The sequence below is a fragment of the Azospirillum melinis genome (assembly GCF_013340935.1).
GTDB classification, from domain to species: domain Bacteria; phylum Pseudomonadota; class Alphaproteobacteria; order Azospirillales; family Azospirillaceae; genus Azospirillum; species Azospirillum melinis.
The window spans coordinates 1-56,078 of record NZ_WHOS01000003.1 but is presented as its reverse complement, the minus strand read 5'-3'; the positions used below and the strand labels follow the sequence as shown (position 1 = coordinate 56,078).

Below are 56,078 nucleotides of genomic sequence, written 5' to 3'. Positions count from 1 at the left end.
CCACCATCCTGGGCGAACCGGAACGCTGAACCGGAGGTGTTGGGAGAGGGGCGAATATACAACGTGATGCGACGCCCAGCCGCATCCTCGTACATGTACATTGCAACAGGTCCAGCAGAATCGGCCAAAAGCCGGCCGCCGATCAGTTGGTAACCTCCTCGTGTGACTTTTGGGCAACGCATATTCTTGCCCAACCGCTTGGACAGCCAGTTGACCAGATGCGCTTCCTCATCGACGCCGATCTCGACCGGATGGCGGACCTCGACGGAGAAGACGCGGTGGGCGGCGACCGCATCGGCGATGAAGGCGGCAGTCGGTGGTTCGGCCCGCATGCCAATGCGGTCGCGCATCAGCCAGCCGCTGGCCCCGCCGGCGACGAACACCAGAAGGGAGGCGGCAATCGCCGTTCCCCACCAGACAGCACGGCCACGGGAAGGGAGCGGCTTTTCGGAATGGTCGCGGGCGGTAAAGGGCGGGGTCAGGCGGTCGGGCAAAGGCTGGTCGATCAGCGGACCGAAGCTCTGCCCCAATAGGGAGCGCTGGGCACGGTAGCGTTCGAAGCGCTGGGCGACCTCCGGATTGTCGGCGAGGTGGCGTTCGACAGCGGCCAGCCGTTCCTCCGGCAATTCGCCGTCCAGCCAGGCATGCAGCTCGGCTTCGGTCACGGGATTGCTGATGCCGCTCATCACTTGATCCTCCTGACGACCTGCTGGGTTCCACCGTCCAGCAGGACCCTCAATTTTTCGCGCGCCCGGGCCAGCCGCGACATCACCGTCCCGATCGGCAACTCCAAGACCTCCGCCACCTCGCGGTAGGACAGCCCCTCCATTCCCGTCAGCAGCAGGATGGTGCGGTGTTCGTCGGTCAGCTGGGCGAAGGCGCGGACGAAGTCGCGCACCGCCCCGCGGTCGGCCGGCGGGGCGCTCAGCGCCAGATCGTCGGCCAGATCCTCCACCGGCACCTCCGCCCCGCGCCGTCGCCGGCCGCGCTGGCTGGAGATGTGCAGGTTGTGCAGGATGGTCATCAGCCAGCCGCCGAGCTTCGACGGGTCCCGCAGCGCATGGCGGTTGGCCAGCGCCTTCTCCACGCAGTCCTGCACCAGATCGTCGGCGTCCGGCCGGTTGCCCACCAAAGCGGTGGCATAGCGCCGGAGCCGCGGCACATGCGCGGCGATGGCGCGGTCGTCGATGTCGGGCGGGCTCATGTCGGGTCCGGGGATGGCGTCGTCGTCAGTCATGACGCCCAGCCCCGCCGGTTTATTCCCACTCCGCCCATCGGATCACTGGCCCGGCGAGGAGAAGCCGGCCTTGCCGTCGAAATTGCTGAGATTCTCGGTCTGGGTGAAGTCGATCCCGGCCGCGGCCAGCCGGCCCAGCAGTTCGACGATGGCGCCATGCTGCACCGGGCCGTGCTGCGCCAGGAAGCGGCAGCGCCAATGGTCGGTGCAGAACACGTCGGCATTGCCGTCCGGCCAGACCCGCTGCGAGCGGTTGGAGATGCTGGTCAGCTTCAGCGCATCGGTCGACAGAGGCAGCACCAGTTCCGCCAGGTCGTCGGGCAACCCGCCGGACCATTGCAGGAAGATGTCGACCCCGACCAGTTCCTTCAGCGCGCGGACGCGCGGGGAAAGCCGGTTGATGCCGTCATAGGCCGGCCTTGCGGTGGAGTAGCCCACCGGCGGCATGGTGACCGGGGTCTGGCCCAGCCGCTCCACCACCGCTTCGGCGAAAGCGGCGGTACCGGCACGGACACGGCCCAGCCCGCGGGCGTAGATGTCGGCGGTGTGGATGCCGTCCTCGATGGTCTTCAGCCACGCATTGTGGATGCGCGCGGCGATGTCGCCCTGGCCGATATGGACCAGCATCATCACGGCGGCCATCAGCAGGCCGGAGGGGTTGGCGATGCCCTGCCCGGCGATCATCGGGGCCGAGCCGTGGATCGCCTCGAACATGGCGCAGGTCTCGCCGATGTTGGCGGAACCGGCCAGCCCGACCGAGCCGGTCAACTGGGCGGCGATGTCGGAAACGATATCGCCGTAGAGGTTCAGGGTGACGATGACGTCGAAGCGCTCCGGCTGGTCGGCCAGACGGGCGGCGCCGATGTCGACGATCATGTGGTCGGCCTTGATCTCCGGATAATCGGCGGCGATTTCGTAGAAAATCTTCAGGAACAGCCCGTCCGTCATCTTCATGACGTTGTCCTTGACGAAGGCCGTCACCTTTTGTCGGTGGTTGGAGCGGGCGAAGTCGAAGGCGTAGCGGACGATGCGCTCCGACCCCGGACGCGAGATCAGCTTGACCGACTGGATCACGTCGTCGGTCTGGCGATGCTCGATGCCGGCGTAGAGGTCTTCCTCGTTCTCGCGGATGATGACCACGTCCATGCGCGGATGCCGGGTCCGCACATAGGGGTGGTAGGAGACGCAGGGGCGGACATTGGCGAACAGGCCCAGCGTGGTGCGGGCGACGACGTTCAACGACTTGTTGCCGTATCCCTGGGGCATGGTGATCGGCCCCTTCAGGAAGACCCGCGTGCGGCGGATCGATCCCCAGCCGGCGGCATCCAGCCCGCCGGGATGACCCCGCTTGTAGACGGCCTCGCCTGCCGGGACCTCTTCCACCTTCAGCCGCGCGCCGGCCGCATTCATCACATAAAGCACGGCATCCATGATCTCCGAGCCGATGCCGTCGCCGCGTGCGACCGTGACGGGGGTGATATCGCGCATGCACTCACTCCAAGGGGACGCGCGACCGTAGACGCAAACAGGGGCCTTTTTCAATGGTTGGAGGCAGCGACGGATCGCAGCATTCGGTGCGGCGCACTCCCCGCTCCCGGCTTTGCGGAAGCGGGGAGTGCGCGCGTCCGGTCAGTGATGCGCCCCGGCGACGCCGCCGCGGCCATCGGGCACGCCAATGCTGACATTCTGCATCATGCCCTGGTCCTCATGGTCGAGGATGTGGCAGTGCAGCACATACTCGCCGATGAAGCGCTCGTAGCGGGTGCGGACGGTCACCTTGTAGACGCCCTTCGGCGGCTCGGCGGAGGTCAGCGCGTTGTTGTTGTCGCTCTTCACCCAGATGGTGTCCTTCCACACGCCCTTCATGCCGGCATAGTCCGGGTCGCCGGAACCGGGCTCGCTGACATCGCGGCCGTCCGGACCGATGACCGAGACGATCTGGAACGGGTTGACGTGGATGTGGAAGGGATGGCTGACGAAGTAGGAGGCCAGCTCCCACTGCTGGGCGGTACCCAGGACCACCGGCCGGTTGTCCACGTTCGGCCGGTAGGCGGCGGCCCCCTTCGGGCCATAGGTGCCGTCGGGATTCTCCACCACCTCGAAGCTGTCGGCGACCTGGAACAGCGCGTTAGTGCGCTTGCCCCCTTCCGGCGGCAGGTTGATGAAGAAGGTCAGCTCCTGCTTGGGCTGGTGCATCACCTCATGCTCGGTGATCGGCCGGTGGGCGGTGAATTTGCTGAAACGCGGGCAATAGGGGGTGTCGGCCATTGTCTTGCCGAAGCAGCGGGCAGTCAGCCCGTCGATGACCTCCTTGGCGACCGACGGCGCGTATTTCGTCGCGTTGACCGTCAGCCGGCGTATGGTCTCCTTCACCGGATCCTTGACCACGCGGTCGCCCTTGACCCGGACGAAGCCGAGCACACCGGTGGAGGTGGCGGTCTGGTCCGGGCTGGCGTTGGCGGCGGACGGCTTGTTGATGACGCAGTAGATGCCTGGTTCGGGGAAGTTGACCAGCAGGTCGTCGCGGTAGCCCGGCTGCATCGGCACGCTGGTGCGCACCTGCCCTTCCTCCATGGTCAGGCCGTCGGAGGCCGCCAGGATATAGGGCACAGGCTGCCCGACGCAGCGTTCCTTGGCGAAGCGGTCCTGGCCGGCGGCCGACAGGGTCTTTTCGCTCTGGAAGAAGCCTGTCGGATCCAGCTTGCGGAACTCCACCGTGATGGGCGAGCGGACGCCACCATGGATCAGGCGCCAGCGCTCCGGCTCGCCGGTCCTGGCGTTGGCGAACATCGGACGGACGCGGCCGTTGACGGTGGTGAAGCGCCCGGACTGCTCCCAGGTGCCCGGACCGAACTGATCGTAGGACACGACCTCGCCGACCTCGCCCGGCGCGCAGCTCCAGTCGATGGAGCCGTCGGCATTGGTCTTCAGCTTGCCGTCCTTGGTGCAGGCGTAGGGGATCTGCTCGAACAGCAGGACCCGGTCGGTCATCGCCACGCCCTTGGGGCTGGTCAGCAGGGTGTCGAGATCGCCGTTGGCCTCGCGCGTCGGCGGGCGGTCGCCGCGGATGATCAGCGCGCCGGCCATGCCGCTGCCGACCTGGAGGGCGGTCGAGCCGTGGCGGTGCGGGTGATACCAGAAGGTGCCGGCCGGATGGTCGGCCGGGATGTTGTACTCATATTCGAAATCGACGCCCGGATTGAGCGAGATCAGGACGTTGTCGCTGTTGCCGGTCGGGCTGACCCAGACGCCGTGGCTGTGCAGGTTGGTGCCGTTGAAGCAGTGCGGGGTGTTGATGTCCGCCGGCGCCTGACTGGTGCAGTTCGGATCGGCCGGCAGCTCGTTGTGCAGCTTGATGCGCACCGTGTCGCCCGGCGTCGCTTCGATGGTCGGCGCGACATAGGGATGGTTGGGATCGACGTCGGTGCCGCGGTAGCTGCGCAGCCGCACCGCGTCGGGACGGCCCTGGGCGGGGTTGCGGATATAGCCGTCGGTGAAGGACACGAACAGGTCGTAATTGCGCGCCTGCCCAGTGTGCGGGCGGGCGGTCGCCTGCGGCTGGCGCATCAGGAGAGAGCCGACGCGCGGCGATTCGGAATTGGTCAGCAACGGCGGATTGCCGATGGCTTCGCCGGCCGGCTCCCCGACATCCTTCGTTGCGTCCTTGGCGGCGGTGGCAGCCAGCGCGCCCGTTGCGGCGCCCAGCGCCAGAGGCATCAGCAAGCCCAGCAAATATGCATGCTTCATGAAATGCTCCCTCGATAACGTCCTATATCGAGAGATATGATTCCTGATAATTGATCTTTGCAACGCAATCACACGCATCAACATATGTTGCCGTGCCCGCTCCTGGCCGGGCCGGAGCACCATCGATCCGCAGGGGACGAACCGGCTGGCGCAATGCATGGTGGCGCAGCACAATTCATCACCGCTTATTGCTTGCCTGGGCAGCAGGATTCCGGTCACTGCTGCACGGGTGACGGCGGTCCGCCGCCGTGACGCAGGCCTTTGCACAAGAACCGCCCGATCAGCCGGACCGAACGCGACATCATGAGCGACGCCCCCATTCGGAAGCCTTCCACCGGCCACTCTGCGCATCCCGGCCGGAGCCCGATCGCATCGGCGATGATCGGGCTGATCGCGGGCATCGACAATCTGGGCAACGGGCTGGCGATTGCCGCGCTGCTGTTCACCGGGCCGCTGGCGGCCGGGCTGGGCGCCGGGGTCGGCGTGGTGCTGCTGAGCGCCGCCATCCTGGCGCTGCTGGTCGCCCTGCGCAGCACGCAGCCGAACTCCGTGGCGCTGGTGCAGGAGACCGGCGTCGCCATCCTGGCCTCCACCGTCGCGACCATGGCGGCCGGGCTGGAGGGCGCGCCGGAGGGGGTGAGGATCGCCACCGCCTTCGCCATCCTGGGCGGCAGCACGCTGGTGACCGGGCTGCTGTTCTGGATGGTGGGGCGGCTTCGGCTGGGGCGGCTGGTGCGGTTCTTTCCCTATCCGGTGGTGGCCGGCTTCCTCGCCGGGTCGGGCTGGCTGCTGGTGGAAGGTGCGCTGGCGATGGTCAGCGGGCGGCATGGGCTGGGCGCCGGAATCGCCGGGCTGGCGGCGCCGATGGTGGCGGTCACCGCGGCGGCAGCGGTCGGGCTGGCCGGGCTGCTGGTGCTGGTGATGCGGCGCAGCGCCAGCCCCTTCGCCATGCCGCTGGTCCTGCTGACGGCGGCGCTGGCCTTCCATGCCGGGCTGCCCCTGCTGGGGGTGACGGCGGAGCAGGCGCGCGGCTGGGGCTGGCTGCCGGGTGTGGCAGGAGGAGACGGTTTCAGCCTGCCGGTGCCGACGGAGGTGCTGGCGCTGGCCGATTGGGGCCGGGTGGCGGCGGCGCTGCCGGCGATGGTCTCGGTCGCTGTGCTGGGCATGCTGGGCCTTCTGCTGAATGTCAGCGGGATCGAGTTGGCGCAGGGCCGCGACATCGACGCCGACGCCGAGCTGCGCAGCACCGGGGCGGCCAACCTGTTGGCGGGCGCGCTGGGCGGGCCGTCCGGCTATGTCGGGCTTGGCATGACCCTGCTGGCCGGGCGGATGGGCGCCAGGGGGCGCGGCGCCGGGCTGGCGACCGCGGCGGTGATCCTGGGCGGGCTGTTCGTTGCCGGGTGGCTGGTGTCGGTGACCCCGGTGTTCCTGACCGCCGGGCTGATCCTGTTCCTCGGCGTCGAGCTGTTGCAGGAGTGGCTGATCGAGGCACGCCGCCGGCTGCCGCGGACGGAGTGGCTGATCGTGCTGGCCGTGGTTCTGGCGATTGCCGGGATCGGCTTCATGGAGGGTCTGGCGCTGGGTCTGGCGGTGTCGCTGGCGATGTTCGTCTACAGCTATTCCCGGCTGCCGGTGATCCGCGGCCGGCACAGCGGGGCGGAGCTGCGCAGCCGGGTCGACCGCAGCCCGGCGGCCAGCCTGCATTTGACCGCAGCCGGCGCGGCCATCGAGGCGATGCAGGTGCAGGGCTATCTGTTCTTCGGCACCGCCGAGCAGATCGTCGGCCCGGTGCGCGACCGGCTGGAGCGGGCGGGCGTACAGGCGGGCGGAGATGCGGGAGCGCAGCCGCTGCGGTTCCTGATCATCGACTTCCGCCACATCAAGGGCATGGATTCGGCCGCCGCCGGGGTGTTCCGCCGCATCCGCAACTTGATCGAGGCGGCCGGCGCCACGCTGGTGCTGAGCGCCCTGCCCGACGCGGTGGAGGATGCCTTCCGCAACTGCGGCCTGGACCCCGACCGCGACCCGGTGCTGCGCCGCGCGCCCGACCTCGACCATGCGCTGGAATCCTGCGAGGAGGCGCTGCTGGCCGAGGACGGCGGCTCGGGCGGCGGGGCGGACGCGCCGCTGCTGCGCCATCTGGAGGCGATGACCGGCCCGCACCCGCGGCTGGCCGACGCGGTGGCGGCGCTGGACACCCTGCATCTGGAGCCGGACGAGGTGCTGATCCGCGCCGGCGAGACGGCCAGCGACGTCTTCATCATCGGGCGCGGCCGGGTGAAGGTGCAGATCGCCCTGCCCGACGGCCGGAGCCTGCGCCTGCGCACCATGACCGCCGGGGCGGTGGTCGGCGAGATCGCCCTGCTGCTGGGCCAGACCCGCGGCGCCGACGTGGTGGTGGAAACAACCGCCACCATCCACCGGCTGACCGCGGCGACGCTCGCCCGGCTGGAGCGCGAGGATCCGGAACTGGCGCTGGTCCTGCACCGCATCCTGGCGACGACGCTGGCGCAGAAGGTGACGCTGGCGAACCGGCTGATCGAACAGGCGGCGGTGTGAGGCGGCGGTTTGGGGCGGGGTAGCGGCGCTATGGTCTGGAGCGGATGGAACGTGTGAAACGCCGTGAACCGCTTTCCAGGCGGCGTTCCACTGTCGCATCCGCTCAGCGGCGGCGGGGGAACGCCCCCTCCCCGCCCTGGCGCTCCAGGGCCGAGCCGAGGTTGGGATAGGGATCGTCGGGGTTGACGGTCCAGGGATAGACGCCCTTCGGCCCCTCCGCCTCCGGCCGGGCGATGATGGCGGCGATCACCTTGGGGTCGGGCGGGGTGTGCTCGCGGATCGCGCCGGGGATGCTGTCGTCGTCGAGGCCGGGCAGCGGGGCGGCGGGTTCGGCGGCGGCGGGACTGGCGGCGAGATCGTCGAAGTCCTTGAACAGGCCGAGCCGCTCGGCCAGCCAGCGCACGGTGGAGGGATCGCCGGATGAGACCAGCCGCTCGATCTGCTCGGTCACCAGGGCGCGCAGCGAGCCGAGCCGAAGCTCCGACTCGCGGTTCAGCGCCTGCCGCTCCCACCAGACGCGATGGCGGAACGCCTGCGACCCGTAATAGGCCCGCCACAACGTGGTGCGGCTGCACCCCATGGCGCGGGCGACCTGCTGGAAGGACGCGCCGCGCGCCAGCATGCCGGCGGCCATCACCCACTGTTCCTCGTGGAAGCGCGAACCGGGAACGAGCGAGCCTTCGGGCGGAACCGGCGGCTCCTCGGCCCAGCGGGGGAAGTGGTCGGCGGGGTGGTTGGCGGGGGACAGGCAGTCGGGCATGGGGCGTCTCCTTGGAGATATGGGTTATTAATCCTAAAACAAGCGTAGTCCCGCGGCAATGATAGGTTTAAAAGCCATCATCCTGTTGGCTTCTCGGTCCGAAGGTCTGCGCGGACTCATTCCCTGAAAATGTATGTATACCCATCATTCGCCGCGCCCGATTTCGGCAGCGGGTGTATCCTCTGCCGGACCGCGGTCCGATACCCGTCCCCGCCTGGGCGGCACAGTCTCACGCCGCCCCGCCCGTCTGCCGGATCGAGCCGCCCTCGCGACACCACCGACTGCCCGTCCACGCCCCCACCGGGCCGGTCAAGGAAGAGGGAGGAGTTCCGCCATGGCGAACCGCTGGTACATGCCCGAGCATAAGGCGCCGCTGACAGACATGCTGGTGGTGCCCAAGGATGTCCGTATCCGTTCCATCGACACCCTCAGCCTGGGCGAGGCGCTGGCATTGGGATGGCGCGACTTCCTCGCGGCACCGACGCAGTTGCTGTTCCTGGGCATCATCTATCCGCTCGTCGGGCTGGTCGCGGCGCGCATCGCCTATGGCGGCGAGTTGCTGCCGCTGTTCTACCCGCTGGTCGCCGGTCTCGCTTTCGTCGGTCCACTCGCCGCCGTCGGCATCTACGAACTGAGCCGGCGGCGGGAACGCGGACAGCCGGTTTCCTGGGTCAACGCGCTGGATGTCTTCCGGTCGCGGGCGATCTGGTCGATCGCGGCGCTGGGGCTGCTGATGCTGACGCTCTATGTGCTGTGGCTGGGAGCGGCGCAGATCGTCTACGACCACACGCTGGGCCGGCTGGAGCCTGGAAGCGTCGGCGCCTTCGTCCATCTGCTGTTCACCACGCCGGAAGGCTGGCAGATGATCGTGCTGGGCAACGCCGTCGGCCTGTTCTTCGCACTGGCGACCCTGGCGCTGAGCGTGGTGTCCTTCCCGATGATGCTGGATCGCGAGGTGGACTGGATCATCGCGATGCAGACCTCGGTGCGCGCGGTGATGGCGAACCCCGGCCCGATGATGCTTTGGGGCGTGATCGTGGTGGCGATGCTGGCGATCGGGTGCCTGCCGGCCTTCGTCGGGCTGGCGATCGTCATGCCGGTGCTGGGGCACGCGACGTGGCACCTGTATCGGCGGGTGGTGGGGTGAGTCCGGCGCGGCGTCCGGGTTTCTGCCAGTAGCAGGCTGAATGCAGCGAGTTGCCGCACAGGATTATCGCGACGATGATGGCTGGCGGTACGTAGCTCAACATTGCCGCAGGCTGATCGGTCTTGCCAAGTTTCCGAAGTGTGCTTGATAGCATTCCATGCAGCCGAACCGGGCGACAGCCGAATGCTGCGGCTTCCCTATCGCCGGCCTACGCGACTGGGAGCAACGCCACAGCAAGCCGGACGCGGCGATCACGGCCTATCTGGCCGTGATCGCGCATGAATTAAAGCGGTGATACGGGCGCTGGATAAGTTACGAACGACGTGAATTTGGCTCAATATCTGGTTCGATACTGCATTTTGGCAACTCTACGCACTTCCAAACATTTTACTTGCTTGTTCAGTTATTCTGAGTGGCAATGCCTTCTCGCTGAAACCACCAAGAATTCCGATAATGACTGCAGCTTCAATATTATCTTTGAAAGAACTTGCTTTAATGCTGCCAAGCTGAACGTCTAATATCTGCAAAGAAAGCAGAATCCCAAAGGAGACCGCAAGCAGTCCAACGAAAATTAACCTATTAAAGGGGTTCCACCCACTCTGCTCAAGAAAACTCAGATCATCGAAAGATATTTTTATTCTCTTCGCACTAAACGAAAGCCACACCCCAATAATGCTACCACACCAAATTACCCCATAACCTCTGGCGTCTAAAAAATACAATCTAATAACGTAAATTTCTACCATGGCGATTACTGAGAACAGAACCACCCCTATAATACCAAGGCTTTTCAAATATCGATTGCGAATGAATTCCGACTCCCTCACTACGATATCATTCCGCAATCCAATAAGAGCGCGCGCAGATATTTTTGTTTGCGGCGCGTCGCCAACCAAACCTGCTTGAGCGAGAGATAAAAGTGAGCGAAAATATTCCTCAAATTTTTCGTCGTTATCGGAAAATATAATCTTCATTACTGTCAAAGTGCTTTCAATTGAATTTCTTAACTCATCTTGATCATCTGGGATATCACCATCAAATTGCGCACTTCTTTGAAAGCAAATATCGCGCTTATCATCAGGGTTTCTACAAACATAGAAAGCCCCTCTGACCTTTTTAGATGACACTCGCTGCTCAGAATCTGACGAATCAGTGACCGGCACAGGATTCGTCTTCTCACTTCCGGTCACTAATTCGTCAGAAGCCATGATTATCACCACCTAAAATTGATTGGCTTTATCTTCTTCCACAGGTCGGGCACGCGCCTTCCGTGGGATTAAAACTTGACGTCCTTCTCACCATTCCGCTTTCCCCCAAAATCGTCCCTCCACGATTCATTGGCATTTTTGTCAAAATTTCTCGCAACTCTCGAAGTAAAGTATCTTCGTCGGGCGTTCTTGATTTTCTTTCCAAGACCGCAATTACTTTTCTCACGCTATCAATCATAATGCCTCTCAGTGTACCGACACACGACGCCTAACATAATGCCGAGCAGAAGTTAAAATTTCCAACATTTATGATTCATTAACTTCAATTTGGCGACGCACATACTACCGTATGTAAAGCGAAGTTTACGCCAATCGTTAGAGAGCTAAATAATACCGAACAATATTTCCCTACCTCCCCAACTCCCGCATAGCCCCGTCCAGCCCCTCCAGCGTCAGTGGGAACATTCGGCCTCCCATCAGGCGCTGGAGCAGGCGGGTGCTTTCCGAATAATCCCAATATTGCGGCGAGGTCGGGTTCAGCCACACCGCCTTGGCGTAGACCGACAGCAGGCGCTGCATCCACACCTGCCCGGCCTCCTCGTTCCAATGCTCGACGCTGCCGCCGGGATAGACGATCTCGTAGGGGCTCATGGCGGCGTCGCCGACGAAGACCAGCTTGTAGTCGGCGGGATAGGTGTGCAGCACGTCCCAGGTGGACAGACGCTCGGTGTGGCGGCGCGCGTTGTCGCGCCAGACGCCCTCATAGACGCAGTTGTGGAAGTAGAAGTGCTCCAGATGCTTGAACTCGCTGCGGGCGGCGGAGAACAACTCCTCGACAAGGCGGATGTGGTCGTCCATCGAGCCGCCGATGTCGAGGAACAGCAGCACCTTGATCGTGTTGTGCCGCTCCGGCACCATCTTCAGGTCGAGCCAGCCGGCGTTGTTGGCGGTGGCGCGGATGGTACCGGGCAGGTCCAGTTCGCTGGCCGCACCGCTGCGGGCGAACCTGCGCAGGCGGCGCAGCGCCACCTTGATGTTGCGGGTGCCGATCTCCACCCGGTCGTCCAGGTTCTTGAACTCGCGGCGGTCCCAGACCTTGACGGCGCGGCGGTGGCGACTCTCGTGCTGGCCGATGCGCACGCCCTCCGGGTTGTAGCCGTAGGCGCCGAACGGTGAGGTGCCGGCGGTGCCGATCCATTTCGAACCGCCCTGGTGCCGGCCCTTCTGCTCGGCCAGACGCTGGGCCAGAGTCTCCATCAGCTTGTCCCAGCCGCCGAGAGCCTGGACCTGCGCCTTCTCCTCGTCGGTCAGGAAGCGTTCGGCCAGCTTGCGCAGCCACTCCTCCGGCAGGTCGGTGACGGGGACCTCGTCGGCGGCCGGGGTGTCGTCGGTCAGGCCCTTGAAGGTGGCGCCGAAGACGCGGTCGAAGCGGTCGAGGTTGCGTTCGTCCTTAACCAAGCATGCACGACTGAGATAATAGAAATCCTCGACGCGGAAGGACGCGGTGCCCTGCTTCATGGCCTCCATGAGCGTCAGGTACTCCGTCAGCGAGACGGGCACGCCGGCCTTGCGCAGATCGAAGAAGAATGACGTGAACATGGGCGCAGTCCTTCGGCATCGGGGTCCCCGGGGCGGAGAATAATGCAATGCCCCAGCCGAGAGAACAGCATGAGCCTGCCAAACGCCTCCCTGCCAAATTCCTCCTTGCCGGGCGCCCCCCTCCTCGATTTCGCCCGCGCGCTGGATTTCGCCGCGCACAAGCACATCGACCAGCGTCGCAAGGGCGTGCGCGCCGAGCCTTACGTCAACCACCTGTCGGAGGTGGCCCTGCTGGTGGCGGAGGCGACGGCCGGCAAGGACCCGGTGGTGGTGATCGCCGCGCTGCTGCACGACACGCTGGAGGACACCGACGCCAGCTATGAGGAGATCGAGCAGCTGTTCGGCACCGAGGTGGTGCAGGTCGTCGCCGAGACCACCGACGACAAGCGCATGTCGAAGGCCGAGCGCAAGCAGCACCAGATCGATGCCGCGCCCCATGCCTCGACCCGCGCGAAGCTGGTGAAGCTGGCCGACAAGGTGTCGAACCTGCGCTCGATGGCGCACAGCCCGCCCGCCGACTGGCCGCTGTCGCGCAAGGTCGAGTATTTCGAATGGGCCCATGCTGTGGTCGCCGGCCTGCGCGGCACCGACGCCCGGCTGGAGGCGCTGTTCGACCGCGCCTATCACGACGGGCTGGCGGAACTGCGCGGGCAGACGGTGTAAGGAAGGGATGGATTAAGCGGGCCGGATTGACATTGCGCAATGCGGCTCCATGACGGAAGTCTTATGGAGAAGGGACGACGCTGACGCCACCCGCGCCGCTGACGGCCGAGGAAAGAAGCCATGTCCCTTCGCCAAGAAGACACCACCCTCACCCGCCGCCCCGACCCCGCCGGCAGGCACGCTGCGAAAGCCCACGCCGAGCCGCATGAGGAGCCGGGACGCCACTGGTTCATCGACCGGCCCAAGGTCTATGCCGCCGATGTGAAGGGGCGCTTCCGGCAGCTGAAATGGGCGGTGCTGATCGTCCTGCTGGCGGTCTACTACATCACGCCGTGGCTTCGCTGGGAACGCGGGCCGGGCATCCCGGACCAGGCGGTGCTGATCGACATGGTCGGACGCCGCGCCTATTTCCTGTGGATCGAGATCTGGCCGCAGGAGGTCTATTACCTGACCGGCCTGCTGATCCTCGGCGCCTTCGGCATCTTCTTCGCCACCACGCTGGCCGGGCGCATCTGGTGCGGCTATGCCTGCCCGCAGACGGTGTGGACCGACCTGTTCATGTGGGTGGAGCGCAGGATCGAAGGCCCGCGCACCACCCGCATCCGGCTGGACAAGGCACCGATGACCGGGGCCAAGCTGGCGCGCAAGACCGCCAAGCATGCGGCGTGGGTCGCCATCTCGCTGCTGACCGGCGGGGCCTGGGTGTTCTATTTCAACGACGCGCCGACGCTGATGGGCGAGCTGCTGCATGGGCAGATCACCAGCGGGGTAGCGACCTTCATCGCGCTGTTCAGCTTCACGACGTATTTCTTCGCCGGCTGGGCGCGCGAGCAGATCTGCATCTATGTCTGCCCGTGGCGCAGCTTCCAGTCGGCGATGGTGGACGAGGACACCTTCCTGGTCACCTACGAGGACTGGCGCGGCGAAGGCCGGGCACCGCTGCGCAAGTCGCAGAGCTGGGACGACCGGCAGGCGGCGGGCCTTGGCGACTGCATCGACTGCAAGCAGTGCGTCCATGTCTGCCCGACCGGCACCGACATCCGCGAGGGCCAGCAGATCTCCTGCATCGGCTGCGGCCTGTGCGTCGATGCCTGCAACGACGTGATGCGGCAGATCGGCCGACCGATCGACCTCGTGCGCTTCGACACCCAGTCGAACCAGATCGCCAAGATCGACGGCAAGCCGGAACGGGTGAAGCTGGTGCGGCCGCGCACGGTGATCTACTCGCTGATCATGCTGATCGTGCTGTGCGCCATGGGCATCGCGCTGATGCTGCGGCCGACGCTGGACGTCAGCGTGCTGCGCGACCGGGCGCCGCTGTTCGTGACGCTGTCCGACGGGTCGGTGCAGAACGCCTACACCATCAAGGTGCTGAACAAGACGCACATCGCCCGCAGCTATGCGGTGACCTTCGAGGGGCTGCGCGACGCGCACCTGTCGGTGGCCGGCGATGAGGATGCGGGCAGCGGCGGCAGCCTGACGCTGACCGCGGAGGCGGACTCGGTGGCAACCTTCCGGGTGTTCGTGAAGGTGCCGGCGGCGGCGGTGAAGTCGGGGTCGACCGACGTGGCGGTGATCGCCAAGGATCTGGGCAGCGGCGAGGCCGGCAAGCACGCCAGCGTTTTCATGGCGCCCTGAGGGGGCGAAGCAAGCGATCCCCTCTCCCGCCCCGGGAGAGGGAGGGACCCGCCGGAGGCGGGAGGGTGAGGGGCAATGCGGACATGGATTTTTCGATCCTTGACGCACCCCTCACCCCTCCCAAGCTTTGCTTGGACCCCTCCCCTCTCCCGGGGCGGGAGAGGGTGCATTCTACGCCCCCGTCACCTTCGTCCGCGTCCGCTTCACCGTCGTCGGCGGGGGGGCGTCGCCGGTGGGGTCGTCCAGCGCGCTCAGCAGGCGTTCCTTGATCTTCGCCAGCTTGCCGTCGTGGGTCACCTTCAGGCCGAAGACGTCCTTCACATAGAAGACGTCGATGGCCTTCTCGCCGAAGGTCGAGACCTTGGCGGAGCTGATCTGCAGGGTCAGGTTCGACAAAGCACGGGTCAGGTCGTAGAGCAGGCCGGGACGGTCGCGGCCGTTCACCTCGATCACTGTGTGGGTGGTGGAAGCGTTGTTGTCGATCAGCACGCGCGGCGGCACATGGAAGACGCGGGTGCGGCTGGCATGGGGCGTGCGGCGGGTCGACAGCTCGTTCAGCGGCTTCAGCTGGCCCGACAGCACCTTCTCGATCATCACCGACAGCTTGGCGAGCTTGTCGCCGCTCTCGAAGGCCCCGCCGCCGGCGGCGTCCTGCACCGAGAAGACGTCGAGCGCCATGCCGTTGGTCATGGTGAAGATGCGGGCATCGACGATGTCGGCGCCGCAGGCGGCCAACGCCCCGGCGAGGCGGGAGAACAGGCCGCTGTGGTCGGTGGCGTAGATCGTCACCTCCGTCACCGCCCGGCCGCGGTCGACGCGCGTCTCCACCGTCAGCGGGCGCTGCGCCCGCTCCGCCTCGCGGACGATGCGGGCCTGATGGGCCAGCGTGTCGGTGTCGAAGGCCAGCCAGTAGCCGGGGTAGCCGAGGCCCTTGTGATGGTCGAAGGCCGCGTCGTCGAAGTCGGTCAGCTCGGCGCGGAGTGCGGCCTGGGCGGCCTGGATGCGCCGGCCGCGGCCCTCCACCGTCATGCCGCCGGACATCAGCTCTTCGGAACGATTGTAGAGTTCGCGGAGAAGCGTGGCCTTCCAGTTGTTCCAGCGCTGCGGGCCGACGGCGCGGATGTCGGCCACCGTCAGCACCAGCAGCAGGCGCAGGCGTTCCGGCGACTGGACCAGCGCCACGAAGTCGCGGACGGTCTTGTCGTCCTCCAGGTCGCGCTTGAAGGCGGTGTGCGACATGGCGAGGTGCCAGCGCACCAGCCACGCCACCGTCTCCGTCTCCTCCGCCGTCAGGCCGAGCCGCGGGCAGAGCTTCTCGGCGACGCGGGCGCCCAGAACGGAATGGTCGCCGCCGCGGCCCTTGGCGATGTCGTGCAGCAGGACGGCGACATAGAGCGCCCGCTTCGAGACGACCTTGTGAATCACCTCGGTCGACAGCGGCAGCTCGTCGGCATGCTCGCCCGACGCGATCTTGTGCAGGATACCGAGCGCGAACAGCGTGTGCTCGTCCACCGTGTAGACATGGTACATGTCATACTGCATCTGCGCGACGACCCGGCCGAAGTCGGGGATGAAGCGGGCCATCACGCCCGCCTCGTTCATGCGGCGCAGCGTGATCTCCGGGTCCTTCGGTCCGGTCAGGATATCGAGGAAGAGCCGGTTGGCATCCGGATCGTTGCGCAGCTTCGGCCCGATGGCCGACAGCGACCGGGTGATTGACCGCAGCGCCGCCGGGTGGATGTCGATGTCGTTCATCTGCGCGGTGTGGAACAGCCGGATCATGTCGATCGGCTGTTCCTTGAACTGCTTGTCGCTGCGGGCGTTCAGCCGCTCGCCATCGACGATGAAGCCGTCCACGTCCTTGCGCCGCGCCACCGAGGCCAGACGCAGCAGGTTGAACTTGGGCGGACGCTTCGATTCCGCTTCGAGTGCGGCGCAGAAGATGCGCGTCAGGTCGCCGACATCCTTGGCGACCAGGAAGTAATGCTTCATGAAGCGCTCGACGCCCTTGGTGCCGGCATGGTCGGTGTAGCCCATGGCGGCGCCGATGCTGGTCTGGACATCGAAGGTCAGGCGGTCTTCCAGCCGGCCGGTCAGGTAATGCAGGTGGCAGCGCGCGGTCCACAGGAAGTTCTGCGCCTTGGCGAAGCGCTGCGCCTCCTCCGGCGTCAGCACATGCTTGCCGACCAGCTCGTCCACGCCTTCGACCCGGTAGAGATACTTGGCGATCCAGAACAGGGTCTGGAGATCGCGCAGGCCGCCCTTGCCGTCCTTCAGGTTGGGTTCCAGCACATAGCGGCTGTCGCCCATCTTCAGGTGGCGGTTGTCGCGCTCGGCCAGCTTGGCCTCGACGAATTCGGGGCCGGTGCCGGCAACGACCTCCTTGTCGTAGCGCTTGCGCAGCTCGGCGAACAGCTTGCCCGGACCCCAGAGATAGCGGGATTCTAGGATCGCCGTGCGGATGGTGACGTCGGCCTTGGACTGGCGGATGCAGTCGTCGACGCTGCGCACGGCATGGCCGACCTTCAACCCCAGATCCCACAGGATGTAGAGCATGTATTCGACCACCTGCTCCACCCGCGGCGTGCGCTTGTAGGGCAGCAGGAACAGCAGGTCGATGTCGGAGAAGGGCGCCAGCTCTCCGCGGCCGTAGCCGCCGGTGGCCGCCACGTCGAACACCTCGCCGGAGGTCGGGTTGGCGGTGGGGAAGATGAAGCGGACGGTGAAGTCGGCCAGCGTGCCGACCACCCGGTCGGCGAGGTAGCAGTTCTCCCGCACGCACTGCTCGCCCGATCCGCCGGCGTCGAAGCGCCGCCGCACCTCCGCCCTGCCCTCGGCCAGCGCCTTGCGCAGGCAGGCGATCAGCGCCGGGCGCAGCTTGTCCCCGGTGCCGTGCTCGGCGACCAGATCCTCAAGCTCCCCCGACAGCTTGCGGCGGGAGATGATGGCGCGCTTGTTCGGGATGGCGGGCGCGGGCGACTCTGGCGGGGGCAACGCCTTGGAGCGGGACAGCATCGGTCGGGAAAAACCTCGGCTTCTAAAGCGGCGTGCAGGCGATCCGGATGGCCGCAACGGTCGCACTATAGCGGTAAAGCCTTCAGGTAGCACGCCCGCACTGGAAAACCAGGGTCCCGGCCCCTGCATGTGACCCCGGTTGTGACGGCCGTCACAGCGCCTCCCCGGTTGCGGGGCCAGACTGGTCGCCATGGACGGTATCGCAGGAGACGGGCCATGACCGGCCGGACGAGCACGGGACGCGCGGCGGAGACATCGGCGAAGGAGACATCGCTGAAGGGACGGCGGGAGCTGGCGGCGCTGAACGACGCGTTGGCGCTGGCCGAACGCGGGCTGGGTCGGCAGACGGTGGCGGCGCTGATGGCGCGGCTGCTGCGGGTGGCGGCGATGTTCCCGCGCTCGGTGGACGACACGCTGATGTGGCAGGTGACCGACCTCGTCACCGGCGACGACCTGTCGGATGGGGTGAAGCTGACGCTGATCCGCATGGGTTGGGCGTCCATCGTCCAGGCGCAGTACCGGGCGCACGGCCTGCGGATGGTCGCCGCCCCGAAACGCCGGCAGGCCGCTGCGGCGTGACAGGAAGGGTCGGGTCCGGCAGGAATGGGCCGGCAGAACTTGCCCGCCGGCAGCCTCCGCCGCCCCGGCAGATCCCTCAAGTCCCTGAAATGGAAAGGCTTCCCGCTCGGCGTTGAAATTGCATCGCGTTCCGCACTGCCGGCAGTTGCTGTCCGGCGGCGGCGCAACCGACAGCGGGACCACCGCGATGCAAGTCAATGGCTACAGCGGCTACTCGAACTCCCTCTACACCCAGTCGCAGACGGCGGCCGCCCGCAAGGGCTGGGGCAGCAGTGCCGGGCCCACCACCGACACCGACGCGGTCAACGCCTTCCTGAAGGAATCGAAGAAGACGCCGGCCGAGCGGATCCGCGACGACTGGCTCGCCCGTCACAAGATGACGGAGGAAGACCTCAAATCGATGCCGTCGGAAAAGCGGGAGGCGGTCGAGAAGGAAATCGCCGAGGAGCTGAAGCGGAAGCTGACGGGGCAGGACGCCAAGCGCGGCGCCGTGATGAACCTCACCGCCTGACTCCGCTCGCCCGACGCAGCCTGCCCGCCTCCCTGCCCGCCCGTTCCGGTTCCGTCACGCGTCGCGCACGCTCACATGCACGTTGCCGCCGCCTTCACGATCCAACAGGGCGGAGGCCTGCGCCTCGCGCTCCGCCGTCTCCACCCGCACCCACAGGATGATGCCGCCGGCCTCCAGCGCGCGGGAGAACTCGTCGGGCTTGGGATGGCTGGTCAGCTCGTCCAGATAGTCCTTGATCGCCACGCCGCCGACACCGGCCGCGACCAGCGCCGCCAGCGCCGCCTCGATAGGGCCGCCGACGATGGCGATCAGGCCGGCGGTGGTCAGGGGGAAGGCGTATTTCAGCTCCCCCACCAGACCGGTCAGCGCCTCGTCGCGCGGCCGGTATTTCGGGTCGGCGGCCTCCAGCGAGGTGTGGCTGGCCAGGACCGACAGGTCGGCGCGGTCGAAGCCGGCCGCCAGCAGAGCCTCCACCGCGCGGTCGAACGCGGCGCGGGTGGCGAAGAGGGCAACGACCTCCCGCACCTCGGCAGGTGTGGCGGCAGGTGTGGCGGCAGGCACGGTCTGCCCGGTCGATTGCGTCATGATGGCCGTCTCCCTATTTTTCAGCTTTCCCTATTGTAGCGACCGGCGGCGCGCGCCCGTCAACCGCAACAGGAACGTGGACCCGAGTCGTCCGTGCGCGCCCTATTGTCCCACGTGCCATTGTCCCACGCCCGGCCATCCCGCCTATCCCGCGGCTGCATATCCCGTGATAGGGTGCGCATCCGATACAACACCCACCCAAGGCTCCGTGGTTCCCGTGTCCGACATCGCAGAAATCGTCATCCCGCCCGACGCCACGCCGATGATGGCGCAGTATCTGGAGATCAAGCAGGCGCATCCCGATTGCCTGCTGTTCTACCGGATGGGCGACTTCTACGAGATGTTCTTCGAGGATGCGGTCAATGCCGCGGCGGCGCTCGACATCGCGCTGACCAAGCGCGGCCAGCATCTGGGCGAAGACATCCCGATGTGCGGCGTGCCAGTGCACAGCCACGAGAATTACCTGCAGCGCCTGATCCGCCAGGGCTTCCGCGTCGCCATCTGCGAACAGATGGAAGACCCGGCCGAGGCGAAGAAGCGCGGCGGCAAATCGGTGGTGAAGCGCGGCGTCATCCGCATCGTCACCCCCGGCACCCTGACCGAGGACAGCCTGCTCGACGCCCGCTCCTCCAACTGGCTGGCGGCGGTGGCGGAGACGGCCGGCGGGCTGGGGCTGGCCTGGCTGGAAATGTCGACCGGCGAGCTGGTGGTGCAGCCGGTGGAGCGGACAGGACTTGGCGCGGCACTGGGGCGGCTCGACCCGCAGGAGGTGCTGATCTCCGAGAAGCTGAGCCAGACGCCGGAGCTGTTCGAGCTGTGGGGCGAATGGAAGTCGCGGCTGACCATCCAGCCCACCCCGCGCTTCGACAGCGAGAACGGCAAGCAGCGCCTGCTGACCCAGTATGGCGTCGGCACGCTGGATGCCTTCGGCACTTTCAGCCGGGCGGAGGTCGCGGCGGCCGGCGCCCTGGTCGGCTATGTCGAGCTGACGCAGAAGGGGCGCGTGCCCCGGCTGTCGCCGCCGCGCCGGCTGGGGCCGGGGGCGGTGATGGAGATCGACGCCTCCACCGCACGCAATCTGGAACTGACGCGGACGCTGAACGGGGAGCGGCGCGGCAGCCTGCTCGCCACCATCGACCGCACGGTGACGGGGGCAGGCGCCCGGCTGCTCTGCGCCCACCTCACCTCACCGCTGACCGATCCGGTCGCCATCGGCCGCCGGCTCGATATGGTGGAATTCGCGCTGACGGGTGAGCGGCTGCGCGGCGAGCTGCGGCAGGCGTTGCGGAGCTGCCCCGATCTGGAGCGGGCGCTGTCGCGGCTGACGCTGGGGCGCGGGGGACCGCGCGATCTTGCGGCAATCCGCGACGGGCTGCGGCAGGCCGGGCTGATCAGGGAACTGCTGGCCGGCGCCATGCCGCTGCCGGACGGGCTGGCGGCGCTGGACAAGCGGCTGGGCGCGCATTCGGAACTGGTCGACCAGCTGACCCAGGCGCTGGCGCCGGAGCTGCCGCTGCTGGCCCGCGACGGCGGTTTCATCGCCCGCGACTACAGCTATGCGCTGGACGAGCTGGTGACGCTGCGCGACGAGAGCCGGCGGCTGATCGCCGGCCTCCAGACGAAATATGCCGAGATCGCCGGGGTGCCGTCGCTGAAGGTCAAGCACAACAATGTGCTGGGCTATCACATCGAGGTCACCGCCGCCCATGCCGACAAGCTGATGTCGGACCGGGGCCGCGAGGTGTTCATGCACCGCCAGACCATGGCGAACGCCGTGCGCTTCGGCACGGTGGAGCTGTCGGATCTGGAGCGGCGGATTTCGGAGGCCGCCGACAGGGCGCTGGCGGTGGAGCTGGAGCTGTTCGCCGGGCTGGTCGAGGTGGTCGCCGGCAAGGCCGACGCCATCGCCCAGGCGGCGCATGCGCTGGCGGCGCTGGATGTCGCCACCTCGCTGGCCGAACTGGCGGAGGAGCGGCGCTACAGCCGGCCGCTGGTGGACGACAGCCTCGCCTTCTCGATCAAAGGCGGGCGGCATCCGGTGGTGGAGGCGGTGCTGGACGCCGCCCATGGCGGGCCGTTCGTGGCGAACGACTGCGATCTGGCGCCGGACAACCGGCTGTGGCTGCTGACCGGTCCGAACATGGCCGGCAAGTCGACCTTCCTGCGGCAGAACGCGCTGATCGCGATCCTGGCGCAGATGGGCGGCTTCGTCCCGGCGGAGCAGGCCCATATCGGGGTGGTGGATCGGCTCTACAGCCGCGTGGGTGCGGCCGACGATCTGGCGCGCGGGCGCTCCACCTTCATGGTCGAGATGGTGGAAACGGCGGCGATCCTGAACCAGTCCGGGGCGCGTGCGCTGGTGATCCTCGACGAGATCGGGCGCGGCACGGCGACCTTCGACGGGCTGTCCATCGCCTGGGCCTGTGTGGAGCATCTGCACGACGTGAACCGCTGCCGGGCGCTGTTCGCCACGCACTATCACGAGCTGACCATGCTGGCCTCGAAGCTGCCGGCGCTGTCCTGCCACACCATGCGCATCAAGGAATGGCAGGGCGACGTGGTGTTCCTTCACGAGGTGACGGCGGGGGCGGCGGACCGCAGCTATGGCATCCACGTCGCCAAGCTGGCCGGGCTGCCGCCGGCGGTGGTCGGGCGGGCCGACGAGGTGCTGAAGCTGCTGGAATCGGGCGACCAGAACGCGACGATCCACCGGCTGGCCGAGGATCTGCCGCTGTTCAGCGCGGCGCTGAAGCGGCCGGCGCCGAAGGCCGAAGCGGCGGTGGCAGCGACGCCTGCGGGGCCGTCGCCGGTGGAAGAGGCTCTGGCGGGGATCGACCCGGACAGCCTGACGCCACGGCAGGCGCTGGAGGAGCTGTATAGGCTGCGGGGGATGGTGGGCTGATCGCTCAATCGCTCCCTCTCCCGCCCCGAGAGGGAAGGGGCCCATGCGCAGCATGGGAAGGGTGAGGGGTGATCCAAGGAACCATGCGGTCCAGGATTTTTGCTCTACCCCTCACCCTCCCCGCCTTCGGCGGGTCCAAGGCCGCTCGCAAGTCTCGCGACCGCGCTCCGCCTACGATCACCTTCGGTGCTCGTCCGGCCTATGGCCGTCGGCTCTGCGCCCTCTCCCGGGGCGGGAGAGGGCAATTTACTTTACTGCCCCAGAACCAGCTCCCCGTGGCGCTCGCAGCCGGCCTCGGCCAGTTCGACAAAGCGTTCGGTCACGTCGTCGGGCTGGGCGACCTTCGTCGGGTCCTCGCCGGGGAAGGCCTGGGTGCGCAGCTTGCTTGCCACCACGCCGGGGTCGAGCAGGTTGACGCGCAGGGTCGAGCCGGCGACCTCCATCGCGTAGGTCTTCACGATCATCTCCAGCGCCGCCTTGCTGGCGCCGTAGGGCATCCAGTAATGGTGCGGCGCCTTGGCGGCGGCGGACGTCACGAAGATGGCGCGGCCGGTGCCCGACGCGCGCAGCAGCGGGTCCATCGAGCGGATCAGTCGGTAGTTCGCCGTCACGTTCAGATCCATCACCCGCGACCACAGCTTCGGATCGTACTGGGCGACCGGGCCGAGAGCCTCCAGCGCGCCGGCATTGCCGACGACGACGTCCAGCTTGCCGAAGCGCTGGTAGAGCGCATGGCCGAGCTGGTCGATCTTGTCGTAGTCGCGCATGTCCATCAGCACCAGGGTCGCCGACTGGCCGGAGATCTTCTGGATGGCGTCGTCGGTCTCCTCCAGCCCGCCGACCGTGCGGGCGACCAGAACCAGATGGGCGCCTTCGGCGGCGAAGCGCTTGGCGACGGCGGCGCCGATGCCGCGCGAGGCGCCGGTGACGAGGGCGATGCGGCCGGAGAGACGGGACATGGGGGCGACTCGTTTCCTGGGATTATTGTTCGTTCACATATGAAAAACCCTCCCCCGTTGCGGGGGGAGGGTTTTCTTGGGATCAGGCGCGGACCGGGACGTTCGCCTCGGCCGGCGGATGCTCCAGCGCGTCGGTCAGCGGGATCGGGTAATCGCCGGTGAAGCAGGCGTCGCAGTAGCCGAGCTTGGCGGGGTCGCGCTTCTCCTCGCCCATCGCGCGGTAGAGGCCGTCGAGCGAGATGAAGGCGAGGCTGTCGGCCTGGATGAACTCGCGCATCTGTTCCACCGTCATGCGATGGGCCAGCAGCTTGCCCTGCTCCGGCGTGTCGATGCCGTAGAAGCAGGGGTGCGAGGTCGGCGGGCTGGAGATGCGCATGTGCACCTCCTTGGCCCCGGCGGCGCGCACCATCTCGACGATCTTCTTGGACGTGGTGCCGCGGACGATGCTGTCGTCCACCAGCACGACGCGCTTGCCCTCGATCATCGCGCGGTTGGCGTTGTGCTTCAGCTTCACGCCCAGGTGACGGATCTGGTCGGTCGGCTCGATGAAGGTGCGGCCGACATAATGGTTGCGGATGATGCCGAGGTCGAAGGGCACGCCGGCTTCCTGGGCATAACCCAGCGCCGCGGGCACGCCGCTGTCGGGCACCGGCACGATCACGTCGGCGGGAACGCCGGCCTCGCGGGCCAGCTCACGGCCGATGCGCTGGCGCGCCTGATAGACGGAGGTGCCCTCCATCACGCTGTCGGGACGGGCGAAGTAGATGTATTCGAAGATGCACAGGCGGCGCTGCTGCGGCTGGAACGGGCGCAGGCTGTGGAGGCCGCTGTCGTCGATGACGATCATCTCGCCCGGCTCGACGTCACGGACATAGTCGGCGCCGACGATGTCGAAGGCGCAGGTCTCGCTCGCCAGGATGTAGGTGTCGCCGAGCTTGCCCAGCACCAGCGGACGGACGCCGAGCGCGTCGCGCACGCCGATGACCTCCTTGGAGGTCAGCGCCACCAGGGAGAAGGCGCCCTCGACCTGCCGCACCGCCTCGATCAGCCGGTCGACCGGCGAGCCGCCGCGGGCGGTCGCCATCAGGTGGACGATGACCTCGGTGTCGGTGGAGGACTGGAACAGGCAGCCGCGGCGGACCAGCTGACGGCGCAGCACCTGGGCGTTGGTCAGGTTGCCGTTGTGGGCCAGCGCGAAGCCGCCGAACTCGAAGTCGGCATAGAGCGGCTGGACGTTGCGGATCGAGGTGTCGCCGGTGGTGGCGTAGCGCACATGGCCGATGGCGCTGCCGCCCTTCAGCTTGGCGATGATCGCCTCGGAGCTGAAATGGTCGCCGACCAGGCCCAGCGTGTGCTGGAGGTGGAAACGGCCGCCGTCGAAGCTGACGATGCCCGCCGCCTCCTGCCCGCGGTGCTGCAGGGCATGCAGGCCCAGCGCCGTGATGGCGCCCGCCTGCGGGTTGCCGTAGATGCCGAACACGCCGCACTCTTCGCGCAGCTTGTCGTCGTCGAACGGATGCGTCGTCAGCATCACCAGAAGTCCTTCGTCCAAGAGGCGCCGTCGGCGCGCGTCAGCACATGCAACGGAAAAAACCACGGTCCCACAAACGTCGATCGCGCCAAAACCGAGCGGTCAAGCTCAGCGGGCGTTGTTCTGCATCAGCCTTTCAAGATCGGCGCGATCGCGGTCCTTATAACCGGTATCGGGCGCCTGCGCACCCCCGGTCTTCGCGGGGCTGGGCACCGGCGTCGACAGGCGGTCGAGCGCCTGCTTGGCCTCCATCGCCTGACGCGCACGGTCGCGCGCCATGTCCATCTGGCCGAGACCTTCCTTGCGCAGATTTTCCGGCACGAAGGCGTAGAGCGTTTCCGCCCCCATCGCCAGGAAGGGCCGGGTCTTCGCCTGCTGGAGCCAGACCGGCTGTTCGGCCTGGTTCGGCACCAGCCACAGGAAGAACAGGTAGGCGATGGAAACGAGAATCCCACCCTTCACCAGACCGAAGGCGAAGCCCAGCGTGCGGTCCAGCGCCGACAGGGCCGAGGCCTGCACCCCGCGCGACAGGCTGCGGCCCAGGAGCGACAGCACGATCAGCGCGACGATGAAGACGCCGACCGCCGAGGCGGCATAGGCCAGCATCTCGAAGCGGATGTAGATCTGCGCATAGGGCAGGACATGAGGCAGCGCGTAGAGCGTGATAATCGCCGCACCGGCCCAGGCGGCGACCGACACCAGTTCGGCGACGAGGCCGCGGCTGAAGGCGAGCAGTGCGGCCAGAAGCAGCACGGCGATGACGACGATGTCCACCGGATTGACGGGAAGAGTGTCCATGACCCTGTGCCGATTGCCTGTACCGATTGATGACGTATGGTTGGTCAGATGTATTCGTCGTCGCGCCAGCGGCGCGTGTCGTTGTCATCGTGGGCGCGCCTGGACGGCGGCCGGCCGGAAGAGCCCTGCGGCTGGAACAGCGGCATCAGCTCGCCCAGCTGCTGGAGTTCGACCGTCTTGAGACCATTGTCGCCGCGGCTGCCCTTCTTGCCGGCGCGGCGCGCCGGGAAGATGGCGGAGGAGAAGCCGAGCTTCGCCGCCTCCTTCAGCCTCGTATCGGTCTGGCTGACGGCGCGGACCTCGCCCGACAGGCCGAGTTCGCCGAACACCACCGTGTCGGCCGGCACCGGCTCCCCGGTCAGCGACGAAACCAGCGCCGCGGCGACCGCCAGATCGGCCGCCGGTTCGGTGATGCGCAGGCCGCCGGCCACGCTCAGATAGACGTCGTTGGCGCCGATCTGCACGCCGCAGCGCGCCTCCAGCACCGCCAGCACCATGGCGAGGCGGGCCGAATCCCAACCGACCACGGCGCGGCGCGGCGTGCCGAGCGGCGACGGGGCGACCAGCGCCTGCACCTCGACCAGCACGGGGCGGGTGCCCTCCATGCCGGCGAAGACGGCGGCCCCCGACACGTCGCCGCGCCGTTCGGCCAGGAACAGGGCGGACGGGTTGGCGACTTCGCCGAGGCCGGCGTCGCCCATCTCGAACACGCCGATCTCGTCGGTCGGGCCGAAGCGGTTCTTCACCGCGCGCAGGATGCGGAACTGGTGGCCGCGCTCGCCTTCGAAATAAAGGACGGTGTCCACCATGTGCTCCAGCACGCGGGGACCGGCGATCATGCCTTCCTTGGTGACATGGCCGACCAGCAGCAGGACGACGCCGCGCCGCTTGGCGACGCGGATCAGTTCCTGCGCGCTGGCGCGGACCTGGGCGACGGTGCCGGGGGCGCTGTCCAGATTGTCCATATACATGGTCTGGATCGAATCGATGACGATCACCTCCGGACCCTTGGCGTCGTCCAGCGAGGCGACGATGTCACGCACGCTGGTGGCCGACGCCAGATCGACGGGGGCGGTGGCGCAGCCCAACCGCTGGGCGCGCAGGCGGACCTGATCGACCGCCTCCTCGCCCGAGACGTAGGCGCAGCGGTGGTCCTGCGACAGCCGGGCCATCGCCTGGAGCAGAAGGGTCGATTTGCCGATGCCGGGATCGCCACCGATCAGGATCGCCGAGCCGGGAACCAGCCCGCCGCCGCAGACGCGGTCGAACTCGGCGATGCCGGTCATGCGCCGCGGCGGCGCCTCGCTGGAGCCGTGCAGCCCGACGAAGTCGATGCGGCGGCCGCGGGCGGCGCCCAGCCCCTTGGGCGCGCTGTCGGGTGCGGCCTCCTCGACGAGGCTGTTCCATTCGCCGCAGGCGTCGCACTTGCCCGCCCATTTGGGGAAGGAGGCGCCGCAAGCCTGGCAGACATATCGGGTGGTGGGCTTCGCCAAAGGTCTGGTAGTCCGATGGGGATAGGGCCCGCCACATATAGCAAGCCGTTCCGCCGAATCCTACGTTTGCAGGGGTGGAATGCGGGGGCTTTTTTCAGACGGGTGCCGTGATAGCTTGTTGCGCTGTCTGCGGATGGTCGCGGCAGCCGAAGGATGGTCAGAGGATTTACGTGACGGATGACGGTTTGATGGACAGGGATGGACGACGGATCGTTCTGCACGGTCCGGAAGAGTTCGCGGCGCTGCGCAAGGCCTGCCGGCTGGCGGCCGAGACGCTGGACTACATCGCGCCCTTCGTGGTGCCGGGCGTCAGCACAGGGCGACTCGACAAGCTGATCGAGGAATTCCAGCGCGACCGCGGCGGCATCCCGGCGACGCTGGGCTATCAGGGCTATCCGGCCTGCAGCTGCATCTCGCCCAACCATGTCGTCAACCACGGCATCCCCAGCGACGACAAGACGCTGGTCGAGGGCGACATCGTCAACATCGACGTCACCGTGATCCTGGACGGCTGGTACGGCGACAGCAGCCGCATGTATTTCGTCGGCGAGAAGATCGGCGTGAAGGCGCGCAAGCTGGTCGACCTGACCTATCGCTGCATGATGGCCGGCATCGCCCAGGCCAGGCCCGGCAACCATCTGGGCGACATCGGCCATGCCATCCAGACGATGGCGGAGGCGGCGCGCTGCTCGGTCGTGCGCGATTTCGGCGGGCACGGCATCGGGCAGGTCTTCCACGGCGCCCCGCACGTCGATCACTTCGGCAAGCCCGGCACCGGCGTCGAGCTGCGCCCCGGCATGGTCTTCACGGTCGAGCCGATGATCAACGCCGGCCGGCCGGAGGTGAAGATCCTGTCCGACGGCTGGACCACGGTCACCCGCGACCGCTCGCTGTCGGCACAGTTCGAGCACCAGATCGGCATCACCGAGGACGGCTGCGAGATCTTCACCCTCTCCCCCGCCGGCTACACCCAGCCGCCTTACGGGAGCGCCGCATGAGCGACGACCGGAAGCAGGACGAACAGAAGCCTTGGGACGTTCTGGGCAGCCGCGAACTGCTGGATGCCAGCCCGTACCTGAAGGTGCGGGCGGAGACGGTCCAGCTGCCCGACGGGCGGACGGTGGAGAATTTCTACCAGATCGACCAGCCCGACTTCGCCCTGATGTATGTGGAGACCGAGGACGGCAAGGTCGTGATGCTGCGCACCTACAAGCATGGGCCGCGCCGCGTCAGCCTGACCTTCCCCGCCGGCGCCATCGAGCCCGGCGAGGATCCGCTGGCCGCCGCCAGGCGCGAGCTGCTGGAGGAAACCGGCTATGCCGCCGACGACTGGACGGCGCTGGGCGGCTTCGTGGTCGGGGCGAACTCGAAGGGCAGCACCTGCCACATGTTCCACGCCAAGGGCGCCCGCAAGGTGGCGGAGCCGGATCAGGGGGATCTGGAGGACATGCGGATCGAGCTGCACAGCGCCCGCGAACTGATCGACGCGGCGGCGCAGGGCGACTATGCGGTGCTGCCGGTGATCGCCATGCTGGGGGCGATGCTGCTGCCGGAGCTGCGCGAGGGGCTGGGCATGGCGGCGCGGACGCGGTCGGTGTAAAAAGACGGGGCGACCTTTCACCGACCGGGAGGGCGGCCATGGCCCTGCGCAAAGAGCGCCGGATGACGCTTGACGAGTTTCTCGCCTGGGAGGAGCGGCAGGACAGCCGCCACGAGTTCCTCCAGGGCGAAATCGTCGCCATGATCGGCGGAACGGTCGCCCACAACCAGATCGTCGGCAACGTCTATGCCGCCCTGCGCGGCGATCTGCGCGGGTCGCCCTGCCGGGTGTTTCAGGAAACGATGCGCATCCGGGCCGACGAGTCGGTGTTCTATCCGGATGTCTTCGTCACCTGCACCGCCCTGGACGACCGCGACCGGCTGGCCCGCGAACCGATCCTGATCGTAGAGGTGCTGTCCGACAGCACCTCCAGCTACGACCACACCACCAAAAGCGCCGCCTACCGCACCCTCCCCTCGCTGAGCCACTATGTGCTGATCCATAAGCGCGTGGCGGTGGTCGAGAGCTTCCGCCGGGCCGGCGATGGCTGGACGCATGAGCTGCTGTCCGGGCGCGACGGCATGCTGACGATCCCGGCGCTGGAGGTGACGCTGCCGCTGGCGGCGATCTACGAGGACACGCGGGTGTCCTTCGACCTGACCATCCCTGTGAGCGATACCGACAATGTCTGAACACGCCTTGTCCGCCGAGCGGCTGATCGGACTGCTGGGGTTGCAGCCGCATCCGGAGGGGGGCTTCTACGCCGAGACCTACCGTGCGCCGGGCAACGGTGGGCGCGGGGCGGTGACGGCCATCTACTTCCTGCTGAAGGCCGGGCAGCGGTCGCATTGGCATACGGTGGATGCCGTGGAGATCTGGCTCTGGCACGGCGGGGCGCCGCTGGAGCTGTTGATTTATGAGGATGGCGGAACGGTCGAGCGCCGCCGGCTGGGGATGGACATCGCGGGCGGCGAGAGGCCGCAGGCGGTGGTGCCGGTGGGTGCCTGGCAGGCGGCGCGAAGCCTGGCCGAGGGGCCGGACGGCTGGTCGCTGGTGAGCTGCACCGTGGCGCCGGCCTTCGAGTTCGCCGGGTTCCGGATGGCGCCGGAGGGATGGGAGCCGGCGGAAAAGCTGTGAGGGGCGGATGACCGTTCCCTCGCCCGCATCGCTCGGCCCTTGATCCCGGCGCCGGGCCGGGAGGTCAGGCGATGGCCGGCGCGGCCTGCGTGCGCACCATGTCGGCCAGCGCCTCGGGCGCCATCGGACGGCCGAACAGGTAGCCCTGCATCAGGTCGCAGCCGACCGACACCAGGAAATCGCGCTGTTCCACCGTCTCCACCCCTTCCGCCACGGTGGTCAGGCCAAGGCCGTGCGCCATGCCGACGGCGGCGCGGACCAGCGCGTTGCTCTTCGGATTTTCCGGCACGTCGATGACGAAGGCGCGGTCGATCTTCAGCTTCGCCACCGGCAGCTGCTGCACGTAGCTGAGCGAGGAATAGCCGGAGCCGAAATCGTCGATGGCCGCCTGGATGCCGAGATCGGCCAGCTCGCCCAGCGTCCGCACCGCCACCTTCAGATCGCGCACCGCCGCCTGTTCGGTGATCTCCAGCCCCAGATGGCTGCGCAGCGACGGATGCTCGCCCAGCAGTTCCTCCAGGCGCAGCGTGAGGTTGCCGCGCAGGAACTGCTGGCCGGAGATGTTGAGGAAGACGCGGTCGGGCAGCACGCCCTCCGCCTCCCAGGCCGTCATCTGGGCGATGGCGGTGGACAGCACCCAATCGGTGATCGGCACGATAAGGCCGCTTTCCTCGGCGACGGGGATGAACTCCCCGGGCGACACCGGCCCCAGCGCGTGATGGTCCCAGCGCAGCAGCGCCTCCGCCGAGCGGACCCGGCCGGCCCTGTCGACGATGGGCTGGTAGACGAGGCGCAGCTCGTTCCGTTCGATCGCGTGGGTCAGATGCATAGTCAGCATCATCCGCCGCGTCGCCGCCGCCGCCATTTCCGGCGTGTAGAAGCAGATGGCGTTGCCGCCATTGTGCTGCACCGCCTGCAAGGCCAGCTTGGCCTTGGCGTTCAGATCCTCCAGCGTGCTGACCGTCTCGTCCTGCACCGCGGCGCCGACCGACAGCCGCAGCCGCACCCAATGGCGGTCGGCGTAGATCGACGCGGTCAGCCGGTCGTGCAGCACCCCGGCCAGCGTGCGCGCCTGATCGGCATCGGCCACCCGTGACAGCGCTGCGAATTCGTCGGCGGCGATGCGGCAGATGATGGTGTTGGGCGGCAGCACCTCGGTCACCCGGCTGACCATCGCCTTCAGCGCGGCATCGCCGACATGGAAGCCGAAGGCTTCGTTCACGTCGCTGAACTGGTCGACGTCCAGCGCAAACAGCGCGAACAGCCCGCCGCCTGCCCCGCCGCTGCCGCTGCCCTCCGGCCCGTCGGCGCGATGGCCGGCGAACAGCGCCTCGCACTCCTCCAGAAAGGCGGTTCGGGTCAGAACGCCGGTCAGCGGGTCGTGCCGCGCAAGGTAGGAGGCGCGCTGCTCCGCCGCCAGACGGTCGGAAATGTCGCGGATGATGCCGACGAAGGTGACGTCGTCGCCCATCCGCGCCTCGCCGACGCTGAGATGGATGGGAAACACCGTGCCGTCCTTGCGCTGGCCCAGCGTGTCGCGGCCGATGCCGATGATCTTGGCCCGCTCGGTCCGCATGTAGGTGTCGACATAGCGGGTGTGGTCGCGGGAGAAGGGCGGCGGCATCAGGATGGTCATGCTGCGCCCGACCAGTTCGCTGTCCTCATAGCCGAACAGGCGGCAGCAGGCGCGGTTGATCGAGCGGATGATGCCGCTGCGGTCGGACACGATGATGCCGTCCACCGCCGCGTCCAGCAGGGTGGCGACGAAGCTGTCGCGGCAGGTCACGAACTCGGCGATGCGGTCGGGATCGCCGGTCTGGTGAAAGGTGCCGAGAAAGCCGAGAATCGTCCCGGCGCCGTCGCGATGGGCGGTCACGCTGCCGCTGAGAATCGAGCGGCGGCCGTCGCAGCCGACCGTCGGGCAATCGACCGGGGCGGAGCCGTGCGCCTGAGACTGGCCCAGGGAGATGATGGCGGCGATGGCGGCCCCCAGCGCCGCGGTCACGGGATGGTCGATGGCGGCGAGCGGCCGGCCGATCAGTTCCGCCGGGGAGCGGTCGAGCGCCGCCGCGAAATGGCGGTTGGCATGCCGGCACACGCGGTCGCAGTCCAGATAGACCAGCGCCATCCCGCCCGCCATTCCGCCATCGTCGAGCAGGCTGGCGGCCAGCGAGGCCAGAAAGGCCGGATCGCGCGGCATCCCGGCGGCTCCCGCCGCGCCGGACCCGCTGCACTCGGAACCGTTCATCTGATCCGCCGGTTGTAGGTCCACGAAGCGATCCGTTTCTTCTGTCCGGCCCGAAAGACGGACCTCGTGATGCATCACCGGGAGCCCGGCTGACCGAATTCGGATGCCCGACGGTGGTATTATGACCCCGTCCGGCAACTTTTCCAACGCCAAGCGGACGCGTAAATGCAGGACATTTCCGCAACCCTGTCGCCGTGATGCTTTCGCACTCTAACGGTTAGAGGTCGAAGTACGATTGACATGGTTCAATGCGGACCGCGGTTTCGGAGATAGACGCGCACCGTCCGCCGCACCACTACAGCTTTCGCGCGTGTGGTCTGCGACAATTCGGGGGCATTGGGTCCGGCATGCTGGACCTTCGGCGGTATACGCCCCAAGATATTCGCCAACGCTATTCGCCAACACAGGCGATCCGGGAACCGTCCCGGCATTTTTTCAGCCAGTCCCGTCTCTTTGTGCCTGATGGAGGAATAAACCGCAGGTCCCAGGCGTTTTTCCTGACAATGGCCGCAACAACCGACCCCCCAGGTCGGCTGGCACCGGCAGGTCGGGTCCGCCAACGGTCCGCGGTTCGAGAAAAAACGATTGGGAGCATTCCGTCATGACCAACGCATTCAGCCAGATCCGACACTCCGACGGCCGTGCATACTACCAGGGCACCCCGCTGTCCCTGGCCGATGCGCAGATCATGCTCAACGACGACATCCTGCGTCGCCGGGTGCGCGTCGGGGCCTATCTGCGGGTGGATGACGGCCGGCTGGTGCTGGTCAACGGCCCCGCCCTGCACCCTTGGGTCAGCCGACCGGCGTCGGCGCTCAGCCCCCGCGCGGCCCGGCCAGAATAAGCGCCGCTCCGCCCAGACAGATCAGCGCGCCGGCCGCATCCCAGCGGTCCGGCCGCGCGCCCTCGACCAGCCACAGCCACAGCAGCGACGCCGCGATGTAGACGCCGCCATAGGCGGCATAGGCCCGCCCGGCGAATTCGGCGTCGGCCCGCGTCAGCAGCCAGGCGAACAGGCACAGGCTCGCCACGCCCGGCACAGCCAGCCACGCACTGCGGCCCAGCCTTATCCAGGCCCAGAAGGCGAAGCAGCCGGCGATCTCGGCCAGCGCTGCCGCGCCATACAGCGCCAGCGTCGCGCCCTGTGTCCGCTCCATCCGTTCTTCCAACTCAGCTTCGCTTCCGATGGCAGGATGCTGACGACCGAGTCCTTTGGCGTCAACAGGTTGCGCGTCATTGCAACGCGCCACAGCTCGTTTCAATTTGCCGTCCTAATATTACAGTGCATTCATGGACTTGGCTGGGGGTGCGGCATAGATTCGCTGGGCAGGAGGCATACTATGATGCTCATAGACGCTACCGACCCGATGCGCGACGCCATCGAAACGATCCGGGCCACCGACGTGATTTCGGAATCGAAGAAGCGCATCCTGTTCCAGGGGCTGGAGGCGTTGCGCAGCCGGCATTGTCCGGACCCGCGCCCGATGACGGGTTGTTGCGAAGAGTGCCTGTCCCGCAGCCGCTGCCTGCCGGCGGTGCTGGATCTGCTCGGTTCCTGACCACGGCCGGGGAGAACACGGATTGAGCCTGACGCTCGATGACGAAGCCACGCTGTGTTCCGTCGAGATCCTGGCGGAGGCGGTCGAAATGGCCTTCGTTCCCGGTATCCTCGAACTGCGCACCCTGCGCGATTCCCTGAACGATGCCCTGCACACCCGGTCCCCGGCGGCGGTGAAGCTCGCCTACAGCGCCTTCAGCCGGGTCGACCGCGATTTCCGCAACCAGATCACCCATCACGCCCTGCAACTGGCGGCTCTGCGCCGTCACAGCGCCGGGCCGATGCGCCGTGACCTGCCCGTCGATGGCGGCGTGCCGGCGCGGTCGTCCGGCCGCGGAGTCGACGGGCCGCGCCGGGCGTAAGCGCGGCATGAGCACCGGGGCGGGCCGCTTGTCTTTCGTGTAATATTTTTAATGGACCCTTTTGTCTTCCGTCCTGTTGTCCAGGCATAACCAACACACATGAGGTTGCCACCATGGACAAGGATCGCATCGAGGGCGCTGCCCGTTCCATCAAGGGTGCCATCAAGGAAGCCGCCGGCAAGCTGACCGGCGACACCAAGACCGAGGCCGAGGGCCGCGGCGAAAAGGCGGCCGGCAAGGTGCAGAACACCGTCGGCGGCGCCAAGGATGCCGTGCGCGACGCGCTGAAGTAACCGCCGACGCGATCCCGGCGCCCGCAAGGGTTTGCCGACACGGCGTGACCATCGGACGCCCCGGCCCCGCTTTTCCCAGGCAGGGCCGGGGCGTTCGCATGGATGGACCCCGCCGCCGAGCGCGGGTGGCGGCGCCCAAGCCGGAAATGGGCTGTTGCCGCCCCTCCCTCCCCTATCTATGATGCGCCGCCCCGGCCGGATGGCCGAACGACGCGCTTAGATTCGGGTCCCATGCTCCAGTTCATCCGCAATTTCGCCGGCTCCTGGGTCGTCAAGATCCTGTTCGTGCTGTTGATCCTCAGCTTCGGCATCTGGGGGATCGGCGACGTGTTCCGTTCCACCACGCCCACCACCGTCGCCGAAGTCGGCAAGGTGGAGATCGGGCAGCAGGCGCTGGACCAGGAATTCCGCCGGCAGATGGAACGGCTGCGCCCGATGCTGGGCGGCAACCTGACCGCCGAGCAGGCCAAGCGCTTCGGCCTTCTGGAACAGTCGCTGCAATCGCTGGTCCAGCGCACGCTGTTCGACCTCGCCGCCGCCGACATGGGCATCGCCGTCGGGCCGGAGGTGGTCCGCCTGCGCATCGCCGACGAGCCGGCCTTCCGCAACCAGCAGGGCCAGTTCGACCCCAACATCTTCCGGTCGGTGCTGCGCAACAACCAGCTGACCGAAGACGGCTATGTCGCGATGATCCAGCGCGAGACCGCGCGCCAGCTGGTCGCGGGTGCGGTGTCGGCCGGCCTGACCCCGCCGCAGCCGCTGGTGCAGGACCTCTACCGCTATCGCGGCGAAAAGCGCGTGGCGGAGGTGGTGACCCTGCCCAACGCCTCCATCGGCGATGTCGGCGTGCCCGACGACGCGACGGTCAAGCAGGCCTACGACGACCATCAGGTCCGCTTCACCGCCCCGGAATACCGCGCCCTCACGGTCGCCCGCCTGTCGCCCGACGCGCTGGCGAAGGACATCAAGATCGACGACGCCCAGCTGCGCAAGGCGTATGAGGAGCGCGCGAACGAATTCGGCGCCCCGGAAAAGCGCTCGGTCCAGATGGTGGTGACCGACGACGAGGCGAAGGCCAGGCAGATCGCCGAGGCCGCCAAGGCCAAGGGTCTGGCCGAAGCCGCCAAGGACGCCGGCGTCGAGCCGGTGACACTGGACAACATCGCCAAGGCCGACCTGCCGGAGATCGGCGACGCCGCCTTCGCGCTGGAGCCGGGCAAGCCCTCCGATCCGATCAGGAGCGCGCTCGGCTGGCATGTCATGGCCATCACCGGCGTCACCCCGGCCTCGACCAAGAGCTTCGAGGATGTGCGCGACCAGCTGGCGGCCGAGCTGAAGAAGGAGCAGGCGCTCGATTCCGTCTTCTCCATCGCCAACCGGGTCGAAGACCAGCTGGCCAGCGGCGCGTCGCTCGACGAGGTCGCCCAGGCCCAGGGTCTGGTGCTGAGCAAGGTCGCCGCCGTCGACAGCACCGGCAAGGCCCCGGACGGCAAGGACGCCGCGCCGGACCTGCCTGGCCTGAAAGCGCTGCTGCCGAACGTCTTCCAATTGAAGACCGGCGCCTCCACCAACCTGACCGAGGGCGAGGGAAGCAACTTCACCGCCGTCCGCGTCGACAGCGTGATCCCCGCCGCCGTCCGTCCGCTGGCCGATGTGCGCGAGCAGGTCATCGCCGACTGGCAGCAGGAACAGCGCGCCGAGCGCGCCGCCAAGAAGGCGGAGGAGATCGCCACCCGCCTGAAGCAGGGTGCGGAGGCCGCGGCCCAGGACATCGCCACCCAGGCCGGCGCCACCTTCGCCATGACCAGCCCCTTCACCCGCGACGCCCAGGCGGTCCAGGGCCTGCCGGCCGAGATGGTCGCCAAGCTGTTCGCCGCCAAGCCGAACGAGGTCGTCACCGGCAACACCGCCGATGCCCAGGTCGTCACCCGCCTGAAGGAGATCATCCCGGCCGATCCGAAGGCCGCCGACGCCGATCTGGCGCCGGTCCGCGCCGCGGTCGAGCAGGGGATGGAGAGCGATCTGGTGGCGGAGTTCACCAACGCGCTGCGCGACAAGTATCCGGTCCGCATCCATCGCCAGCGCATCGACCAGTTCTTCGCCAGCAACTGAGGCTTCGGCGCAGCCGACAGCAATCCAAGAGGTCTCGTGCCGTGAAGGTCCAGCCCGATATCGCCAGCTTCGATGCCGCTTACGCCGCCGGTCGGCCGCAGGTGGTGTGGACCACGCTGGTCAGCGATCTGGAGACCCCGGTCTCCGCCTATATGAAGCTGGCGGACGGCCGTCCCTTCGGCTTCCTGCTGGAGTCGGCGGAGCGCGGGGCGGGATCGCGGCGCGACCGCTATTCGGTGATCGGTTTCAAGCCGGACGTGGTGTGGCGGTCGCGCGGCAACCGGGCGGAGATCAACCGCGACGCGCTGCATGACCGCGACGCCTTCAAGCCGCTCGACAATGCACCGCTGGACGAGTTGCGCGCGCTGATCAACGAGAGCCGGATCGACCTGCCGGAAGCGCTGCCGCCGATGGCCGCCGGGCTGTTCGGCTACATGACCTACGACATGGTCCGCCTGATGGAGCGGCTGCCGGACAACAATCCGGACGAGCTGAACATACCGGACGCCATCCTGACCCGGCCCAGCATCGTCGCCATCTTCGACAGCCACACCGATTCGATCACGCTGGTGACGCCGGTCTGGCCGAAGGGCGGCAAGGATGCCGCCACCGCCTATGCCGACGCGCGGGAGCGGCTGACCGACGCGCTGGCCGATCTGGAACGCCCCCTGCCCTACCGGCGGGAGCCGCGGGCGGAGGCCGGCCTGCCGTTGGCCTGGACCTCCAACACGACGCGCGAGGAGTATCACGCGATCGTGGAGAAGGCGAAGGAGTACATCCGGGCCGGCGACATCTTCCAGGTCGTGCCGTCCCAGCGCATCCGCTTCCCCTTCAAGCCGTCGCCGCTGGCGCTGTACCGCACGCTGCGCCGGCTGAACCCGTCGCCCTTCCTGTTCCACTGCGACTTCGGCGACCTGACGGTAGTCGGCTCCAGCCCGGAAATCCTGGTGCGCGTGCGCGACGGCAAGGTCACCGTCCGTCCCATCGCCGGCACCCGCAAGCGCGGCGCCACCACGGCGGAGGACGAGGCGCTGGCCGCCGACCTGCTGAGCGATCCGAAGGAACTGGCCGAGCATCTGATGCTGCTCGACCTCGGCCGCAACGACGTCGGCCGGGTGGCGAAGGTCGGCACGGTCAAGGTGACGTCCAAGATGATCGTGGAGCTTTACAGCCACGTCATGCACATCGTCTCCAACGTCGAGGGCGAGCTGGATCCGAAGTTCGACGCGCTCGACGCCCTGGTCGCCGGCTTCCCCGCCGGCACGGTGTCCGGCGCGCCGAAGGTCCGCGCCATGGAGATCATCGACGAGCTGGAGAAGGCCCGCCGCGGCGTCTATGCCGGCTGCGTCGGCTATTTCGGCGCGTCGGGTGCCATGGACACCTGCATCGCGCTGCGCACCGCCGTGCTGAAGGACGGCATGATGTATGTCCAGGCCGGCGGCGGCGTCGTCGCCGACAGCGACCCGGAAGCCGAGTATCAGGAGACCGTCAACAAGTCGATGGCGCTGATCCGCGCCGCCGAGGAGACCCTGCGCAGCACCGCGCGCGGGTGATCCCGGTCGCCACGCTCACCGAAAACAGGCCGCCTTGTGGGCGGCCTTTTTCATGAGCGGATAATTGTGATCCTGTTGAGCGGGTTCTATCGGATCCGATTATCCACAGAAAGATGCACGCCACCGGACGGTAGCGCCGCACATATCTGCAACCATGCGTCTATAGTGGGAGCGTGTGAACGGGGTGGCGGACAGGCCGCCACCGCCGCACACGAACAAGGGAGAAAAGAGGATGGACAAAATCCTCACACTCCTGATCCTGCTGTTACAGGTTATCAAGGCGTGCCTTGATCTTCTGAACCGCTGATCGGATGGGTGCATCGGGGCTGGCCCGCCTCGATGCACCTGTCCCTAAAGATAAGCCATTTCCCGCGCTTGCCAAGAGGCTTCCGCACGCCTCCCGCGAGTTGACGGTCAGAGATAGCGCCGCTCCAGATGCCGCTTGAACACCGACGCGTCGAGCGGCCGGCCGGTCGCCGCGGTCAGCAGATCGTCGCCGGAGGCGTAGAAGCAGCCGGTTTCATGGACATTCACCCGCAGCCAGTTCACCAGCGGCGCGAACTCGCCGCGCGACAGGGCCGGGACGATCTCCGGATCGGCGGTGCGGGCAGCGTCGAACAGTTGGGCCGCGGTCATCGCGCCCAGCGTGTAGCTGGGGAAATAGCCCCAGCCGCCGCCGGGCCAGTGGATGTCCTGCAAACAGCCGAGCCGGTCGTTCGGCGGAACCACGCCCACGAGTTCGGCCATGCCGTCGTTCCAGGCGCCCGGCAGGTCCGGCAGTGTCAGGTCGCCGGCGACCAGTGCCTTTTCCAGGCGGTAGCGCAGGATGATGTGGGCGGGATAGGTCACCTCGTCGGCATTGACGCGGATGAAGCCGCGCTCCACCCGGCTGTAGAGGCGGCGCAGATTGTCGGCTTCCCAGGCCGGCCCCTCCCCGCCGAAGGTCTCGCGCACCACGGGCGCCAGCCAGGTGATGAACTCGGCCGAGCGGCAGGCCTGCATCTCCATCAGCAGCGACTGGCTCTCATGCACCGCCATGCCGCGGGACTGGCCGACCGGCTGGGTCAGCCACGCGGCCGGACGGTTCTGCTCGTACAGCGCATGGCCGGTCTCGTGCAGGATGCCCATCAGCGCATCGGTGAAGTTCGCCTCGTCATAGCGGGTGGTGATGCGCACGTCGCCGGTGGCCCCGCCGCAGAAGGGATGCAGCGACACGTCCAGCCGGCCGCGGCGGAAATCGAAGCCCAGCCGCTCCATCATGCGGACGCCAAGCTCGCGCTGTTTCTCGACCGGAAACGGCCCCTGCGGCTCGGTCACCGCCGGCGCCGCCGCCTGCTTGTCGAGGACGCGGCCGATCAGGTCGGGCAGGAAGCCGGACAGATCGGCGAACAGCGCGTCGATCCGCTCCGCCCGCGCGCCCGGATCGTGGCTGTCGAGAAGCGCGTCATAGGCGCTGATCCCCATCACGGAGCCGAGCGCCTCGGCTCCCTCGCGGACGCGGGCCAGAACCTCGGTCAGCGAGGGCAGCAGCTTGGCATAGTCGCTCTTTGCCCGCGCGGCGCGCCAGGTCATCTCGCAGACCGACACCGCCTTGCTGGTCGCCTCGACCAGATCGGCAGGGACGGCGGTGGCCTGGATGTGGTGGCGGCGCATCTCGCGCAGGTTGGCGCGCTGCCAGGCGTCGAGGCTGCCGTCGCCCTCCGCCTCCGCCAGCAGATCGCCCATGCGCGGGTCGGTCGCCAGTTCGTGGGCGATCACCGACAGGGTCGCGGTCTGCTCCGCCCGGCCGTCGTTGGCCCCCTCCGGCATGATCGTCTGGGTGTCCCAGCCGAGAATGCCCAGCGCGTCGCCGATGGCGGCGATGCGGGCGTGGCGGCGTTCAAGCTCCTGATATGCGGTCATCGGGTCGTCCGTCGGTTCCGGTGTCGGCGCGCTTGCGCTGTGACAGCACGTAGATCCCGGCGAGCGTCACCGCAAGCCCGTACCAGGTCAAGGCATACTGCAGGTGGTTGTTCGGCAGTTCCACCCGCGGCTCGATCCCCGCCAGCGTCCCGGCCGGCGCGCCGGGCAGCCTGGTCCCGTTATCGGCACCCTGTCCCGGCAGCATCTCCACCACGACAGGCGCCACATCGCCCAGCGACAGGGCGGCGGCCATCGCCGGCGGGTCGGCGCGCATCCAGGCGGAACCGGGTGCCGGGGTGCCGTTGCCGGGCTGGAAGACTCCTGGCGGCTGCGGCACGCGGACGATGCCCCTGACGGTCGTCCCGCCTTCCACCCGAGCAGCGGCGCGGGTCGCCGGATCGCGGCGGTCCATCGGCACGAAACCGCGGTTGACCAGCAGGATGCCGGCCCCGTCGGCCCGTTCGAACGGGGTCAGCACCTCATAGCCGACCTGCCCCTGGTGCGGGCGGGCGATCACCAGCAGGTCCTTGTCGTTCAGGAAATGCCCGGCGAGCGTCACCGGCCGGAACTCCCAGGCGGCGGGGTCGTCGATCCGGGCGGGCAGCGGAGCGGGCGGTTCGGCCATCTGCCGGTCGATCCGGGCGATCAGCTCCTGCTTCCAGTGCAGCCGCTCCAGCTGCCATGTGCCGAGCCCGATGGTGACCGCGAGCCCGGCCAGCGTGACCAGCGTCGCTCCCAGCGTGGGGCGGAAATGCCGCCGCCCCGCCGTCTCGACCACGGTTGCGCTCAAGAGCCCTTCTCCAATTCGCTGCGGCGATAGCGGTACTGGAGGGCGATCACATAAGCCTTGGCCGGCCGCAGCATGCCCAGCGTCAGGGCCAGCACGACGATGCTCCAGACGATGGCATGCAGCCACAGCGGCCAGTCCACCGTCATCGATACCCAGAGTGCCACCGGCACCACGAGGAAACCCAGAATGAAGATCAGGAAGACCGCCGGCCCGTCGCCGCTGTCGACCTGCGAAAAATCCAGGTCGCAGACATTGCAGCGTTCCGCGACGGTCAGGTAGCCGTCATACAGCCGTCCCTTGCCGCACCGCGGACAGACGCTGCGCAGGCCCGCCGACAGGGGGGAAACCCTGGGGTACAGATCGATCACGCCATCACCTCCCGTCCGGACCGTTCCGGCAGCGATACAGGCCGCCGCCGGAACGGCTCGGCACCGGTCGCGTCAGTGGACGGCGACCACGCCGCCATGACCACCCCACCAGTAGACCGACACGAACAGGAACAGCCAGACGACGTCGACGAAGTGCCAGTACCAGGCCGCCGCCTCGAAGCCGAAATGGCTTTCCGGGGTGAAGTGCCCCTTGACCGTGCGGAACCAGCAGACCGCCAGGAAGATGGTGCCGACAAGCACATGGAAGCCGTGGAAGCCGGTCGCCATGTAGAAGGTCGAGGGGAAGATGCCGTCGGTGAACTTGAAGGAGGCGTGGACGTACTCATAAGCCTGGAAGAAGGTGAACAGGACGCCGAGCAGCACGGTCAGGCCCAGCGCCTTGGCCGCCGTGCGGTTGTGCCCCTCCAGGATGGCATGGTGGGCCCAGGTCACGGTGACGCCCGACAGCAGCAGGGTCAGCGTCATCATCAGCGGCATGTCGAAGGCGTCGATGACATGCACGTTCGGCGGCGGCCAGATGGCGTCGGGATTGATCGGCGACACCTTCGGTTCCAGCGCCGCGTGGAAGAAGGCCCAGAAGAAGGCGGCGAAGAACATCACCTCCGACGCGATGAACAGCGCCATGCCATAACGAAGGCCGATCTTCACAACCGGGGTGTGGGCGTGCTCCACCACCGACTCGCGGATGACCGACCGCCACCAGCCGAACATCGTCACCAGGATGGCCAGCACACCCAGGATCATCAGCAGCTTGCCGCCGCCATGCATGTAGATGACCAGACCGGTCGCCAGAAGCCCGCCGGAAAAGGCGCCGATCAGCGGCCAGGGGCTCGGCTTCAGCAGATGGTAGGGATGCGGGATGCCGGCGCCCGGTTCATGGGCTGATGGTTCAGCGTGCGGCATTTGCCCGTGGGTGATGTCGGCCATCGTCTCACTACCCCATATGGTTCAGTTTGTGGCGGTCGCCCCCGGCTCCGCCTTTTGTTTTCCTGACTCCGGCGCCGGGGACGTGGATGCGGCGGCCGTGTGCTGTGCCAGCCTGGCCTCGCTGTCCTTGGCGCGGAAGAAGGTGTAGGACAGCGTGATGGTGCTCACGTCGTCCATGTTCGGATCGTCGGCCATCGACGGGTCGACGAAGAAGGTCACCGGCATGTCCACGACCTGACCGGGTTCGAGGACCTGTTCGGTGAAGCAGAAGCACTGCATCTTGTTGAAATAGGCGCCCGCCTTTTCCGGCGTGACGTTGTAGACGGCGGTGCCGACGGTCGGCGCCTTCCCGCGATTTTCCGCCCGGTAGGCGGCGAAGCCGGTTTCGCCCAGCTTCAGCACCAGATCCTTCTGCTCCGGCCGGAAGGCCCAGGGAAGGGCGGAGTTGGTGTCGGCGTTGAAGCGGACGGTCACCGTGCGCTCGACGACACGCGCCGCCGCCTGTTCGGCACGCTGGGTGGTGCCGCCGAAGCCGGTGACCGAGCAGAACAGGTTGTAGAGCGGGACCGACGCATAGGTCAGCCCGATCATCCCCGCCACCAGCCCGAACAGCGTGCCGAGGACGAGGCGGTTGCGACGGCGCAGCCTGTCGTCGCGCCCGTTCATCAGTGCCCCCCGCCCATCCGGACGACGGTGATCGCATAAAAGAGGACCACCAGAGCCAGCAGCGCCGCCAGAACGGCCAGATTGCGTCCGCGCAGCTTTCTGGCCCGCAGGGCGGCTTCCTGCCGGCGCTGCTCTTCGACGGAGTTGCGGGTATCGGTCAGGTCATCGCGTTCCATCACCGTCATGCCCACCCTCCAAGGATAAGCCGCTCGCCCATCATCACGGCGAACAGCAGGAACAGGTACAGGATCGAGAAGCCGAACATCTTCTTGGCCGGCTTGTCGTCGCCTGTCCGCAGGACGCGGACGGCGCAGCCGACGAACATCAGGCCGAGGATGGCCGAAACCGCCAGATAGACCGGACCGGCGATGCCGACGAAGGATGGCGCCGCGGCCACCGGCAGCAGGATCAGCGTGTAGACCAGCATCTGCCGCTTGGTCGCCGCCTCGCCCGCCACCACCGGCATCATCGGCACACCGGCGCGGGTGTAGTCGCCGTTGCGGAACAGGGCCAGCGCCCAGAAATGCGGCGGCGTCCACAGGAAGATCAGCAGGAACAGCAGGATGGACGGCAGATCGACGCTGCCGGTCACCGCGACCCAGCCGATCATCGGCGGGAAGGCGCCGGCGGCTCCGCCGATCACGATGTTCTGCGGGGTCCGGCGCTTCAGCCACATGGTGTACACGAAGACATAGAAGCCGATGGTCAGGGCCAGCAGGGCCGAGGCGGTCCAGTTCACCGCCAGCCCCATCACCACCACCGACAGCACCGACAGGGTGACGCCGAAGCCGAGAGCCTCGGCCGGCTCGACCCGGCCCGACGGGATCGGGCGCTTCACCGTGCGGGTCATCACCGCGTCGATGTCGCGGTCGTACCACATGTTGATGGCACCCGACGCCCCGGCGCCGACGGCGATGCACAGGACGGCGACCAGAGCGAGGAAGGGGTGGATGTGGCCGGGAGCCAGGACGATGCCGGCCAGCCCGGTGAAGACCACAAGCGACATGACCCGCGGCTTGAGCAACTCGATGAAGTCACCGGCCGACGCGCCCCCTGTGTGGTTGAGCGCCAGTTCGTTCGTCACGTCCGTCATATCATGTCCTTGTCTTCTAACCCCGGGCCTTCCAACAAAAAGTCGTCACCCCGGCACCCTCCACACCGGCGCCCATTTTCGGGCTGCTCGGCCTGGTCCTCTGTCTCGGACGGGCGCCTCCTTCACGGCGACGCCCGCCCGTTAGCACGCTTACTTCACCTGCGGCAACGTCTCGAATGCGTGGAACGGGGGCGGCGAGCTGACCGTCCATTCCAGCGTGCCGGCCTGCGGGCCCCAATAGGCGCCCGGCACCCGTTCGCCGCTGCGCAGAGTCTTCCAGGCGATCCACACGAACAGCAGCGTGGAGGCGAAGGAGAGGTAGGCGCCCAGCGACGAGATCATGTTCCAGCCCCAGAAGGCATCCGGATAGTCCGGAATGCGGCGGGGCATGCCCGACAGGCCGAGGAAGTGCTGCGGGAAGAACACCAGGTTGACGCCGACGAAGGTGGTGTAGAAATGGACCTTGCCCCAGAACTCCGGATACTGGCGCCCCGACATCTTGCCGATCCAGTAGTACCAGCCGGCGAAGATCGAGAACACCGCACCCAGCGACAGCACATAGTGGAAGTGCGCCACGACGTAGTAGGTGTCGTGCATATAGTTGTCGAGACCGCCGTTCGCCAGCACCACGCCGGTGACGCCGCCGACCGTGAACAGGAAGATGAAGCCCAGCGCCCACAGCATCGGCACCCGGAATTCGATCGAGCCGCCCCACATGGTGGCGATCCAGGAGAAGATCTTCACGCCGGTCGGCACCGCGATGATCATGGTGGCGGCGGTGAAGTAGGCCTTGGTGTTGACGTCGAGGCCAACCGTGTACATGTGGTGCGCCCACACGACGAAGCCGACCACGCCGATGGCGACCATGGCGTAGGCCATGCCGAGATAGCCGAACACCGGCTTCTTGGAGAAGGTCGACACGATGTGGCTGATGATGCCGAAGGCCGGCAGGATCATGATGTAGACTTCGGGGTGGCCGAAGAACCAGAACAGATGCTGGAACAGGATCGGGTCGCCGCCGCCTTCGGGGTTGAAGAAGGTGGTGCCGAAGTTGCGGTCGGTCAGCAGCATGGTGATGGCGCCGCCCAGAACCGGGACCGCCAGCAGCAGCAGGAAGGCCGTCACCAGCATCGCCCAGACGAACAGCGGCATCTTGTGCAGCGTCATGCCCGGCGCGCGCATGTTGAAGATGGTGGTGATGAAGTTCACGGCACCCAGGATCGAGCTGGCGCCGGCCAGATGCAGGGCGAAGATCGCCATGTCGACCGACGGCCCGCTGTGCCCCAGCGGCGAGGACAGCGGCGGGTAGATCGTCCAGCCGGTGCCGGCACCGGTGCCGACGAAGGCGGAGCCCAGCAGCAGCAGGAAGGCCGGCACGATCAGCCAGAAGCTGATGTTGTTCATGCGCGGGAAGGCCATGTCGGGCGCGCCGATCATGAGCGGCACGAACCAGTTGCCGAAGCCGCCGATCAGCGCCGGCATCACCACGAAGAACACCATGATCAGGCCGTGCGCCGTGATCAGCACGTTCCACATCTGGCCGTCGGAAACGATCTGAAGCCCCGGCGATTGCAGTTCCGCCCGCATGATGACGGAGAACAGGCCGCCGATCAGCCCGGCGATGACCGAGAAGATCAGATAGAGCGTGCCGATGTCCTTGTGGTTGGTCGAATAGAACCAGCGCTGCACGAAGCCGGGGACGTGATGATCGTCATGCCCGTGCCCATGGTCACCCACATGCTCACCATGTCCCGGTGTGGCGTTTGCCATGTCTCTACCCTTTGTCGCTGTCCCTGGCCGCCGTCCGGTCCGGTCTGTCGCGGAGCGCCGGCGGCTGGGTTGGGTTCTTCTTATCGCGTCGTCCCTGTGGCGGGCTGTGCGAAGTCCGCTTATTCGACCAGCGTTCCGGTCGGGCGCTGGGCCACGTCGCGGTCACCGTCCTTAGGCGCGTAGGCCGTCTTGGCCTTGGCGACCCAGGCGTCGAAGGCCTCCTTCGACACGGCCTCAACCGCGATCGGCATGAAGCCGTGGTTGGTGCCGCAGATCTCGGAGCACTGGCCGTAATAGACGCCTTCGCGCTCGGCCTTGAACCAGGTCTCGTTGATGCGGCCGGGCACGCCGTCCTTCTTCAGGCCGAAGGCGGGCACCGCCCAGGAATGGATCACATCGCCGGCCGTCACCAGCACGCGGATGGTGGTGTTCACCGGAACGACCACGCGGTTGTCGACCTCCAGCAGGCGCTTCTGGCCCGGCTTCAGGTCGGCGTCGGCGATCATGTAGCTGGAGAAGGTGATGTTGCCGTGGTCGGGATACTCGTAATCCCAGTACCACTGGTGGCCGGTGACCTTGATAGTCATGTCGGCCTGCGGAATGCGTTCCGCCGCGTAGAGCAGCTTGAAGGACGGAACGGCGATCACGATCAGGATGATGACCGGAACCACGGTCCAGGCGACCTCGAGCAGCGTGTGGTGCGAGGTCCTGGACGGGACCGGGTTCCTCTTCGCGTTGAACCGGACGACGCAATAGGCCATCAGCCCCGCGACGAAAATCACGATCAGCGTGATGACGACGGTCAGCAGGTCGTTGAACGAGGTCATCAGGTGTTTGACCGGCGAGGCGGAGGGCTGCATGCCCATTTCCCACGGTCGCGGCTCGTTCGCCAGGGCGGCCGTGCTCCAGCCGCCCACCATCGACAGGACCGCCGCCAGGCCGGCGGCGTACAGGCTTTGCCTTCTCATCCCCAACCCCTTCTTAGCCGCGACGCTCGTCATGGCCCGCGGTCGTCTCTCCCGCCGACGCTCCCTCCGCCCTGTTGATCCGGACCGGTTTCAGTTCGCGCGGTCCATAGTTGGGCTTATCAGCGAACGTCAGTTTATGCAGGGATCACGCCATCTTAGCGCGACATATACCCGCAGCCGGAGCTTATCCCCGTGCCCCGCTGGGTTACAAGCCTTTCCTCTCTCCCACCGATTGCCCCATCGATTGCATAGACTTTTCCTCACATTCAGATGAGCCGTGGGAACAAAGGTTGAGCGGAAACAGGGGTCATGCCATGCGGCATTCCGCCGCAGTCCGTTGGACCAGCTGATTTTCTCGGGATTGGCTTCGGGAAACGAATGCCAGCGCTCAAGCCACGGCGCGCAGGATTGTTGCGGCGGTGGAGCGCGACTCAGGACTGAAGGATGGGCGAGGTCCGGGCGTACCGCCAGATGCGCGAAGGTGATAGGCGCCACGCCCCCTCCCCGGCCCGGCCAGAGAGGGTCTGCGGCACCGTCAACGGATCGGACAGGCGGCAACCGCGCCGGTCAATGCCCGCCGACCAGCACCTTGCGAATCCGCCGCACGCCCGACCAGACGAAGGCGATGACGATGGGGATCATCAGCCCCACCAGCATGTCGGGGTCGATCTTGAGGCCGAAGCCTTTCAAGCCCTTCGCCGCATAACCGACGATGCCGACGAGGTAATAGCTGATCGCCACCACCGACAGCCCCTCGACCGTCTCCTGAAGGCGAAGCTGCAACTGCGCGCGGCGGTCCATCGACTGGAGCAGCTCGGCATTCTGCCCCTCCACCGCGATCTCCACGCGGGTGCGCAGCAGCGTGCTGGCCCGCGCGACGCGCTGCGACAGCGAATCGAGCCGCTCCTCCACCGCCTCGCAGGTGCGGATCGCCGGGGTCAGGCGGCGGTCCATGAACTCCTGGACGGTCTGCAACCCTTCGATCCGGATCTCGCGCAGTTCCTCGATTCGCCGCTCCACCAGCTCGTGATAGGCACGGGCGGCGCCGAATCGGTAGGCGGTCTCGGCGGCGATCTGCTCGGTCTGCGCCGCCAGCAGGGTCAGACGGTCCAGCAGGTCGCGCTCGTCCTGCAGGCCGCGCAGGCTGGCGATGCGGGCGGTGACCTCGGCCAGCCCGGCCTCGATCGGGCCGATCCGCGGCAGCACGCCGCGCGCCATCGGCAGGGCCAGCAGGGCCAGCACCCGGTAGGTCTCGATTTCCAGCAGGCGCTGGACGACGCGGCCGGTCTGGCGCGGCGTCATCGAATGGTCGGCGACCAGCATGCGGGAGAAGCCGTCGCCATGGATGCGGAAGTCGGTCCAGGCGGTGGCCGACCGCCCGGCGATTCGCGATCCGACATAGCTTTCCGAGCCGAACATTGCCGCCATCATGTTGGCCGAGGGTTCGGGCGTGTCGGGATCGAGCACCGCGACATGGATGCCGACCAGCAGTTCGCCCGGCAGTCCGGCCAGCCAGTCGCGCGGCAGGGCGTGCAGCGCCGGATCCACGAAGGGATCGACGACGGAGCCGGCCGGCATGGCGCTGGGGCGGAAGACGGTCCAGGTCGAGAATTCGGTGTGCCGCTCCCACTTCAGGTGGAAGCTGCCGAAGGAGGCGCTGTGGTGGGTGGCGCCCTGCGGCGGACGGACGACGCCGGCCCAGTCGCACAGCGCCTCCAGATGCCGGCGGTCGGCCTCCGCCGCCCCTTCGCCCGACAGCATCGCCAGCATGGTGGCGCGCACCGGTGCGGCCAGCGCCTCCGGCGGACGGGCATGCACCTCGTTGGTGAGCGTCTGGCGCAGCGGATGGTCGCGCAGCGGGCGCAGCCCGGCAATGGGGGAGCCGCCTCCGGCACCGGCTCCGGTCAGGCCGGCTCGGTTCAGGGTATCGGCTGTCGTCCGCGCCGCACCGTCGGTCATGATCCCCTCCGCCATCCTGCCCCCGCTTGGCCGTCCCCTGGCCGTCCCGTGCCCGCCCGCCGTCAGCTTACACAATCGGGCATCGGCGAACTTGCCGGATCGCGCCAGCGTCGCCACACTATAGTCTGTCCGTTAGAACACATCGTACGGTGCGGCGCGAGATCGCCCGCTATGACACTGTGTCCTACCATGGAACAAGGCCGCTACTCCCCTCGGGCCGGGCAGGCCGGGTTCCGCCCCATCACAGGTTCGGAGTTTTCATGAGCGCGCTTGCCGTCACCGACGATCTCTTCTTCAACCGCGCCGGCATGGACCGCGCCCGCGTGGAAGGCGTCGTGCAGGACGCCCTGCACAGTGCCGACGATGGGGAGCTCTACCTCGAATACGCCCAGAGCGAATCGCTGGGCTGGGACGATGGGAAGCTGAAATCCGCCAGCTTCGACACCACCCAGGGCTTCGGCCTGCGCGCCATCGCCGGCGAGGCGACCGGCTACGCCCATGCCAGCAACCTGTCGGAAGAGGCGATCCGCCGCGCAGCCGCCACCGTGCGCGCCGTGCAGGCCGGCCACACCGGCACGCTGGCCGAGCCGCCGGCCGGCACCAACCGCGCGCTCTACATCCCCGACAACCCCCTGCATCTCGTCCCCTTCGAAGAGAAGGTGAAGCTGCTGGCCGACATCGACGCCTATGCCCGCGCCAAGGACGAGCGGGTGCGGCAGGTCAGCTGCTCGATCAGCGGCGAATGGCAGGCGGTGCAGATCATGCGCGCCGACGGCGTGCGCGTCGCCGACCTGCGCCCGCTGGTGCGCCTGAACGTCTCCGTCGTGGTGGCCGAGGGCGACCGGATGGAGACCGGCGGCTATGGCGGCGGCGGCCGCGTCACCTACGAACATTACATCCAGCCGGAGACCTGGCGCGGCTTCGTCGACGAGGCGCTGCGGCAGGCGCTGGTCAACCTGTCCTCCGTCCCCGCCCCGGCCGGCGAGATGACGGTGGTGCTGGGCAGCGGCTGGCCCGGCATCCTGCTGCACGAGGCCATCGGCCACGGGCTGGAGGGCGACTTCAACCGCAAGAAGACCTCCGCCTTCTCCGGCCTGCTGGGCCAGCGCATCGCCGCCCCCGGCGTCACCATCGTCGATGACGGCACCATCGAGAACTCGCGCGGCTCGATCAGCGTCGATGACGAGGGCACGCCCGGCCAGTGCACCACGCTGATCGAGGACGGCATCCTGGTCGGCTTCATGCAGGACCGCATGAACGCCCGCCTGATGGGCATGCGCCCGACCGGCAACGGCCGGCGCCAGAGCTTCGCCTACAACCCGATGCCGCGCATGACCAACACGGTGATGCGCAACGGCAACCACAGCCCGGACGAGATCATCGCCTCGGTCAAGAAAGGCATCTACGCCAAGAATTTCGGCGGCGGCCAGGTGGACATCACCAACGGCAAGTTCGTCTTCTCGGCCAGCGAGGCCTACCTGATCGAGGACGGCAAGCTGGGCCCGGCCGTGAAGGGCGCCACCCTGATCGGCAACGGCCCGGACAGCCTGACCCGCGTGTCGATGATCGGCAACGACAGCCGCCTCGACCCCGGCGTCGGCACCTGCGGCAAGGACGGCCAGGGTGTGCCGGTCGGCGTCGGCCAGCCGACGCTGAAGCTGGAAGGCCTGACGGTCGGCGGCACCGCCGCCTGACGCTGCGGCTTCTGACATCTTCCGAGCCTCGATGAAGGGCCGGATCGCTTTGGCGGTCCGGCCCTTCTCGTATTTCGGGCTTGGAGCCGCCGATTGCATCGGTATCGTCATTCCGGAGTTTTTCAACTTTCCGGATCGGACGATCACAAATGCATTCGTTTTCGCGCATTTTCAAAGCAGCGACGCTCGCTTTCGGACTGGTGCTGACCGCGGCCCTTCCGGGCCATGCCCAGACCGCTCCGAGCGTCGAACAGGTGACCGCCGCCAAGGCTCCCGGAGCCAGCGCAGATCAGCTGAACGCCCGCGTCGTGGTGGCGAGCTATTTCTATGCCTCCACCGACCTCACCTCCGCCCGTTATGCCGACGATTCCAAGGGAATCGATTTCTCCAAGCCGCTGGAGGTGATCGACGTTGCCGCCGGCACCGGCTGGTACCAGTATGTCCGCAGCGGCTATGACAGCGTCCGCTTCGGCAACTTCTTCTCGCCCGTGGTGACGGCGACGCCCGACTGCCTCGGCATCTCCGGCGCCGGCCGGGCCGAATACAAGGCGGTCCTGCCCGCCGGCCAGGGGCTGAAGTCGGTTGCCGCCCCCATCGTCGACAGCTGGACCACCCCCGGCACCAGCGTGCAGACGGCGGGCGGCTGCGCCCAGGTCGTGGTGCCGAACAGCGTGAAGGCCGGCGTCACCAGCGGCGGTCCGGTACAGTAACCCGCCACCCCTGTCGAAACCGGAGTCCCGCCATGTCCGACATCGCTTCCACCGATGAACTGCGCCGCTGCATCGCCCAGGCCCAGGCCGGGGTTGCGGCACTGGCACGGCGGGAACCGGACAGCAACTGGCTGAGCAGCATCCAGCGCCAGCTCGACTATGTGGACGCGGCAGCGCGGGATGGGGCCGAGCGGCTCGACCGCGCCGACGAGCTGAATTTCGGCCTGCTCGCCTCGCATTATGTCGACGATGCCGATCCGGCGCTGGCGGCGGAGCTTCACGCCATCAGCGCCGCGGCCCGCCGCCTGTTCGGCTTCTGAATGCCATTTTGTGCTGGCGTTCCCGGCACCCCGCTTCGATGATCGCCCTTCCGGACGGCACGGCCGAACCCGTGCCCCTCGAGAACAAGATCAAAACGGGAGATGTGCGATGGCGACGGAATCGACCGCTGGGCTGGCCCTGGTTTCCACCTTCTGCCCCGACCGGGTCGGACTGGTGTCCGGCATCACCAGCCACCTGTTCGAGCAGGGCATCAACCTGCGCGACGCCACCTTCGCCTCGCTGGGCAGCGGGGCCGAGTTCTCCGCCGTCTGTGAACTGCCCGCCGGCCTGACGGTGGCTGAGGTCCAGGCCAGCCTGTCGTCCCTGCCCGTCCTGGCCGGCGCCGAGGTGAAGGTCACCCCCTTCGCCTTCGATCCCCAGCCGGGACCGCAGGCCATGGTCACCCACCGCGTCGAGGTGTCGGGCGGCGACCAGCCCGGCCTCGTCGCCCGCCTGTCGGAGATCTTCACCCAGTTCGACGCCAACATCGTGCGCCTGGACGCACAAACGCTGCCAGACCGCGCAGGCGAGCGCTATGTCCTGCGCTTCTCGGTTTCGATCCCGCCGGAGCGGGCGGAGGTCTGCCTGTCGGCGGTGGCCAACACCGCGGAAACGCTGGGGCTGACCTGCCGGGCGGAGGCGCTGTGAGGGGGAAGCCCCCTCACCCATGCAGGACTTTCAGCCCGACGATCCCGCCGACGATTGCCGCGATGCACAGCAGACGCAGCGCGCCGGCGGGTTCGCCGAACAGCATCATGCCGAGCAGCGCGGTACCGACCGTGCCGATTCCCGTCCACACCGCATAGGCGGTGCCGAGCGGCAGGGTCTTCAGCGCCGCCCCCAGCAGCAGGATGCTTGCCAGCATGGCCGCAGCGGTCAGCACGCTGGGGACCAGACGGGTGAAGCCTTCGGTGTATTTCAGGCCGACGGCCCAACCGATTTCGAAAAGACCGGCGAAGAACAGCGTGACCCACGCCATGACGGTACCTCCGTCCTGGAATGGCGGGGTCGTCCCCACCCGGTTTGCCTCTGCAATCGGCGGGGTCGTCCCCGCGGGCCAGACCGCAGATAGGACAGCCCGCCCGCCCAGTCAAGACGCGCGGGTCAGGGAGGGTGGCGAATGTTGCATCGCCACGCCGGCCCGTGCAGGATGGGGTTCCTGAATGGTTCCCCCTTCGCCGCTGGTGGCGCTGGGGGCTTTCGACGTTGGACAGCAATGACCGAAAACGGCCCCCACACGGCTTCCGAGGCACCGGCTCCCGAAAAGGCCGAATCGCTTGAAAACCGGCGCAAGCGGCTGCGCTTCCGCTCCTGGCACCGCGGCACGCGCGAGATGGACCTGCTGATGGGAAGCTTTGCCGACGCCCATGTCGGCGATTTCGACCACGCCATGCTCGACCGCTTCGAGGCGCTGCTGGAGCTTGGCGATCCCGACCTCTACGACTGGATGTCGGGCCGCGAGCCGGTCCCGGCGGAGCATGACAGCGATGTGATGCGCCTGTTGACGGCGTTCCGTTACACACCACGTCAAGGCTCCTGACGGAGCCCGGTCAAGGTTTCCGACTGTCGCAGACTGTCCCCCGTATTCCCGAGGCATCCTCCTTTGGTCAGTTACGATCTCCAGCCCGGCCGCGCCGGCCGTCTCCTGATCGGCGGCGCGCCCGAGGGTCATGACGCCCGCATCCTGGCCGAGCTTGCGCAGAAGGCCGGCGGCTACGGCCTGCTGCATGTGGCGCTGGACGACACGCGCTGCGCTCTGCTGGCGGAGGCGCTGGCCTTCTTCGCGCCGAAGCTGGAGGTGCTGACCTTCCCGGCCTGGGACTGCCTGCCCTATGACCGGGTGTCGCCCAACGGCGGCATCGTCGCCCGGCGCATCGACACGCTGACCCGGCTGATCGCCCGGCGCGACGCGGCGGCGAACCGCGACGGTCTGGCGCCGCTGATCGTGCTGACCACGGTCAACGCCGTGGTGCAGAAGGTGCCGCCGCGCAGCGCTTTCAAGAATGCGGTGTTCTCGGCCAAACTGCGCGACCGGATCGACCTGGAAAAGCTGCAGCGCTATCTCGCCGGCAACGGCTACACCCGCGCCCAGACGGTGCGGGAGCCCGGCGAATTCGCCGTGCGCGGCGGCATTGTCGACCTGTTCCCGCCCGGCACCGAGGAGCCGCTGCGCCTCGACCTGTTCGGCGACGAGCTGGAGGGCGTGCGCGCCTTCGATCCGATGACCCAGCGCACCACCGACAAGCGGGATAGCGTCGAACTGAAGCCGATGTCGGAGGTCTTCCTCGACGAAGCCGGGATCGCCCGTTTCCGCTCCGGCTACCGCGAGCTGTTCGGTGCGGTGACCGACGACGACCCGCTCTACGAGGCGATCTCCGCCGGGCGCAGCTATGGCGGGATGGAGCATTGGCTGCCGCTGTTCCACGAGAGCATGGACACGGTGCTGGACTATCTGCCGCGCGGCATCGTCAGCCTGGACCATCAGGCCAACGAGGCGCGCGACGCCCGCATCGCGCAGGTGGTGGATTTCCACGCCTCGCGCGAAAGCATGATGACCATCGAGAAGCGGGCGGGCTCGCCGGTCTACAAGCCGGTGCCGGTCGGCTCGATGTTCCTCGACACCACCGGCTGGGACGCGCTGCTGAGCGAACGTGCGGTGGCGCAGCTCCAGATCTTCTCGACGCCCCCCGGCATCAAGGGCACGGTGGACGCCGGCGGCAAGCGCGGCCACGACTTCGCCGAGGAGCGCAACCGTCCCGACGTGAATGTCTTCGACGCGGTGAAGGACCATATCCGGGCGCTGCGCGCCGACGGGCGCCGCGTCCTGATCGCCGGCTATTCCGCCGGGTCGCGCGACCGCCTGTCCAACGTGCTGGCCGACCACGGCATCCCCGGCCTGGAGCCGGCGGAGAGCATGGAGGATGTCCGCCGCTTCGACCGCGGCATCATCGGCACCATCGTGCTGGGGATGGAGCATGGCTTCACCTCCGCCGACCTCGCCGTCATCACCGAGCAGGACATCCTCGGCGACCGTCTGGTCCGCCCGCAGAAGAAGAAGCGCAAGGCCGCCAACTTCATCGCCGAGCATTCGGCCCTGCATGAGGGCGACATCGTCGTCCACATGGACCACGGCATCGGCCGCTACGATGGGCTGGAGACGCTGGATGTCACCGGCGCGCCGCACGACTGCCTGCGCCTGATCTATGAGGGCGGCGACAAGCTCTATGTCCCGGTCGAGAACATCGAGGTGCTGTCGCGCTACGGCTCGGAGGACGCGCATGTCCAGCTCGACAAGCTGGGCGGCGCCGGCTGGCAGGGCCGCAAGGCGCGGGTCAAGAAGCGCCTGAAGGACATGGCGGAAGCCCTGCTGAAGATCGCGGCGGAGCGCATGCTGAAGAAGGCCGATCCGGTGCTGACCCCGGAAGGCGTCTATCAGGAGTTCGCCGCCCGCTTCCCCTACCCCGAGACCGACGACCAGCTGAAGGCCATCGAGGACATCTTCACCGACCTCGGCAGCGGCCGGCCGATGGACCGGCTGGTCTGCGGCGACGTCGGCTTCGGCAAGACCGAGGTGGCGTTGCGCGCCGCCTTCATGGTGGCGATGAGCGGCAAGCAGGTCGCCGTCGTGGTGCCCACCACCTTGTTGGCCCGCCAGCATTTCAAGACCTTCTCGACCCGCTTTAACGGGCTGCCGGTGCGCGTGGTGCAGCTGTCGCGCATGGTCACCGCCCGCGAGCAGACGCTGGTCAAGAAGGAGCTGGCGGAGGGCACGGCCGACATCGTCGTCGGCACCCATGCCCTGCTCGCCAAGGGCCTCGACTTCAAGCGGCTCGGCATGGTCATCGTCGACGAGGAGCAGCATTTCGGCGTGAAGCAGAAGGAGCGGCTGAAGGAGCTGCGCGCCGACATCCATGTGCTGACGCTGACCGCCACGCCGATCCCGCGCACGCTGCAGATGGCGCTGTCCGGCGTGCGCGAGCTGTCGCTGATCGCCACCCCGCCGGTCGACCGTCTGGCGGTGCGGACCTTCGTCCTGCCCTACGACCCGGTGGTGATCCGCGAGGCGATCCTGCGTGAGCATTACCGCGGCGGCCAGAGCTTCTATGTCTGCCCGCGCGTGGAGGATCTGGCGAAGGTGGCCGAGCGGGTGCGCGAACTGGTGCCGGAGGTCAAGGTCGTCACCGCCCATGGCCAGATGGCGGCCAGCGAGCTGGAAGACGTGATGACCGCCTTCGACGAGGGCAAGTTCGAGGTGCTGCTCGCCACCAACATCATCGAAAGCGGGCTGGACATTCCCAACGCCAACACGCTGATCGTCCATCGCGCCGACCTGTTCGGGCTGGCCCAGCTCTACCAGATCCGCGGGCGCGTCGGCCGGTCGAAGAAGCGCGGCTACGCCTATCTGACCTATGCGCCGAATAAGCCGCTGAACGCCACCGCCCAGCAGCGCCTGCACGTCATCGAGACGCTGGACAGCCTGGGTGCCGGCTTCCAGCTCGCCAGCCACGACATGGACATCCGCGGCGCCGGCAACCTGCTGGGCGAGGAACAGTCGGGGCAGGTGCGCGAGGTCGGCGTCGAGCTTTACCAGCAGATGCTGGAGGAGGCGGTCGCCAACGCGCGGGCCTCCATGCAGGAGGGGGCCGTCGCCGCCGCCGCGGCGCAGGAGTGGGTGCCGCAGATCAACCTGGGCACGCCGGTGCTGATCCCGGAAAGCTACGTCCCCGACCTGACGGTGCGGCTGTCGCTCTACCGCCGCATCGCCGATCTGGTCGACCGGGCGGAGGTGGACGGCTTCGCCGCCGAGCTGATCGACCGCTTCGGCAAGCTGCCGGAGGAGGTGGAGAACCTGCTCGACGTCGTCACCATCAAGCGCTGGTGCAAACAGGCCAACATCGACCGGGTCGATGCCGGGCCGAAGGGGCTGGTGCTGGCCTTCCACGACAATTTCTATGCCGAGCCGGCCAAGCTGCTGACCTACATCGCCCAGCACCTGACGCTGATGAAGCTGCGGCCCGACCACAAGCTGGTCTATGTCCGCGAATGGCCCGATCCGCAGGCCCGCGTGCGCAGCGTGCAGAAGCTGGTCAAGGATCTGGCGGAGATGGCGTCTGGCGGCGGCGTGCCGCGCGGCGAGACCCCGCCGCCGCCAGAC

General features: G+C 67.4%; 49 protein-coding genes (1 of these 49 running past the window's edge). 23 read left to right on the top strand and 26 right to left on the bottom strand.

Going from position 1 to position 56,078, the window contains the following annotated elements; translation table 11 throughout:
- The 4 genes from GBZ48_RS03475 to GBZ48_RS03460 form a co-directional block, all read right to left on the bottom strand.
- On the bottom strand, positions 1-686 hold the 5' portion of the coding sequence (locus GBZ48_RS03475) for an anti-sigma factor family protein (protein ID WP_174469748.1). It extends 115 nt beyond the left edge of the window; only the first 686 of its 801 coding nucleotides appear in the window; the start codon lies at positions 684-686; its stop codon lies beyond the left edge, outside the window.
- The gene (locus GBZ48_RS03470) at positions 686-1,237 is read right to left on the bottom strand and encodes an RNA polymerase sigma factor (RefSeq protein ID WP_109047670.1); all 552 of its coding nucleotides are present in this window, start codon (positions 1,235-1,237) and stop codon (positions 686-688) included. The genes GBZ48_RS03475 and GBZ48_RS03470 overlap by 1 nt, the downstream gene beginning before the upstream one ends.
- Positions 1,238-1,279: 42 nt before the next feature.
- Entirely contained in the window at positions 1,280-2,725 is a 1,446-nt protein-coding gene (locus GBZ48_RS03465) for an NADP-dependent isocitrate dehydrogenase (protein ID WP_174469747.1), read from the bottom strand.
- Between the two features lie 141 nt (positions 2,726-2,866).
- A complete protein-coding gene (locus GBZ48_RS03460; protein WP_174469746.1) occupies positions 2,867-4,984 on the bottom strand; it encodes a multicopper oxidase family protein in 2,118 nt (705 codons plus the stop codon).
- 378 nt (positions 4,985-5,362) lie between these two features.
- Between GBZ48_RS03460 and GBZ48_RS03455 the strand changes: the two genes are divergently transcribed.
- Complete coding sequence (locus GBZ48_RS03455; protein ID WP_174469745.1) at positions 5,363-7,543, top strand: SLC26A/SulP transporter family protein; 2,181 nt, start codon at positions 5,363-5,365, stop codon at positions 7,541-7,543.
- A 103-nt stretch (positions 7,544-7,646) separates the two neighbouring features.
- On the opposite strand, the gene GBZ48_RS03450 is transcribed toward GBZ48_RS03455, so the two are convergent.
- Positions 7,647-8,303, bottom strand: coding sequence for a hypothetical protein (locus tag GBZ48_RS03450; protein WP_174469744.1), 657 nt, complete (start codon positions 8,301-8,303; stop codon positions 7,647-7,649).
- Positions 8,304-8,637: 334 nt separating this feature from the next.
- On the opposite strand from GBZ48_RS03450, the gene GBZ48_RS03445 reads away from it, so the two are divergent.
- Positions 8,638-9,450, top strand: coding sequence for a DUF2189 domain-containing protein (locus GBZ48_RS03445; protein WP_246306956.1), 813 nt, complete (start codon positions 8,638-8,640; stop codon positions 9,448-9,450).
- 368 nt (positions 9,451-9,818) lie between these two features.
- Here GBZ48_RS03445 and GBZ48_RS03440 read toward each other — a convergent pair whose 3' ends face one another.
- Both GBZ48_RS03440 and GBZ48_RS03435 read right to left on the bottom strand, forming a co-directional pair.
- A complete protein-coding gene (locus GBZ48_RS03440; protein ID WP_174469743.1) occupies positions 9,819-10,658 on the bottom strand; it encodes a hypothetical protein in 840 nt (279 codons plus the stop codon).
- Positions 10,659-11,066: 408 nt separating this feature from the next.
- Positions 11,067-12,257 carry a vWA domain-containing protein gene (locus tag GBZ48_RS03435; protein ID WP_174469742.1) on the bottom strand — a complete coding sequence of 397 codons (1,191 nt, stop codon included), beginning with the start codon at positions 12,255-12,257 and terminating at the stop codon, positions 11,067-11,069.
- 69 nt (positions 12,258-12,326) lie between these two features.
- Between GBZ48_RS03435 and GBZ48_RS03430 the strand changes: the two genes are divergently transcribed.
- Both GBZ48_RS03430 and ccoG read left to right on the top strand, forming a co-directional pair.
- Entirely contained in the window at positions 12,327-12,920 is a 594-nt protein-coding gene (locus tag GBZ48_RS03430; protein ID WP_174469741.1) for an HD domain-containing protein, read from the top strand.
- 120 nt (positions 12,921-13,040) lie between these two features.
- Positions 13,041-14,558: a cytochrome c oxidase accessory protein CcoG gene (gene ccoG, locus GBZ48_RS03425; protein ID WP_174469740.1), complete on the top strand. Its 1,518-nt coding sequence runs from the start codon at positions 13,041-13,043 to the stop codon at positions 14,556-14,558.
- Positions 14,559-14,729: 171 nt separating this feature from the next.
- Here the strand turns inward: ccoG and GBZ48_RS03420 are convergent, their stop codons facing one another.
- Complete coding sequence (locus GBZ48_RS03420) at positions 14,730-17,573, bottom strand: [protein-PII] uridylyltransferase (protein ID WP_174469739.1); 2,844 nt, start codon at positions 17,571-17,573, stop codon at positions 14,730-14,732.
- 216 nt (positions 17,574-17,789) lie between these two features.
- On the opposite strand from GBZ48_RS03420, the gene GBZ48_RS03415 reads away from it, so the two are divergent.
- Positions 17,790-18,152, top strand: a complete 363-nt coding sequence (locus tag GBZ48_RS03415) for a hypothetical protein (RefSeq protein ID WP_174469738.1) — start codon at positions 17,790-17,792, stop codon at positions 18,150-18,152.
- A gap of 187 nt (positions 18,153-18,339) precedes the next feature.
- Positions 18,340-18,663: a hypothetical protein gene (locus GBZ48_RS03410; protein ID WP_174469737.1), complete on the top strand. Its 324-nt coding sequence runs from the start codon at positions 18,340-18,342 to the stop codon at positions 18,661-18,663.
- Between the two features lie 54 nt (positions 18,664-18,717).
- On the opposite strand, the gene GBZ48_RS03405 is transcribed toward GBZ48_RS03410, so the two are convergent.
- Positions 18,718-19,248 (bottom strand): hypothetical protein, encoded by a 531-nt coding sequence (locus GBZ48_RS03405; protein ID WP_174469736.1) that lies wholly within the window; start codon positions 19,246-19,248, stop codon positions 18,718-18,720.
- 262 nt (positions 19,249-19,510) lie between these two features.
- Here GBZ48_RS03405 and mutS point away from each other — a divergent pair, with 262 nt between their 5' ends.
- Positions 19,511-22,150, top strand: coding sequence for a DNA mismatch repair protein MutS (gene mutS, locus GBZ48_RS03400; RefSeq protein ID WP_174469963.1), 2,640 nt, complete (start codon positions 19,511-19,513; stop codon positions 22,148-22,150).
- A gap of 251 nt (positions 22,151-22,401) precedes the next feature.
- Here the strand turns inward: mutS and GBZ48_RS03395 are convergent, their stop codons facing one another.
- The 4 genes from GBZ48_RS03395 to radA all read right to left on the bottom strand — a co-directional run bounded on the left by GBZ48_RS03395 (position 22,402) and on the right by radA (position 26,931).
- On the bottom strand, positions 22,402-23,109 hold the full coding sequence (locus GBZ48_RS03395; RefSeq protein WP_174469735.1) for an SDR family NAD(P)-dependent oxidoreductase: 708 nt from the start codon (positions 23,107-23,109) through the stop codon (positions 22,402-22,404).
- Between the two features lie 82 nt (positions 23,110-23,191).
- Positions 23,192-24,640: an amidophosphoribosyltransferase gene (purF, locus tag GBZ48_RS03390; RefSeq protein ID WP_174469734.1), complete on the bottom strand. Its 1,449-nt coding sequence runs from the start codon at positions 24,638-24,640 to the stop codon at positions 23,192-23,194.
- A gap of 108 nt (positions 24,641-24,748) precedes the next feature.
- Positions 24,749-25,438 (bottom strand): CvpA family protein, encoded by a 690-nt coding sequence (locus GBZ48_RS03385; RefSeq protein WP_174469733.1) that lies wholly within the window; start codon positions 25,436-25,438, stop codon positions 24,749-24,751.
- 44 nt (positions 25,439-25,482) lie between these two features.
- On the bottom strand, positions 25,483-26,931 hold the full coding sequence (gene radA, locus GBZ48_RS03380) for a DNA repair protein RadA (protein WP_174469732.1): 1,449 nt from the start codon (positions 26,929-26,931) through the stop codon (positions 25,483-25,485).
- A gap of 188 nt (positions 26,932-27,119) precedes the next feature.
- Here radA and map point away from each other — a divergent pair, with 188 nt between their 5' ends.
- Genes map through GBZ48_RS03360 form a run of 4 tightly spaced genes read left to right on the top strand, consistent with a single transcriptional unit; the run spans position 27,120 to position 29,608 of the window.
- Positions 27,120-27,929, top strand: coding sequence for a type I methionyl aminopeptidase (map, locus tag GBZ48_RS03375; RefSeq protein WP_174469731.1), 810 nt, complete (start codon positions 27,120-27,122; stop codon positions 27,927-27,929).
- Positions 27,926-28,531, top strand: coding sequence for an NUDIX hydrolase (locus tag GBZ48_RS03370; protein ID WP_174469730.1), 606 nt, complete (start codon positions 27,926-27,928; stop codon positions 28,529-28,531). The genes map and GBZ48_RS03370 overlap by 4 nt, the downstream gene beginning before the upstream one ends.
- A gap of 38 nt (positions 28,532-28,569) precedes the next feature.
- Complete coding sequence (locus GBZ48_RS03365) at positions 28,570-29,163, top strand: Uma2 family endonuclease (protein WP_174469729.1); 594 nt, start codon at positions 28,570-28,572, stop codon at positions 29,161-29,163.
- On the top strand, positions 29,156-29,608 hold the full coding sequence (locus tag GBZ48_RS03360; protein ID WP_174469728.1) for a cupin domain-containing protein: 453 nt from the start codon (positions 29,156-29,158) through the stop codon (positions 29,606-29,608). The genes GBZ48_RS03365 and GBZ48_RS03360 overlap by 8 nt, the downstream gene beginning before the upstream one ends.
- Before the next feature lie 64 nt (positions 29,609-29,672).
- Here GBZ48_RS03360 and GBZ48_RS03355 read toward each other — a convergent pair whose 3' ends face one another.
- Positions 29,673-31,808 carry a putative bifunctional diguanylate cyclase/phosphodiesterase gene (locus tag GBZ48_RS03355; RefSeq protein ID WP_246306955.1) on the bottom strand — a complete coding sequence of 712 codons (2,136 nt, stop codon included), beginning with the start codon at positions 31,806-31,808 and terminating at the stop codon, positions 29,673-29,675.
- A 649-nt stretch (positions 31,809-32,457) separates the two neighbouring features.
- On the opposite strand from GBZ48_RS03355, the gene GBZ48_RS03350 reads away from it, so the two are divergent.
- Positions 32,458-32,700, top strand: coding sequence for a hypothetical protein (locus GBZ48_RS03350; protein ID WP_174469726.1), 243 nt, complete (start codon positions 32,458-32,460; stop codon positions 32,698-32,700).
- On the opposite strand, the gene GBZ48_RS03345 is transcribed toward GBZ48_RS03350, so the two are convergent.
- Positions 32,672-33,013 (bottom strand): YnfA family protein, encoded by a 342-nt coding sequence (locus GBZ48_RS03345; protein ID WP_174469725.1) that lies wholly within the window; start codon positions 33,011-33,013, stop codon positions 32,672-32,674. The two genes, GBZ48_RS03350 and GBZ48_RS03345, sit on opposite strands and share 29 nt — an antisense overlap.
- A gap of 183 nt (positions 33,014-33,196) precedes the next feature.
- On the opposite strand from GBZ48_RS03345, the gene GBZ48_RS03340 reads away from it, so the two are divergent.
- From GBZ48_RS03340 to trpE, 5 genes are all read left to right on the top strand, one after another.
- Positions 33,197-33,415 (top strand): hypothetical protein, encoded by a 219-nt coding sequence (locus GBZ48_RS03340; RefSeq protein ID WP_174469724.1) that lies wholly within the window; start codon positions 33,197-33,199, stop codon positions 33,413-33,415.
- A gap of 22 nt (positions 33,416-33,437) precedes the next feature.
- Positions 33,438-33,776 (top strand): hypothetical protein, encoded by a 339-nt coding sequence (locus GBZ48_RS03335; protein ID WP_174469723.1) that lies wholly within the window; start codon positions 33,438-33,440, stop codon positions 33,774-33,776.
- 113 nt (positions 33,777-33,889) lie between these two features.
- On the top strand, positions 33,890-34,069 hold the full coding sequence (locus GBZ48_RS03330) for a CsbD family protein (protein ID WP_174469722.1): 180 nt from the start codon (positions 33,890-33,892) through the stop codon (positions 34,067-34,069).
- 231 nt (positions 34,070-34,300) lie between these two features.
- A complete protein-coding gene (locus tag GBZ48_RS03325; RefSeq protein WP_174469721.1) occupies positions 34,301-36,181 on the top strand; it encodes a peptidylprolyl isomerase in 1,881 nt (626 codons plus the stop codon).
- Positions 36,182-36,222: 41 nt separating this feature from the next.
- A complete protein-coding gene (gene trpE, locus GBZ48_RS03320) occupies positions 36,223-37,734 on the top strand; it encodes an anthranilate synthase component I (RefSeq protein WP_174469720.1) in 1,512 nt (503 codons plus the stop codon).
- Positions 37,735-38,148: 414 nt separating this feature from the next.
- Here trpE and GBZ48_RS03315 read toward each other — a convergent pair whose 3' ends face one another.
- The 10 genes from GBZ48_RS03315 to GBZ48_RS03270 all read right to left on the bottom strand — a co-directional run bounded on the left by GBZ48_RS03315 (position 38,149) and on the right by GBZ48_RS03270 (position 48,198).
- Positions 38,149-39,636, bottom strand: coding sequence for a carboxypeptidase M32 (locus GBZ48_RS03315; RefSeq protein WP_174469719.1), 1,488 nt, complete (start codon positions 39,634-39,636; stop codon positions 38,149-38,151).
- Positions 39,614-40,426, bottom strand: a complete 813-nt coding sequence (locus tag GBZ48_RS03310) for an SURF1 family protein (protein ID WP_209798132.1) — start codon at positions 40,424-40,426, stop codon at positions 39,614-39,616. Before GBZ48_RS03310 ends, GBZ48_RS03315 begins: the two co-directional genes overlap by 23 nt.
- Positions 40,423-40,794 (bottom strand): DUF983 domain-containing protein, encoded by a 372-nt coding sequence (locus GBZ48_RS03305; protein WP_343049187.1) that lies wholly within the window; start codon positions 40,792-40,794, stop codon positions 40,423-40,425. The genes GBZ48_RS03310 and GBZ48_RS03305 overlap by 4 nt, the downstream gene beginning before the upstream one ends.
- Before the next feature lie 72 nt (positions 40,795-40,866).
- Positions 40,867-41,742 carry a cytochrome c oxidase subunit 3 gene (locus GBZ48_RS03300; RefSeq protein WP_209798131.1) on the bottom strand — a complete coding sequence of 292 codons (876 nt, stop codon included), beginning with the start codon at positions 41,740-41,742 and terminating at the stop codon, positions 40,867-40,869.
- A gap of 21 nt (positions 41,743-41,763) precedes the next feature.
- Entirely contained in the window at positions 41,764-42,408 is a 645-nt protein-coding gene (locus GBZ48_RS03295; RefSeq protein ID WP_174469718.1) for a cytochrome c oxidase assembly protein, read from the bottom strand.
- The gene (locus GBZ48_RS03290) at positions 42,408-42,593 is read right to left on the bottom strand and encodes a hypothetical protein (protein WP_174469708.1); all 186 of its coding nucleotides are present in this window, start codon (positions 42,591-42,593) and stop codon (positions 42,408-42,410) included. The genes GBZ48_RS03295 and GBZ48_RS03290 overlap by 1 nt, the downstream gene beginning before the upstream one ends.
- Positions 42,590-43,501, bottom strand: coding sequence for a heme o synthase (gene cyoE / locus GBZ48_RS03285; protein WP_174469717.1), 912 nt, complete (start codon positions 43,499-43,501; stop codon positions 42,590-42,592). The genes GBZ48_RS03290 and cyoE overlap by 4 nt, the downstream gene beginning before the upstream one ends.
- A 150-nt stretch (positions 43,502-43,651) precedes the next feature.
- Entirely contained in the window at positions 43,652-45,271 is a 1,620-nt protein-coding gene (gene ctaD, locus GBZ48_RS03280) for a cytochrome c oxidase subunit I (RefSeq protein WP_174469716.1), read from the bottom strand.
- A gap of 119 nt (positions 45,272-45,390) precedes the next feature.
- Positions 45,391-46,239, bottom strand: a complete 849-nt coding sequence (gene coxB, locus GBZ48_RS03275; protein ID WP_174469715.1) for a cytochrome c oxidase subunit II — start codon at positions 46,237-46,239, stop codon at positions 45,391-45,393.
- 567 nt (positions 46,240-46,806) lie between these two features.
- Positions 46,807-48,198, bottom strand: a complete 1,392-nt coding sequence (locus tag GBZ48_RS03270; protein ID WP_211105613.1) for a DUF3422 family protein — start codon at positions 48,196-48,198, stop codon at positions 46,807-46,809.
- A gap of 260 nt (positions 48,199-48,458) precedes the next feature.
- On the opposite strand from GBZ48_RS03270, the gene tldD reads away from it, so the two are divergent.
- From tldD to GBZ48_RS03250, 4 genes are all read left to right on the top strand, one after another.
- On the top strand, positions 48,459-49,892 hold the full coding sequence (gene tldD, locus GBZ48_RS03265; RefSeq protein ID WP_174469714.1) for a metalloprotease TldD: 1,434 nt from the start codon (positions 48,459-48,461) through the stop codon (positions 49,890-49,892).
- A 149-nt stretch (positions 49,893-50,041) separates the two neighbouring features.
- Positions 50,042-50,602 (top strand): polymorphic toxin type 46 domain-containing protein, encoded by a 561-nt coding sequence (locus GBZ48_RS03260; protein WP_174469713.1) that lies wholly within the window; start codon positions 50,042-50,044, stop codon positions 50,600-50,602.
- Positions 50,603-50,634: 32 nt separating this feature from the next.
- Positions 50,635-50,922: an immunity protein Tsi6 family protein gene (locus GBZ48_RS03255; RefSeq protein ID WP_174469712.1), complete on the top strand. Its 288-nt coding sequence runs from the start codon at positions 50,635-50,637 to the stop codon at positions 50,920-50,922.
- Positions 50,923-51,031: 109 nt separating this feature from the next.
- Positions 51,032-51,571 (top strand): glycine cleavage system transcriptional repressor, encoded by a 540-nt coding sequence (locus GBZ48_RS03250; protein WP_174469711.1) that lies wholly within the window; start codon positions 51,032-51,034, stop codon positions 51,569-51,571.
- 13 nt (positions 51,572-51,584) lie between these two features.
- Here GBZ48_RS03250 and sugE read toward each other — a convergent pair whose 3' ends face one another.
- The gene (gene sugE / locus GBZ48_RS03245; protein ID WP_098740076.1) at positions 51,585-51,902 is read right to left on the bottom strand and encodes a quaternary ammonium compound efflux SMR transporter SugE; all 318 of its coding nucleotides are present in this window, start codon (positions 51,900-51,902) and stop codon (positions 51,585-51,587) included.
- 237 nt (positions 51,903-52,139) lie between these two features.
- Between sugE and GBZ48_RS03240 the strand changes: the two genes are divergently transcribed.
- On the top strand, positions 52,140-52,463 hold the full coding sequence (locus tag GBZ48_RS03240; RefSeq protein WP_109051095.1) for an FAD assembly factor SdhE: 324 nt from the start codon (positions 52,140-52,142) through the stop codon (positions 52,461-52,463).
- Between the two features lie 63 nt (positions 52,464-52,526).
- The coding region (gene mfd / locus GBZ48_RS03235; RefSeq protein WP_174469710.1) for a transcription-repair coupling factor at positions 52,527-56,078 on the top strand (3,552 nt) is incomplete at its 3' end.

What these genes read in the sequence shown, in the direction of transcription:
- GBZ48_RS03330 (WP_174469722.1), top strand. Translation starts at nt 33,890, where the DNA reads ATGGACAAGGATCGCATCGAGGGCGCTGCCCGTTCCATCAAGGGTGCC.
- GBZ48_RS03415 (WP_174469738.1), top strand. Translation starts at nt 17,790, where the DNA reads ATGACCGGCCGGACGAGCACGGGACGCGCGGCGGAGACATCGGCGAAG.
- GBZ48_RS03340 (WP_174469724.1), top strand. Translation starts at nt 33,197, where the DNA reads ATGATGCTCATAGACGCTACCGACCCGATGCGCGACGCCATCGAAACG.
- GBZ48_RS03250 (WP_174469711.1), top strand. Translation starts at nt 51,032, where the DNA reads ATGGCGACGGAATCGACCGCTGGGCTGGCCCTGGTTTCCACCTTCTGC.
- GBZ48_RS03365 (WP_174469729.1), top strand. Translation starts at nt 28,570, where the DNA reads ATGGCCCTGCGCAAAGAGCGCCGGATGACGCTTGACGAGTTTCTCGCC.
- GBZ48_RS03450 (WP_174469744.1), bottom strand. Translation starts at nt 8,303, where the DNA reads ATGCCCGACTGCCTGTCCCCCGCCAACCACCCCGCCGACCACTTCCCC.
- map (WP_174469731.1), top strand. Translation starts at nt 27,120, where the DNA reads ATGGACAGGGATGGACGACGGATCGTTCTGCACGGTCCGGAAGAGTTC.
- GBZ48_RS03435 (WP_174469742.1), bottom strand. Translation starts at nt 12,257, where the DNA reads ATGTTCACGTCATTCTTCTTCGATCTGCGCAAGGCCGGCGTGCCCGTC.
- GBZ48_RS03465 (WP_174469747.1), bottom strand. Translation starts at nt 2,725, where the DNA reads ATGCGCGATATCACCCCCGTCACGGTCGCACGCGGCGACGGCATCGGC.
- GBZ48_RS03255 (WP_174469712.1), top strand. Translation starts at nt 50,635, where the DNA reads ATGTCCGACATCGCTTCCACCGATGAACTGCGCCGCTGCATCGCCCAG.
- GBZ48_RS03295 (WP_174469718.1), bottom strand. Translation starts at nt 42,408, where the DNA reads ATGAACGGGCGCGACGACAGGCTGCGCCGTCGCAACCGCCTCGTCCTC.
- cyoE (WP_174469717.1), bottom strand. Translation starts at nt 43,501, where the DNA reads ATGACGGACGTGACGAACGAACTGGCGCTCAACCACACAGGGGGCGCG.
- sugE (WP_098740076.1), bottom strand. Translation starts at nt 51,902, where the DNA reads ATGGCGTGGGTCACGCTGTTCTTCGCCGGTCTTTTCGAAATCGGTTGG.
- GBZ48_RS03430 (WP_174469741.1), top strand. Translation starts at nt 12,327, where the DNA reads ATGAGCCTGCCAAACGCCTCCCTGCCAAATTCCTCCTTGCCGGGCGCC.
- GBZ48_RS03410 (WP_174469737.1), top strand. Translation starts at nt 18,340, where the DNA reads ATGCAAGTCAATGGCTACAGCGGCTACTCGAACTCCCTCTACACCCAG.
- GBZ48_RS03440 (WP_174469743.1), bottom strand. Translation starts at nt 10,658, where the DNA reads ATGGCTTCTGACGAATTAGTGACCGGAAGTGAGAAGACGAATCCTGTG.
- GBZ48_RS03260 (WP_174469713.1), top strand. Translation starts at nt 50,042, where the DNA reads ATGCATTCGTTTTCGCGCATTTTCAAAGCAGCGACGCTCGCTTTCGGA.
- coxB (WP_174469715.1), bottom strand. Translation starts at nt 46,239, where the DNA reads ATGAGAAGGCAAAGCCTGTACGCCGCCGGCCTGGCGGCGGTCCTGTCG.
- ctaD (WP_174469716.1), bottom strand. Translation starts at nt 45,271, where the DNA reads ATGGCAAACGCCACACCGGGACATGGTGAGCATGTGGGTGACCATGGG.
- GBZ48_RS03350 (WP_174469726.1), top strand. Translation starts at nt 32,458, where the DNA reads ATGACCAACGCATTCAGCCAGATCCGACACTCCGACGGCCGTGCATAC.
- GBZ48_RS03405 (WP_174469736.1), bottom strand. Translation starts at nt 19,248, where the DNA reads ATGACGCAATCGACCGGGCAGACCGTGCCTGCCGCCACACCTGCCGCC.
- GBZ48_RS03420 (WP_174469739.1), bottom strand. Translation starts at nt 17,573, where the DNA reads ATGCTGTCCCGCTCCAAGGCGTTGCCCCCGCCAGAGTCGCCCGCGCCC.
- GBZ48_RS03385 (WP_174469733.1), bottom strand. Translation starts at nt 25,438, where the DNA reads ATGGACACTCTTCCCGTCAATCCGGTGGACATCGTCGTCATCGCCGTG.
- ccoG (WP_174469740.1), top strand. Translation starts at nt 13,041, where the DNA reads ATGTCCCTTCGCCAAGAAGACACCACCCTCACCCGCCGCCCCGACCCC.
- GBZ48_RS03395 (WP_174469735.1), bottom strand. Translation starts at nt 23,109, where the DNA reads ATGTCCCGTCTCTCCGGCCGCATCGCCCTCGTCACCGGCGCCTCGCGC.
- GBZ48_RS03360 (WP_174469728.1), top strand. Translation starts at nt 29,156, where the DNA reads ATGTCTGAACACGCCTTGTCCGCCGAGCGGCTGATCGGACTGCTGGGG.
- GBZ48_RS03460 (WP_174469746.1), bottom strand. Translation starts at nt 4,984, where the DNA reads ATGAAGCATGCATATTTGCTGGGCTTGCTGATGCCTCTGGCGCTGGGC.
- GBZ48_RS03315 (WP_174469719.1), bottom strand. Translation starts at nt 39,636, where the DNA reads ATGACCGCATATCAGGAGCTTGAACGCCGCCACGCCCGCATCGCCGCC.
- mutS (WP_174469963.1), top strand. Translation starts at nt 19,511, where the DNA reads ATGATGGCGCAGTATCTGGAGATCAAGCAGGCGCATCCCGATTGCCTG.
- GBZ48_RS03370 (WP_174469730.1), top strand. Translation starts at nt 27,926, where the DNA reads ATGAGCGACGACCGGAAGCAGGACGAACAGAAGCCTTGGGACGTTCTG.
- GBZ48_RS03270 (WP_211105613.1), bottom strand. Translation starts at nt 48,198, where the DNA reads ATGACCGACGGTGCGGCGCGGACGACAGCCGATACCCTGAACCGAGCC.
- GBZ48_RS03355 (WP_246306955.1), bottom strand. Translation starts at nt 31,808, where the DNA reads ATGCCGCGCGATCCGGCCTTTCTGGCCTCGCTGGCCGCCAGCCTGCTC.
- GBZ48_RS03455 (WP_174469745.1), top strand. Translation starts at nt 5,363, where the DNA reads ATGATCGGGCTGATCGCGGGCATCGACAATCTGGGCAACGGGCTGGCG.
- GBZ48_RS03240 (WP_109051095.1), top strand. Translation starts at nt 52,140, where the DNA reads ATGACCGAAAACGGCCCCCACACGGCTTCCGAGGCACCGGCTCCCGAA.
- purF (WP_174469734.1), bottom strand. Translation starts at nt 24,640, where the DNA reads ATGCTGACGACGCATCCGTTCGACGACGACAAGCTGCGCGAAGAGTGC.
- GBZ48_RS03325 (WP_174469721.1), top strand. Translation starts at nt 34,301, where the DNA reads ATGCTCCAGTTCATCCGCAATTTCGCCGGCTCCTGGGTCGTCAAGATC.
- tldD (WP_174469714.1), top strand. Translation starts at nt 48,459, where the DNA reads ATGAGCGCGCTTGCCGTCACCGACGATCTCTTCTTCAACCGCGCCGGC.
- GBZ48_RS03300 (WP_209798131.1), bottom strand. Translation starts at nt 41,742, where the DNA reads ATGGCCGACATCACCCACGGGCAAATGCCGCACGCTGAACCATCAGCC.
- GBZ48_RS03290 (WP_174469708.1), bottom strand. Translation starts at nt 42,593, where the DNA reads ATGACGGTGATGGAACGCGATGACCTGACCGATACCCGCAACTCCGTC.
- GBZ48_RS03445 (WP_246306956.1), top strand. Translation starts at nt 8,638, where the DNA reads ATGGCGAACCGCTGGTACATGCCCGAGCATAAGGCGCCGCTGACAGAC.
- GBZ48_RS03470 (WP_109047670.1), bottom strand. Translation starts at nt 1,237, where the DNA reads ATGACTGACGACGACGCCATCCCCGGACCCGACATGAGCCCGCCCGAC.
- GBZ48_RS03345 (WP_174469725.1), bottom strand. Translation starts at nt 33,013, where the DNA reads ATGGAGCGGACACAGGGCGCGACGCTGGCGCTGTATGGCGCGGCAGCG.